53 protein-coding genes and 1 riboswitch (2 of these 54 only partly in view) are annotated in these 57,671 nt (G+C 66.4%); of the genes, 31 read left to right on the top strand and 22 right to left on the bottom strand.

All coding sequences use genetic code 11. The features are described from left to right. The 3 genes in view from VLI63_RS11765 to xseA are tightly spaced (at most 9 nt apart) and all read right to left on the bottom strand, a layout consistent with a single transcriptional unit that may run on beyond the window. On the bottom strand, positions 1-436 hold the 5' portion of the coding sequence (locus tag VLI63_RS11765) for a DUF4245 domain-containing protein (RefSeq protein WP_409157024.1). Its footprint begins 212 nt before the window's first position; the window shows 436 of its 648 coding nt (coding positions 1-436); it begins with the start codon at positions 434-436; its stop codon lies beyond the left edge, outside the window. A 4-nt stretch (positions 437-440) separates the two neighbouring features. Next, entirely contained in the window at positions 441-704 is a 264-nt protein-coding gene (locus VLI63_RS11760) for an exodeoxyribonuclease VII small subunit (protein WP_409157023.1), read from the bottom strand. A 9-nt stretch (positions 705-713) separates the two neighbouring features. After that, positions 714-1,952, bottom strand: a complete 1,239-nt coding sequence (gene xseA, locus VLI63_RS11755; RefSeq protein WP_409157022.1) for an exodeoxyribonuclease VII large subunit — start codon at positions 1,950-1,952, stop codon at positions 714-716. 89 nt (positions 1,953-2,041) lie between these two features. On the opposite strand from xseA, the gene VLI63_RS11750 reads away from it, so the two are divergent. Continuing rightward, entirely contained in the window at positions 2,042-3,094 is a 1,053-nt protein-coding gene (locus tag VLI63_RS11750) for a 4-hydroxy-3-methylbut-2-enyl diphosphate reductase (RefSeq protein WP_409157247.1), read from the top strand. Beyond that, positions 3,091-3,693 carry a DUF6264 family protein gene (locus VLI63_RS11745; protein ID WP_409157021.1) on the top strand — a complete coding sequence of 201 codons (603 nt, stop codon included), beginning with the start codon at positions 3,091-3,093 and terminating at the stop codon, positions 3,691-3,693. Before VLI63_RS11750 ends, VLI63_RS11745 begins: the two co-directional genes overlap by 4 nt. 15 nt (positions 3,694-3,708) lie before the next feature. Here VLI63_RS11745 and fbaA read toward each other — a convergent pair whose 3' ends face one another. Continuing rightward, positions 3,709-4,740 carry a class II fructose-bisphosphate aldolase gene (gene fbaA / locus VLI63_RS11740; RefSeq protein WP_409157246.1) on the bottom strand — a complete coding sequence of 344 codons (1,032 nt, stop codon included), beginning with the start codon at positions 4,738-4,740 and terminating at the stop codon, positions 3,709-3,711. A gap of 172 nt (positions 4,741-4,912) precedes the next feature. Between fbaA and glpX the strand changes: the two genes are divergently transcribed. After that, positions 4,913-5,845, top strand: coding sequence for a class II fructose-bisphosphatase (glpX, locus tag VLI63_RS11735; RefSeq protein ID WP_409157245.1), 933 nt, complete (start codon positions 4,913-4,915; stop codon positions 5,843-5,845). Between the two features lie 7 nt (positions 5,846-5,852). Here glpX and VLI63_RS11730 read toward each other — a convergent pair whose 3' ends face one another. Together VLI63_RS11730 and VLI63_RS11725 are read right to left on the bottom strand one after the other, a co-directional pair. After that, positions 5,853-7,184 (bottom strand): DNA recombination protein RmuC, encoded by a 1,332-nt coding sequence (locus tag VLI63_RS11730; protein WP_409157020.1) that lies wholly within the window; start codon positions 7,182-7,184, stop codon positions 5,853-5,855. 47 nt (positions 7,185-7,231) lie between these two features. Continuing rightward, positions 7,232-7,834: a 3'-5' exonuclease gene (locus VLI63_RS11725; RefSeq protein WP_409157019.1), complete on the bottom strand. Its 603-nt coding sequence runs from the start codon at positions 7,832-7,834 to the stop codon at positions 7,232-7,234. Between the two features lie 137 nt (positions 7,835-7,971). On the opposite strand from VLI63_RS11725, the gene VLI63_RS11720 reads away from it, so the two are divergent. From VLI63_RS11720 to ychF, 3 genes are read left to right on the top strand one after another with little or no spacing between them, the layout of a single operon-like run. Continuing rightward, entirely contained in the window at positions 7,972-8,364 is a 393-nt protein-coding gene (locus VLI63_RS11720; protein ID WP_409157018.1) for an SseB family protein, read from the top strand. A 9-nt stretch (positions 8,365-8,373) separates the two neighbouring features. Then, positions 8,374-9,114: a class I SAM-dependent methyltransferase gene (locus tag VLI63_RS11715; RefSeq protein WP_409157017.1), complete on the top strand. Its 741-nt coding sequence runs from the start codon at positions 8,374-8,376 to the stop codon at positions 9,112-9,114. A 22-nt stretch (positions 9,115-9,136) separates the two neighbouring features. Then, positions 9,137-10,207: a redox-regulated ATPase YchF gene (ychF, locus tag VLI63_RS11710; protein WP_409157016.1), complete on the top strand. Its 1,071-nt coding sequence runs from the start codon at positions 9,137-9,139 to the stop codon at positions 10,205-10,207. Between the two features lie 455 nt (positions 10,208-10,662). Here the strand turns inward: ychF and VLI63_RS11705 are convergent, their stop codons facing one another. After that, a complete protein-coding gene (locus VLI63_RS11705; protein WP_409157015.1) occupies positions 10,663-11,157 on the bottom strand; it encodes a hypothetical protein in 495 nt (164 codons plus the stop codon). 200 nt (positions 11,158-11,357) lie between these two features. Here VLI63_RS11705 and VLI63_RS11700 point away from each other — a divergent pair, with 200 nt between their 5' ends. After that, positions 11,358-12,206 (top strand): hypothetical protein, encoded by an 849-nt coding sequence (locus VLI63_RS11700; RefSeq protein WP_409157014.1) that lies wholly within the window; start codon positions 11,358-11,360, stop codon positions 12,204-12,206. A 107-nt stretch (positions 12,207-12,313) separates the two neighbouring features. On the opposite strand, the gene VLI63_RS11695 is transcribed toward VLI63_RS11700, so the two are convergent. Together VLI63_RS11695 and VLI63_RS11690 are read right to left on the bottom strand one after the other, a co-directional pair. Further along, the gene (locus VLI63_RS11695; protein WP_409157013.1) at positions 12,314-13,858 is read right to left on the bottom strand and encodes an aldehyde dehydrogenase family protein; all 1,545 of its coding nucleotides are present in this window, start codon (positions 13,856-13,858) and stop codon (positions 12,314-12,316) included. Positions 13,859-14,098: 240 nt separating this feature from the next. Next, a complete protein-coding gene (locus tag VLI63_RS11690) occupies positions 14,099-14,620 on the bottom strand; it encodes a mycothiol transferase (RefSeq protein WP_409157012.1) in 522 nt (173 codons plus the stop codon). 158 nt (positions 14,621-14,778) lie between these two features. On the opposite strand from VLI63_RS11690, the gene VLI63_RS11685 reads away from it, so the two are divergent. Beyond that, on the top strand, positions 14,779-16,368 hold the full coding sequence (locus VLI63_RS11685; RefSeq protein WP_409157011.1) for an ABC-F family ATP-binding cassette domain-containing protein: 1,590 nt from the start codon (positions 14,779-14,781) through the stop codon (positions 16,366-16,368). Between the two features lie 4 nt (positions 16,369-16,372). On the opposite strand, the gene VLI63_RS11680 is transcribed toward VLI63_RS11685, so the two are convergent. The 3 genes from VLI63_RS11680 to VLI63_RS11670 all read right to left on the bottom strand — a co-directional run bounded on the left by VLI63_RS11680 (position 16,373) and on the right by VLI63_RS11670 (position 19,045). Beyond that, positions 16,373-17,272 carry an SCO6745 family protein gene (locus VLI63_RS11680; protein WP_409157010.1) on the bottom strand — a complete coding sequence of 300 codons (900 nt, stop codon included), beginning with the start codon at positions 17,270-17,272 and terminating at the stop codon, positions 16,373-16,375. A 186-nt stretch (positions 17,273-17,458) separates the two neighbouring features. Beyond that, positions 17,459-18,523: a hypothetical protein gene (locus VLI63_RS11675; RefSeq protein WP_409157009.1), complete on the bottom strand. Its 1,065-nt coding sequence runs from the start codon at positions 18,521-18,523 to the stop codon at positions 17,459-17,461. An 84-nt stretch (positions 18,524-18,607) separates the two neighbouring features. Next, positions 18,608-19,045, bottom strand: coding sequence for a hypothetical protein (locus tag VLI63_RS11670; RefSeq protein ID WP_409157008.1), 438 nt, complete (start codon positions 19,043-19,045; stop codon positions 18,608-18,610). 131 nt (positions 19,046-19,176) lie between these two features. On the opposite strand from VLI63_RS11670, the gene VLI63_RS11665 reads away from it, so the two are divergent. Continuing rightward, on the top strand, positions 19,177-21,063 hold the full coding sequence (locus VLI63_RS11665; protein WP_409157007.1) for an adenylyl cyclase: 1,887 nt from the start codon (positions 19,177-19,179) through the stop codon (positions 21,061-21,063). Here the strand turns inward: VLI63_RS11665 and VLI63_RS11660 are convergent. Together VLI63_RS11660 and VLI63_RS11655 are read right to left on the bottom strand one after the other, a co-directional pair. Then, positions 21,053-22,684: a SulP family inorganic anion transporter gene (locus tag VLI63_RS11660; RefSeq protein ID WP_409157006.1), complete on the bottom strand. Its 1,632-nt coding sequence runs from the start codon at positions 22,682-22,684 to the stop codon at positions 21,053-21,055. The genes VLI63_RS11665 and VLI63_RS11660 overlap by 11 nt on opposite strands. Before the next feature lie 147 nt (positions 22,685-22,831). Then, complete coding sequence (locus VLI63_RS11655; RefSeq protein ID WP_409157005.1) at positions 22,832-23,554, bottom strand: J domain-containing protein; 723 nt, start codon at positions 23,552-23,554, stop codon at positions 22,832-22,834. A gap of 153 nt (positions 23,555-23,707) precedes the next feature. On the opposite strand from VLI63_RS11655, the gene VLI63_RS11650 reads away from it, so the two are divergent. From VLI63_RS11650 to gcvP, 6 genes are all read left to right on the top strand, one after another. Then, positions 23,708-24,328, top strand: coding sequence for an LON peptidase substrate-binding domain-containing protein (locus VLI63_RS11650; RefSeq protein WP_354575735.1), 621 nt, complete (start codon positions 23,708-23,710; stop codon positions 24,326-24,328). 32 nt (positions 24,329-24,360) lie between these two features. Continuing rightward, a complete protein-coding gene (locus VLI63_RS11645; protein WP_354575736.1) occupies positions 24,361-25,371 on the top strand; it encodes an aldo/keto reductase family protein in 1,011 nt (336 codons plus the stop codon). 197 nt (positions 25,372-25,568) lie between these two features. Next, positions 25,569-26,156 (top strand): hypothetical protein, encoded by a 588-nt coding sequence (locus tag VLI63_RS11640; RefSeq protein WP_354575737.1) that lies wholly within the window; start codon positions 25,569-25,571, stop codon positions 26,154-26,156. 96 nt (positions 26,157-26,252) lie between these two features. Beyond that, a riboswitch (glycine riboswitch) is annotated at positions 26,253-26,343 on the top strand. Between the two features lie 135 nt (positions 26,344-26,478). Continuing rightward, a complete protein-coding gene (gcvT, locus tag VLI63_RS11635; RefSeq protein WP_409157004.1) occupies positions 26,479-27,615 on the top strand; it encodes a glycine cleavage system aminomethyltransferase GcvT in 1,137 nt (378 codons plus the stop codon). A gap of 2 nt (positions 27,616-27,617) precedes the next feature. After that, the gene (gcvH, locus tag VLI63_RS11630; RefSeq protein ID WP_354575738.1) at positions 27,618-27,989 is read left to right on the top strand and encodes a glycine cleavage system protein GcvH; all 372 of its coding nucleotides are present in this window, start codon (positions 27,618-27,620) and stop codon (positions 27,987-27,989) included. Between the two features lie 92 nt (positions 27,990-28,081). Next, positions 28,082-30,880, top strand: a complete 2,799-nt coding sequence (gcvP, locus tag VLI63_RS11625; protein ID WP_409157244.1) for an aminomethyl-transferring glycine dehydrogenase — start codon at positions 28,082-28,084, stop codon at positions 30,878-30,880. Positions 30,881-31,352: 472 nt separating this feature from the next. Here the strand turns inward: gcvP and VLI63_RS11620 are convergent, their stop codons facing one another. After that, positions 31,353-32,162: a CPBP family intramembrane glutamic endopeptidase gene (locus VLI63_RS11620; protein WP_409157003.1), complete on the bottom strand. Its 810-nt coding sequence runs from the start codon at positions 32,160-32,162 to the stop codon at positions 31,353-31,355. Positions 32,163-32,418: 256 nt separating this feature from the next. On the opposite strand from VLI63_RS11620, the gene VLI63_RS11615 reads away from it, so the two are divergent. The 3 genes from VLI63_RS11615 (at position 32,419) to VLI63_RS11605 (ending at position 36,997) form a co-directional block, all read left to right on the top strand. After that, the gene (locus tag VLI63_RS11615; protein WP_354575742.1) at positions 32,419-34,191 is read left to right on the top strand and encodes an ABC transporter family substrate-binding protein; all 1,773 of its coding nucleotides are present in this window, start codon (positions 32,419-32,421) and stop codon (positions 34,189-34,191) included. 206 nt (positions 34,192-34,397) lie between these two features. Beyond that, positions 34,398-35,930, top strand: a complete 1,533-nt coding sequence (locus tag VLI63_RS11610) for an ABC transporter permease (protein WP_354575743.1) — start codon at positions 34,398-34,400, stop codon at positions 35,928-35,930. Continuing rightward, on the top strand, positions 35,930-36,997 hold the full coding sequence (locus tag VLI63_RS11605; RefSeq protein WP_354575744.1) for an ABC transporter permease: 1,068 nt from the start codon (positions 35,930-35,932) through the stop codon (positions 36,995-36,997). The genes VLI63_RS11610 and VLI63_RS11605 overlap by 1 nt, the downstream gene beginning before the upstream one ends. A gap of 20 nt (positions 36,998-37,017) precedes the next feature. Here VLI63_RS11605 and VLI63_RS11600 read toward each other — a convergent pair whose 3' ends face one another. After that, positions 37,018-37,644 (bottom strand): PH domain-containing protein, encoded by a 627-nt coding sequence (locus tag VLI63_RS11600; protein WP_354575745.1) that lies wholly within the window; start codon positions 37,642-37,644, stop codon positions 37,018-37,020. A gap of 86 nt (positions 37,645-37,730) precedes the next feature. Here VLI63_RS11600 and VLI63_RS11595 point away from each other — a divergent pair, with 86 nt between their 5' ends. From VLI63_RS11595 to VLI63_RS11580, 4 genes are all read left to right on the top strand, one after another. After that, a complete protein-coding gene (locus tag VLI63_RS11595) occupies positions 37,731-39,512 on the top strand; it encodes an ABC transporter ATP-binding protein (RefSeq protein WP_354575746.1) in 1,782 nt (593 codons plus the stop codon). A 56-nt stretch (positions 39,513-39,568) separates the two neighbouring features. Further along, entirely contained in the window at positions 39,569-41,353 is a 1,785-nt protein-coding gene (locus VLI63_RS11590; protein ID WP_409157002.1) for an ABC transporter family substrate-binding protein, read from the top strand. A 133-nt stretch (positions 41,354-41,486) separates the two neighbouring features. After that, positions 41,487-43,394, top strand: coding sequence for a translational GTPase TypA (typA, locus tag VLI63_RS11585; RefSeq protein ID WP_354575748.1), 1,908 nt, complete (start codon positions 41,487-41,489; stop codon positions 43,392-43,394). A gap of 123 nt (positions 43,395-43,517) precedes the next feature. Beyond that, a complete protein-coding gene (locus VLI63_RS11580) occupies positions 43,518-43,964 on the top strand; it encodes a hypothetical protein (protein WP_354575749.1) in 447 nt (148 codons plus the stop codon). A 2-nt stretch (positions 43,965-43,966) separates the two neighbouring features. On the opposite strand, the gene efeB is transcribed toward VLI63_RS11580, so the two are convergent. The 3 genes from efeB to efeU are packed head-to-tail and all read right to left on the bottom strand — an operon-like array spanning position 43,967 to position 47,323. Next, the gene (gene efeB, locus VLI63_RS11575; protein ID WP_409157001.1) at positions 43,967-45,244 is read right to left on the bottom strand and encodes an iron uptake transporter deferrochelatase/peroxidase subunit; all 1,278 of its coding nucleotides are present in this window, start codon (positions 45,242-45,244) and stop codon (positions 43,967-43,969) included. 7 nt (positions 45,245-45,251) lie between these two features. Then, the gene (efeO, locus tag VLI63_RS11570) at positions 45,252-46,463 is read right to left on the bottom strand and encodes an iron uptake system protein EfeO (RefSeq protein ID WP_409157000.1); all 1,212 of its coding nucleotides are present in this window, start codon (positions 46,461-46,463) and stop codon (positions 45,252-45,254) included. Continuing rightward, positions 46,460-47,323: an iron uptake transporter permease EfeU gene (gene efeU / locus VLI63_RS11565; protein WP_409156999.1), complete on the bottom strand. Its 864-nt coding sequence runs from the start codon at positions 47,321-47,323 to the stop codon at positions 46,460-46,462. Before efeU ends, efeO begins: the two co-directional genes overlap by 4 nt. A 125-nt stretch (positions 47,324-47,448) precedes the next feature. On the opposite strand from efeU, the gene VLI63_RS11560 reads away from it, so the two are divergent. From VLI63_RS11560 to VLI63_RS11545, 4 genes are all read left to right on the top strand, one after another. Beyond that, positions 47,449-48,648, top strand: a complete 1,200-nt coding sequence (locus VLI63_RS11560; protein ID WP_409156998.1) for a PIG-L family deacetylase — start codon at positions 47,449-47,451, stop codon at positions 48,646-48,648. Next, on the top strand, positions 48,645-48,971 hold the full coding sequence (gene fdxA, locus VLI63_RS11555) for a ferredoxin (protein ID WP_185201321.1): 327 nt from the start codon (positions 48,645-48,647) through the stop codon (positions 48,969-48,971). The genes VLI63_RS11560 and fdxA overlap by 4 nt, the downstream gene beginning before the upstream one ends. Before the next feature lie 2 nt (positions 48,972-48,973). Beyond that, positions 48,974-50,083 carry a succinyldiaminopimelate transaminase gene (gene dapC / locus VLI63_RS11550; protein WP_409156997.1) on the top strand — a complete coding sequence of 370 codons (1,110 nt, stop codon included), beginning with the start codon at positions 48,974-48,976 and terminating at the stop codon, positions 50,081-50,083. 92 nt (positions 50,084-50,175) lie between these two features. Continuing rightward, positions 50,176-51,477, top strand: a complete 1,302-nt coding sequence (locus VLI63_RS11545; protein WP_409156996.1) for a citrate synthase — start codon at positions 50,176-50,178, stop codon at positions 51,475-51,477. Between the two features lie 88 nt (positions 51,478-51,565). On the opposite strand, the gene dapD is transcribed toward VLI63_RS11545, so the two are convergent. Beyond that, entirely contained in the window at positions 51,566-52,501 is a 936-nt protein-coding gene (gene dapD / locus VLI63_RS11540; RefSeq protein ID WP_409156995.1) for a 2,3,4,5-tetrahydropyridine-2,6-dicarboxylate N-succinyltransferase, read from the bottom strand. A gap of 40 nt (positions 52,502-52,541) precedes the next feature. On the opposite strand from dapD, the gene dapE reads away from it, so the two are divergent. The 3 genes from dapE to VLI63_RS11525 all read left to right on the top strand — a co-directional run bounded on the left by dapE (position 52,542) and on the right by VLI63_RS11525 (position 55,084). Further along, positions 52,542-53,639, top strand: a complete 1,098-nt coding sequence (gene dapE, locus VLI63_RS11535; protein WP_409156994.1) for a succinyl-diaminopimelate desuccinylase — start codon at positions 52,542-52,544, stop codon at positions 53,637-53,639. A gap of 35 nt (positions 53,640-53,674) precedes the next feature. Beyond that, positions 53,675-54,826 carry a hypothetical protein gene (locus VLI63_RS11530; RefSeq protein WP_409156993.1) on the top strand — a complete coding sequence of 384 codons (1,152 nt, stop codon included), beginning with the start codon at positions 53,675-53,677 and terminating at the stop codon, positions 54,824-54,826. Between the two features lie 81 nt (positions 54,827-54,907). Further along, positions 54,908-55,084, top strand: a complete 177-nt coding sequence (locus tag VLI63_RS11525; protein ID WP_165063777.1) for a DUF3117 domain-containing protein — start codon at positions 54,908-54,910, stop codon at positions 55,082-55,084. Between the two features lie 30 nt (positions 55,085-55,114). Here the strand turns inward: VLI63_RS11525 and VLI63_RS11520 are convergent, their stop codons facing one another. Beyond that, complete coding sequence (locus VLI63_RS11520) at positions 55,115-55,741, bottom strand: O-methyltransferase (RefSeq protein WP_409156992.1); 627 nt, start codon at positions 55,739-55,741, stop codon at positions 55,115-55,117. A gap of 65 nt (positions 55,742-55,806) precedes the next feature. Between VLI63_RS11520 and VLI63_RS11515 the strand changes: the two genes are divergently transcribed. After that, entirely contained in the window at positions 55,807-56,202 is a 396-nt protein-coding gene (locus VLI63_RS11515; protein WP_409156991.1) for a twin-arginine translocase TatA/TatE family subunit, read from the top strand. Between the two features lie 87 nt (positions 56,203-56,289). Beyond that, a complete protein-coding gene (locus VLI63_RS11510; protein WP_409156990.1) occupies positions 56,290-56,970 on the top strand; it encodes an SDR family NAD(P)-dependent oxidoreductase in 681 nt (226 codons plus the stop codon). Positions 56,971-56,986: 16 nt separating this feature from the next. Here VLI63_RS11510 and VLI63_RS11505 read toward each other — a convergent pair whose 3' ends face one another. Then, positions 56,987-57,671, bottom strand: the 3' portion of a protein-coding gene (locus VLI63_RS11505; protein ID WP_409156989.1) for a LysR family transcriptional regulator. 230 nt of this gene lie beyond the right edge of the window; only the last 685 of its 915 coding nucleotides appear in the window; its start codon lies off the right edge, out of view — the gene reads right to left on this strand; it ends in the stop codon at positions 56,987-56,989.

Here is a 57,671-nt window from a genome sequence, read left to right as displayed (position 1 = left end):
CGAGCTCGTTCGCCACCCAGGTGGGATTGGCGTCGATGCCCTGCACGAGGCCGATGTACTGGTCGGTCGGGGTGATGAACCCGACCTTCCAGGCGAGCACCGAATCGGAGCCGGTCGTGAGCCCATCGTCGTTCGCGCTCCACCCGGCGGGCAGTGGAGGGGCGGCGAGCACCTGTCCGGCTTGTGGTTCGGAGGCGGCGGCATCGGCCCGGTAGTCGACCGCCGCGCGCGGTACGCCGTCTGGTCGCACAACGACGAGCACGAGCACGAACACGACGGCAAGGGAGGCCAGAAGGGCGAGAACCAAGTTGCGCAGGGTCTGGTTCGCGCGGTGTTTTCGCGAATTCTCCGCCTTGCGGGCGGCGGTCTCCTCCGGGGTCTCCGGTCGACCGAGCTCCGCGACGATGCGGGGAGGGCGATTCCTTTCGGCGGCCATCGGGTCAGCCCTTGGTGGAATCAGGCAGCTGTGCCGAGCGGGCGGCGTCCAGCCGCGCCTTCGCGCCGATGAGCCACTCTTCGCAGCGGCGGGCGAGTGCTTCGCCGCGCTCCCATAGGGCGAGCGACTGCTCGAGGGTCGATGAACCCTGTTCGAGTTCGTTCACCACCCGGATCAGCTCGTCGCGTGCCTGTTCATACGACAGCTCTGCCACCCCGCCGGAAGCGGGTGACGCGGAAGCGGGGGAAGTGGAGGGGGTGGATGCCACGGGACGATTCTAACCGGCCTCGCCGGGAGCATCCGGTGGGGGAGTGACGGTTGCGGAAGCCGAGCCGTGGGCGAGGGTGAGAAGGAGGGGAGTGCCGGGAACGGCATCCGCAGAGCTCCTCAGCACCGCACCTCCGGGGAGCTGGGCGATGGCGTATCCCCGGTCGAGAGTGCGCTGGGGGGAGAGCGCCCGCAGCTGGGAGCGCAGGTCGAGCACGGCGCTGTGGGAGCGCTCGAGCTGTCGTTCGATGAGTTCGGCGCTCCGGCCGATATAGCGACCGAGTTCTTCGGCGCGGGAGTCGACGATCCAGGAGGATGCGGTCAGCACCGGTCGCGACCTCAGCTGTTCGAGACGGTCGATCTCCGTGCGCACTTGCGAGGTCATGCGGTTGCCGATGCGGGCGCGAGCCTGCTGGACTCGAGCAAGTTCGTCCGCGACGTCCGGCACGACGCGCTTCGCCGCGTCCGTGGGGGTGGATGCCCGCAGGTCGGCGACGTCGTCGAGCAGGGGGCGGTCGGCCTCGTGCCCGATCGCACTGACAATGGGCGTGACGCAGGCAGCGGCGGTGCGCACGAGGGTCTCGTCGCTGAAGACGAGCAGATTCTGGAAGTCGCCTCCCCCGCGCGCCACGATGATCACGTCGACATCGGGATCCGCATCCAGTGTGCGCAAGGCCGCCGTGACCTCGGCGGGAGCACGATCGCCCTGGACCGCGGTGTGCACCACGCGGAACTCGACAGCAGGCCAGCGCAACTGGGCATTGCGCAAGACATCCTTCTCGGCATCCGAATCCTTGCCGGTGATCAGCCCGATGCAGCCGGGAAGGAAGGGAAGCGGCCTCTTGCGATCGAGGTCGAAGAGCCCCTCGGCGCGCAGCGCCTGGCGGAGGCGCTCGAGGCGCTCGAGCAGGTCGCCGAGGCCGACATGGCGCATCTCGAACACCTGCATGGTCAGCGAGCCGCCCTTGACCCAGTAGTTCGGTTTGACCAGGGTCACCACCCGGTCGCCCTGCTTCAGGTCGGTCGGCAGCTTCGCCTTCACCGACGACCAGACGGTGAATCCCACGGTCGCGTCGGCATCGAGGTCTTTGAGTTTGCCGTAGACGTTGCCGCCCGAGATCCCCCATTGGGTGATCTCACCTTCGACCCAGACGGCTCCGAGTCGATCGATCCAGCCCTTGATCTTCGCGGAGAGCAGGGCGACCGGCCACGGGGAGTCCACGGTGGATGGCCCCGGATCGATAGTCACGAGCAGCCCTCCCAGTACCTCGCCAGCGCACCCCACGTAGAATCTGAAGGGTGAGCACCATTACCAACGGCGAGGCCGTCAGCCTGAATATGCCGCGCGTTCCCGCGGTACGCAACAGGCTACGGGACATCCCTGTCACGGGAGAGAAGCGGGTGCTGCTCGCGGCACCTCGCGGCTACTGTGCAGGAGTGGACCGGGCGGTCATCGCCGTGGAGAAAGCGCTCGAGCATTACGGGTCGCCGGTCTACGTGCGCAAACAGATCGTGCACAACATCCACGTGGTCTCCACCCTCGAGAAGCAGGGCGCGATCTTCGTCGACGAGGTCGACGAGGTGCCGGAGGGGGCACACATCGTCTTCTCCGCCCACGGCGTTTCCCCCGCCGTCGTCGCGGCAGCGGCCGAGCGCAATCTCGAGGCGATCGACGCCACCTGCCCCCTGGTGACCAAGGTGCATCGCGAGGCCGTGCGTTTCGCCCGCGACGACTTCCACATCCTGCTGATCGGCCATGCCGGGCATGAGGAGGTCGAGGGCACCATGGGTCACGCCCCGGAACGCACGACCCTGGTGAACAGCCCCGCGGATGTCGCGACCCTCGAGGTCGCGGACCCGGACAACCTCGTCTGGCTCAGCCAGACCACCCTGAGCGTCGACGAGACGATGGAGACCGTCCGCCTGCTGCGAGAGCGCTTCCCCCGGTTGCACAATCCGCCGAGCGATGACATCTGCTACGCCACGCAGAACCGCCAGGTCGCGATCAAGAAGGTCGCCGAATCGGCCGAACTCGTGATCGTGGTCGGCTCCGCCAACAGCTCCAACACCGTGAGACTCGTGGATGTCGCGCTCGAGAACGGCGCGAAGGCCGCCTACCGCGTGGACTACGCGAGCGAGATCCAGCAGGAGTGGCTCGATGGTGTCACGACCGTCGGCGTGACCTCCGGGGCATCCGTGCCAGAAGTGCTGGTGCAGGAAGTGCTCGACGATCTTGCCGATGCGGGCTACGGCTCGGTGAGCCAGGTCGTCACCGCGGAGGAGGACCTCATGTTCTCGCTGCCCAAGGAGCTGCGCAAGGACGCGAACGGCCAGGATGACGCGCGGGGGCTCGGAGGCCGCATCCGCCAGCTCGATTGGCAGCAGAAGTGACCGAGCAGCCCGGGGCGGAGCTGCCGAAATACGGCGAGCGTCGTCCGCGGCCGCAATACGGCGAATACGCGACCCCTCAGGAGCAGGCGAAGATCATCGCCGATTCCCTGCCCGCGGTGTCTCCTCTGCTGGTTCCCCCCGCTGACGGCCATTCGACCGCCGCGGGCGCGCCGCAGCCTCCGGATGCCTCGACTCGCGTCCCCGGCACGGCGCCCGCGGCGGGCCAACGTCCGCGTCGCTGGGACATCATCCTCACCGCCGTGCTGCTCGGCTACGCCACGATCAACGTGATTGCGCAGCTGCTCACCAAAGACACCCTTGCCACGATCGTCACCCAGTTCTTCATCACCCAGAACATCGGCCAGTACGTGCCGACCGAGCTCACCGCGAACCTCGGAGAGACCCTCAACGTCATCACGCTCGGGTTGTTCGTGTTCACGGTGCTCGTCACCACTTGGATGCTGCGTCGCGGACGCGTCGCATTCTGGGTACCGATCGCCGGTGGGGTCACCGCAACCGTCGTGGCGCTCGTGTTCGTCGTGATCCTGCTGCAGTCCGACCCGGTATTCATCGCCTACATGAATCGCGCGGGCAAGTAACGCGAAAGGACGCGACTAGCCCTTCGAGTGGCCGGCCGATCCCAGCTGCTTCGTCGCCTCGACCACACGCGCGGCGAGGGCGGACTCCGCGAGCTTGCCCCAGGAGCGCGGGTCGTAGACCTTCTTGTTTCCGACCTCACCGTCGACCTTGAGGAATCCGTCGTAGTTCTTCAGCACGGTGTCGGCGACCGAGCGGCTGTAGGCGTACTGGGTGTCGGTGTCGATGTTCATCTTGATGACGCCGTTCGCCACGGCGAGGGCGATCTCGTCGTCGGTCGAGCCGGATCCGCCGTGGAAGACGAGGTCGAGAGGCTTGGCTCCCGTGCCGTACTTCGACTGGATGCCGGCCTGGATCTCGCCGAGCAGCTCGGGGCGCAGCTTCACGTTGCCGGGCTTGTAGACGCCATGCACGTTGCCGAAGGTCAGGGCGGCGATGTAGCGGCCCTGCTCGCCGAGGCCGAGTGCCTCGACCGTCGCGATCGCGTCATCCAGTGTCGTGTACAGGTGCTCGTTGATGTCGTGGCTGACGCCGTCTTCCTCGCCGCCGACGACCCCGATCTCCACCTCGAGGATCGAGTTGATCGCCTTCATGCGCGGCAGGATCTGCTGGGCGACCCGCAGGTTCTCGTCGAGCGGCACGGCCGATCCATCCCACATGTGGGACTGGAAGATCGGACCGCGACCGGCAGCGACCTCGGCCTCGGAGGCGGTGATCAGCGGCAGGAGGAAGTCGTCGAGCGCGTTCGTGGGGCAGTGGTCGGTGTGGAGCGCGACCGTGATCGGGTAGTTCTTTGCCACCTCGGTGACGAAGGCCGCGAAGGCGAGAGCCCCGGATGCGCGGGCCTTCACGCTCTGGCCGGCGAAGAAGTCCGCGCCACCCGTGGTGACCTGGATGATGCCGTCGGAGCCGGCCTCGGTGAGTCCCTGGAGGATGCCGTTGATCGTCGAGGACGACGAGGCGTTGATCGCCGGGTAGGCGAAGCCGCCGGCTTTCGCCCGGTCGAGCATGTCGGCGTACTGTTCGGGGGTCGCGATGGGCATGGAGATCTCCTTCGTGCGCGCGGTGCGTGTGGGTCTGGTGTGACCCTGAGTCTATTGAACTAAAGAACCTGTGATCTTTCGACTACTTCGCGCAACGGCGATCACCGCCGCTCGGTAGCCTTGACGGGTGAACACTGACACCGGATCGATCTTCCTGCACCCCGACCGCAACCTGGGAATGGAGCTGGTCAGAGCGACCGAAGCAGCCGCGATCAGAGCCGTGCCGTTCATCGGGCGAGGCGACAAGAATGCCGCCGACGGCGCCGCGGTCGATGCCATGCGCAAGTTCCTCGGCACCGTCGACTTCGATGGACTCGTCGTGATCGGCGAGGGCGAGAAGGACGACGCGCCGATGCTGTACAACGGCGAGCATGTCGGCACCGGCCGGGGGCAGGCCTGCGACATCGCGGTCGACCCGATCGACGGTACCTCCCTCACGGCAGCCGGCCGGCAGAATGCGCTGTCGATGATCGCCGTCGCAGACCGCGGAAGCATGTACGACCCCTCCGCTGTCTTCTACATGGACAAGATCGTCACCGGTCACGAGGGGCACGGGGTCGTCGACCTCCGCAAACCGATCGGTGAGAACATCCGCGCGCTCGCGAAGGCGATGAACAAGGATGTCGCGGATCTCGTGGTCGCGGTGCTCGACCGACCGCGTCACGCGCAGCTCATCGAGGACATCCGCGAGTCCGGTGCCGGCACGCGACTCCTGCTCGACGGGGATGTCGCCGGTGGCATCAATGCCGCACGCTACGACGCCCGCATCGATATGTGCGTCGGCCGCGGCGGCACCCCGGAGGGGATCATCACCGCCTGTGCACTGAAGGGACTCGGCGGATTCATCCAGGCCAGGCTCGCCCCGCAGAACGATGATGAGCGTCAGAAGGCGATCGATGCCGGGCATGATCTGGAACGCATCCTCGAGATCGACGATCTCGTCACCAGCGACAACACCTACTTCGTCGCGACTGGCGTCACCGATGGCCAGCTCGTCGGCGGCGTGCGCAAGAAGGGCCCGATCATCCGCACCGAGAGCATCGTGCTTCGTGGCCGCTCGGGCACGATCCGTCGCGTGGTCGCCGACCACCTCGCGGAGAAGTGGCTGTAACGCAGCTTCAGTCGGTGGTCGGCCCCGCCTCGAGCGCACTGACGATCTCTAGCTCGGCGACGAGCTCGAACGCGGTCAGATCGCGGGGCAGTTCCTCGATCTCGGCGTGGGTTCCCAACACCTTCGACTCGTCGAGCACGTTGAGCTTGCGCGCGGACGGCAGTACCTGGCGTTCGAGCGAACCGACGAACCCGTTGTAGTTCTTCACGGTGCTCTCGATCGACCGCCCGAGCTTCTCGATGTGGCCCGCGAGGGTCGCGAGGCGCCCGTAGAGCTCGCGACTGGTCTCGAAGAGCATCTTCGCCTCCTGCGTCACGACATCCTGCTGCCAGCTGAAGGCCACGGTCTTCAGCACCGACCAGAGGGTGACGGGGGAGGAGAGGGCGACGCGCTTCGAGAAGGCGTAATCCATGATCCCGGGGTCCGCTTCCATGGCGGATGCCACGAGGGATTCGCTCGGGATGAACGCGATCACGAGCTCGGGGGAGGCTTCGAGCCCGGCCCAGTAGGCCTTGCTGCCCAGGGTGTCGATGTGCGCCCGCACCGCCCGGACATGCTGCTTGATGAAGGCCTCGCGCCGCGCCCCCTCCTCGCCCGTCGCGGTGACGGCGATCTGGCTCGCCTCGAGGTAGGCGGTGAACGGCACCTTCGCATCCACGGCGATGTTCTTCCCCCCTGGCAGATGGATGACCATGTCCGGTCGGCCTGATCCGGCATCCGACGAGATGCTCGACTGCACATCGAAGTCGACCCGCTCGATGAGGCCGGCCGCCTGCACCACGTTGCGCAGTTGGGTCTCTCCCCACACTCCGCGGGTGGCGTTGTTGCGCAGTGCGGAGGCCAGGGACTCCGCAGTGCTGCGCAGGCGCTCCTCCGATTCGGTGGCGTTGCGGAGCTGCTGCGTCAACTGGCCGTGCTGAAGGCTGCGCTGGGTCTCGAGCTCTGTCACCTTCAGCTGCATGCTGCGCAGGGACTCCTGCACCGGGGTCAGGGCCTGGAGCACCGTGCTCTCCCGCTGCTGCCGTTCTGCCTCGGCGGCCTGATCCCGACGCTGGCGGTCCACCAGCTCGCGATACTGCTCCTGCTGCGCGGCGACCTGCTCCTTGAGCGCAACCGCTGTGGCCTGGATCGCGGCGAGTTCGGAGCCGAGCTGCGACCTCCTGGTCGCCTCCTCCGCCCGCACGGCCCCGAGGGCGAGTTCGTGCTGGGAGGCGAGGAGTGCGGGATCGACGCCGACCGGAACATTCGCTGTGCGGGTGCGTGCCAACAGCAGCCCGATGACCACGCCGAGCACGATTCCGACGACCAGGCCGATGATGAGGGCTGCGATGGGATCCATGCGGCAAGTCTGTCAGCCGGCCCCGACAATGGCCGGGTGCCGCGGTGTCAGGCCCGGAACATGGGGGTCGAATCCGCCGCGCGCGCCCCGATCGCACCGATGCGGCACCCGGTGATGCGGGCGAGCTCTTCGATCGATGACGCGTCATGCCGATTCGCGGCATGCACGATGATCGCGGCGCAGGCCTCGGAGTCGGCGAGGGCATCGTGGTGGGCGAAGTCCTCGAAGCCTGCAGCCATTGCGGCTATCGGCAGCCGGTAGGAGTCGAGGGTGTAGGTCTTGCGCGCGACCTGGAGGCTGCAGAGGTAGCGGAAGTCGGGGATGTCGACGAAGCTGGCCCGGCACGCCCCCGAGATGACTCCCATATCGAAGCCGGCGTTGTGGGCGACGAGGAAGTCGTCGTCGGCGAAGGCCACGAGGTCGGCCAATTGCTCGCTCCAGAGCTTGGCCTCCTCGACATCCGGCGCCATGATGCCGTGGATGCGGGTGTTCCACTCGTTGAAGTGGTCGAACCCGGCCGGAGGGCGGATGAACCAGGCCACCCGGTCGACGACCAGGCCGTCGCGCACCTTGACCAGTCCCACCGAGCAGGCCGAGGCGTTCGAGGAATTGGCGGTCTCGAAGTCGATCGCGGTGAAGTCAAGAGGCATGGTCGCATCGTCTCACGCTCCTCCGACCACGCCCCGGGAGCGACGGCGGCGATCCGCACGACTGGGGGCCGGCATCGCTGCGCTGTCAGGGACGAACTTCGCCGTCAGGGACGAACTGTGCTGCCTAGGATGAACGAATGCCCGACGTGCGCGAACCCACCGATCTCGAGCGCACTATCGTGCTCGCCCAATCGGGGCGCGCGACCACTGCCGAGGTGCTCGAGTCGCTCGCGGTGAGCCCGGTGATCGTGCCGAGCGCGACCGAGATCGTCGACAACCTCGACCAGTTGCAGCCGGTGCTGTTCGACATCGGCGGAGTCTCGATGCTCGCCGTGTTCACCCACGACGACCAGATCGCCGAATTCGGGCGTCTCGCCGCTTTCGGGGTCTCGATCGTCGGTCGCTCCCTCCTCGCATCGATCCCGCCCGGTGCGGGAATCGTCGTCAATCCGAGCCGTTCGATCGGCTTCGAGCTGCTGCCGGAAGGGATCGGCCTGTTTCTGGCGGAACTCCGCAGCCGCCGGGACTAGCCTCGACCGATGGACGAGAACCGCACCGCGGAGCAAGCCCGCTCCTTCGGCCGGGAGGCGGGGGCGTACGACAGCGCCCGCCCCGGCTATCCGGATGCGGCGGTCGACTGGCTCGTGCCGGCGCACGCCCGAACGGTGCTCGACATCGGGGCGGGCACGGGCAAATTCACGCGGTCTCTCGTGCGGCGCGGCTTCGCCACGATCGCCGTCGAACCCGATCCGCTGATGCGGCAGAAGCTTGTCGAATCGCTCCCCACGGTACAGGCGCTCGCAGGCACGGCCGAGGCGATCCCCCTCCCGGATGATTGCGTGGATGCCGTGACGGTCGCGCAATCCTGGCACTGGGTCGACCGACCGGCGGCGACCGTCGAGATCGCGCGCGTGCTGCGACCGGGCGGCACGCTGGGGCTCGTGTGGAACATCCGGGATGAGTCGGTGGCCTGGGTGAATCGGCTCAGCGGCATCATGGGGTCCAGCGACGCGGAGCGTTTCATCGCGGGTGCCATCTCGGTCGGGGAGCCCTTCGGCGCGCTGGAGGAGGCCCAGTTCGAGTGGGGGAACACCATCGGGGTGGAGTCCCTCGTGAACCTGGTCGCCTCCCGCAGCTACATCATCACGGCAACGGACGAGGCGCGCGCGGCGGTGCTCGCCGCGGTGCGCGAGCTCGCGGCATCCGATCCCGCCCTCGCGGGCAGGGGGACCTTCGAGCTGCCGTACCGCACGCACTGCTTCCGCGCGATGCTGGGATGACGCACCGGTACCATTGAGCCTCGTGGCTCTCACTATCGCAATCGTCGGACTGCCCAATGTCGGCAAGTCCACCCTGTTCAACGCACTCACCAAGAATCAGGTGTTGGCGGCGAACTACCCCTTCGCCACCATCGAGCCCAACGTGGGCGTCGTGACCCTGCCGGATCCGCGGCTCGACGCGCTCGCCGAGCTGTTCGGCAGCGAGCGCATCCTCGCGGCCCCCGTCTCCTTCGTCGACATCGCCGGCATCGTCAAGGGTGCCTCCGTCGGTGAGGGCCTCGGCAACAAGTTCCTCGCCAACATCCGCGAGGCGGATGCCATCGCGCAGGTCATCCGCGGGTTCGCCGACCCGGATGTCGTGCACGTGGACGGCAAGGTCGACGCGGCTTCCGACATGGAGACCATCAACACCGAGCTCATCCTTGCCGATCTGCAGACGCTCGAAAAGGCGGTTCCCCGGTACGAGAAGGAAGTCAAGACCAAGCGCACCGAGCCCGCGGTGCTCGCAGCCGCGATCGAGGCGCAGGCCTTTCTCGACTCAGGAAAGCCGCTCTCGTCGTCCAGCATCGACCTTTCGCTTATCCAGGAGCTCGGCCTGCTCACCACCAAGCCGTTCATCTACGTGTTCAACGTGGACGAAGATGTGCTGCAGGATGCCGCGGCGCTCGCGAAACTCGCGGCCCTGGTGGCTCCAGCCAAGGCGATCTTCCTCGATGCGAAGCTCGAATCCGAGCTGATCGACCTCGAGCCGGCGGATGCTGCGGAGCTCCTCGCCTCCACCGGTCAGGAGGAGAGCGGGCTCACCCAGCTCGCCCGCGTCGGCTTCGACACCCTCGGTCTGCAGACGTATCTCACGGCCGGTCCGAAAGAGGCCCGGGCCTGGACCATCCCCAAGGGTGCCAAGGCCCCGCAGGCTGCCGGTGTCATCCACACCGACTTCGAGAAGGGCTTCATCAAGGCGGAGGTCATCGGCTTCCAGGATCTGGTGGACACCGGTTCGATCGCCGAGGCTCGCGCCAAGGGCAAGGCCCGCATCGAGGGCAAGGAATACGTGATGCAGGATGGCGACGTGGTGGAGTTCCGCCATAGTTAGACCTCTGGGGGCAGCAGTTGCCCTGCCACGGTCGATATCTGTCAATGTAGGGACGTGATCGGGCCTGAACTAGAGACTTCTGAGACTGACGCCTTCAGTCGCTCCGCTGATATAGCCGTCACGTTGACACTTCTCGGAGTCGGTCTGCTCGCGACCATCTCTGTCGCACTCGTAGGGCTAAATTGGTCTGACCTAATGGGCGAGGTTCACTATTGGGCCCCGCCAATTCTGATCAGTGTTCAGGCCTCGATATGGCTTGCTAGCGCGTTCATTTGCGGATTGCGTTTAATGCACGCTCAACAGGCGTCTTGGATCGCTATAACAGCTGGCGTGCTCGCTAGCCTGTTTTTCGTCCTCACAAATTTCTTGCTGGTTGCGGCCCTGCCTTGCCCATCCTTCTGTTGAACGAGCAAGACGTGGTGGAGTTTAGATCCAACAACTAGCGACGGTCGGGCCTAGAGGTCACTGAAATCGTCCGATGGGCTCTGGATCTGCTGAACCGTGTTCTCGTTCATAACTAACAGAATGAAGCTCGTTCCAGGGGAGCCCGGGTGACTCAGGGAGTTCGTTCCCGGCTCTACTCGCGAGCCCAGTGCGAGCTGGTCTGCGACGCCGTCGCTGTTTGAATCAAAGACGTCCTTCCCATCGTCTGCGACCACGTCCGCTCGGCTCGACCCGACAGAGATGCCCGTGTCGGTCTGTACGGGTATCCCATTGAGGGCCGCGCCGGTGATCGAGATCCTCGCCGTACCCTCGCCGGCAATGATTTTCACGCCGGTCCACTCGTACGAGGTCAGATTGAAGCTGTAACCGGGCAGGTCCTCGACTTTGGCCACTTTCGGGCCTTCGCCGGCGACCTTCGTGAAGAGCGCAAGCAGACTTTTGCTGTTCTCGAACGTGACTTCGCTCTGTGCGCCGTCGTGCACGTAGGTCACTCCGTCGAGCATCACGATCAATCGGTCCGACGTCCCGGGCGTCGAAGTCGGTGCCGGAGAAGCATCCGAGCTCGGGGGTGTCCCCGAATTGCCTGTGGCCGACGAACACCCCGTCACGAGGAGGCACACTAGAAACGCAGTAAAGCTGAGGATCCTACGGGAAGACATACTCGTACTCTAACGTCGAGAGCCCGCGACGATCGTGGTCACCACCTATGTTCGACGCTTCCGGTGGACGGGGACGCGTGGAGGGCTACGTGATCTTGGAGCACGACGCGAGCCTGCCAGCTTGGTGCGTGGCCGATTCGTTCTCGGCGCGTCGGAATTCGCAATCCGGAGCCTCCGATCCGCTAGATTTACTCCGCCCGCTCAACTATGGCCGGAGGTACTGGGTGACAAAGCCAACGCGTTCGGAGATCGCCATGGTCTTGGGTGCGCTCGCGCTGATCGTTGTGATGAGCGGCTGCGGTCCCAGCAATGCCGGGCCGTCACGCTCTGCAACGCCGTCTTCATCGCCATCAAGCGCAGCGTCCTCGGCTCCCGACGAGGCAGACCCGTCGAAGTGGATCATCAGCTACGAGGGCGTCGGCCCGCTGACGATCCATGGTTCCCTCTCGAGTGAGGCTCCCGCGGTTGGTCCGTCGTATTCGCGGCAACCCGCCGACTACTGTCGGTTTTCGAAACCGACGGTGTTCCTGTCGTCGCGCGACACCACGCTGTGGGCCCTCTCCGACTACGCCAACGGTAAAGCTACCGATTCGATCGTTGAAATCGCTGTCGGTCTCGAACCCGCCGGTCACGCTCTGCCGACGGTTTCACCGCACACCGCGAAAGGTATCGGCGTCGGATCGACCGAGGCGGCGCTGAGGGCTGCCTATCCCGACATCGCTTACGACTCTCACCCTTATGTCGGTTCGACGCACTACCTGCTCACTGACGCGATACCGCTCGACGACGGGGCGCAGCGCTATCTGTTGTTTGTCGTCAAGTCCGGCACCGTCGATGGGATCGTCGTCCAACGTCATAGTCAGTATCTCTACCGCTACTGCGAGGACCAGGGGTAAAGCGCTTGCACCATCTCGTTCCGAGCCTCAGCCTGACCTCGCAGGCCGGCGACGCGGTGGAGTTCCGCTTCAACTACTAGCGGATCTCCTTCGAGTCCCACCCTGGGTCAGTCGTCGAGCGTATCCGGATACCGGGCCCCGTCCGGAAAGTTGCCGAAGAGCGGGCGCTCACCGTCGGTGACCGAGTCGACCAGCAGGTCCCCGCCGACGAAGGCTCCTCGCCAGGACGCTCCCCGGCCGCCGAACACCTCTTCCCGGTCTCCTCGAGAACGCGGACGGTTGATGCCGAATTTGAACGAGTGCACTTCCTCGCGCACGCGCGCGGCGAAGGCCCGATCATCCGTTGCCACCGAGGAGACCAGGCTGCCGTTCGAGACGTTCATCGCGGAGATGAATTCCGCCTCGGTGTCGACAAGCACGATGCTGTCGATCGGTCCGAAGGGCTCGGAGTGGTGCAGCGACCACGCCCGGGGCGGTTCGAGCACGCAGGCGGGAGCGACGTAGGCCGCGATGTCCTGCCCAGTAAGGAACTTCCCTTTCGACAAATCGCCGTGATAGAGGGGGATGCCGCCCATCGTGATCGCCTCGTCGTACTGGGCGCGGAGGTCGGTGGCCTTCACCTTCTGGATCACGGGACCGAACTCGAGCTCTGGCAGCTCATCCGCAGGATCCTCGACGGCGAGCGGATGCCCGAACCGCAGATTCCCGATCACCGACAGGTACATCTCCAGGAATGCCGGGAACAGCCGCCTCTGCACCACGTAGCGCGGGTACGCCGTGCACCGCTGTTTGGCATACTCGAAGCCCTTTCTGAGGATCGGGGCCAGGTCATCCCAGTTCGAGTAGTCCCAGATTCCCCAGGCGTTCAGGCCCTCCTGCTCCAGGATGTGTCGCTTGTTGAAGTTCGCGAGGGTCTGGGCTGCCGCGCGTCCGTTGGACCGTCCGCCAACGAAGGCCAGTGCGCCGAGGCTGGGTGAGGAGACGAGCGCATCGGCAAGCTCGCCTCCGACTCCCGAAAGCAGGGTGACGGGAAGGCCGGCGCGTGCCATCATCGCGTGGGCGAGGGTGAGAGCGTGAAAACCGCCCTGTGAGGGGGTCTTCGCGATGACGGCATTGCCGGCAAGAAGTTGCACGAGCTCGGCGTGCACGAGCACACTCAGCGGGTAGTTCCACGACGCGATATTCGAGATCGGGCCGGCAAGGGGCCGCCGACCCTCGAGCTGCCTCCCGATCTGACCGAGATACCACTCCACCCCTTCGATGCAGCGGTCGATATCGGCACAGGCGATCTTCCACGGCTTTCCGATCTCCCAGACCAGCAGCATGGCGATGGCGTCGCGGTTGTCACGGAGCCCGTCGAGGGCGGCCCTCACCCGCGCAGCGCGCTCCTCGAGTGGCACGCCGCCCCAGTCGCGGTGCTGGCGAACCGCATCCGCAACGGCGGCGACGGCTGTGTCGTGATCTACCCGCGCCGGGCCGAGGATCGGTGACTGGTCGACCGGACTCACGTGCTCGCCGGTCGTGCCAACGGCTCGCCAATCGCCCCCGATCAGGTTGCGGATCCGATCCGTGTCGAAGGCCTCCGGAGCACGGTGCCGTGCCAGGTCGGAGACCGTCGCCCAGTCGGTACCGGGCTTGAGTATGAGCGTCATTGCTGTTCCGTTCCAGGGGCTGTGGTCGCTGGCCCGAAATGGGGTTGAGTAATCGTATGGGGCTGTCGCCACAGGCTCGGGGCGTGCCGGAGGATTGCCAGCAAAGGCGCATCTTGCGTCGAGCGAGCGACCCGGGCGCCGACGTACTCCCGGTCGGGGTCTGTCAGGACCCGCTGGCGCTACCGGTGCGGGTGCGTCGGCGTATGAGACCACCCGGATACCGCACCCAGCGATCGTCTCTCAGCGCGCGGTCCGTCGCTCGACGACTCCCCGCACGAAGGCCGCCTGGCCGGCATGCTCGAGGTCGTCGCTGATCACGCTGACAATCCGCGCGGCAAGCGTCACTGGCGGTGTCCAGCGACGATCGATGATCCGCTGGAGGTCGAGGTCTGAGAGGGTGCCGAGATAGCGCACCGTGCGATCGTGAACGTCGTTGTGGTACCCGACGAACCGGTCGCAGGCGATTCCCGCGACCTTCGCCACATCGGAGGAGGTCTGGCCGTAGCCGGTCGCACCGACTTCGAACGGCAGAGCGAATTTCTCGGACCATCCGTCTGCGGTCCAGGCCTGTTCGGTGCCGGCCAGTTCCGAGATGTGGTCGTCCTGCACGCGGCTGAGATGCCAGAGCAGCCAGCCGATCGAGTTGGCGCCGTCATCGACGCGTGCCGAGAGCTGTTCGGGGGTCAATCCCTTCGCTGCACGGTGCACGGAGTCCCTGATCCGACCGAAGGCATCGATGAGAAGGGCTGCAGAAGTCATCATGTTCCGACGCTACGCGCGCCGGGTGAAGCCGAACAGGGACTTTCTGCCCCCATCGCGGCTACAGCAGCGCCGCGAACCGACCGAGCAGCAGCCACACTCGGGCGCAGCGGCTAGAGTTCCATGCGGCCGGCGACTCCACCGGCCCTCGAGAGGACAGCATGAGCCTGGTTCGACTGAACGACGTGGAACTCCGCTTCGAGAACGCGCCGATCCTGCGCGAGGCATTCTTCCGGCTCGACGGCAGAGACCGGGTCGGGATGATCGGTCGCAATGGCTCCGGCAAGACGAGCATTCTCAAACTGATCCTCGAACAGGTGACCCCGGATGCCGGAACGGTCGCGGTGGAACCCGGCACCCGCATCGGCTACTTCTCGCAATTCTCCGAGCTCGACGGCACCGCGACGATCGTCGAGGTGCTCGAGGGTCTCTTCTCCGAGATCGCCGCCATCGAGGGGGAACTCGCCTCGATCGACGCCGCGATCGCGGCGGATCCCACCGCCGACCTCGACCCGCTCATCCACCGCCAGTCCGACCTGTTCGGTGAGATGGACCGGCTGGATGGGTGGGACTACCGCCGCCGCATCGACACCGCGCTCACGACCCTCGGCTTCACCGAGGCCCACCGGGTGTGCGCGATCGACGAGCTCTCGGGGGGCTGGCGCAACCGCGCCGCCCTCGCCAAGATCCTGCTCGAAGACCCGGATGTGCTGCTGCTCGACGAGCCGACCAACTTCCTCGACGTGGCCGGCGTCGAATGGCTCGAGGCGTGGTTCCGCGGGTTCCACGGAGCCGCCGTCATCGTCTCGCACGATCGCACCTTCCTCGACGCGGTCGCGACCCGCATCATCGAGATCGAGAACTACCACCTGCACGAGTACCCGGGCAATTTCGGCGAGTACATCATCCAGAAGCAGTTCCGACTGAAGACGCTCGAGGCGCAGTTCCAGCACGAGTCGGAGTTGCTCGCCTTCGAGGCTGAAGGCATCGCCGACCGCCGCGATGCCGCAAAGGCGGCTAGTCGTGGCCTCGACAAGCAGCTCTCCCAGATCAAGAAGGCTCGCGCACCGCGGCCGGTCGACCAGATCATCACCGAGATCTACGGCGGACTGCACGTGAAAGACGTGCTCTGCCGCGTCGAGGGACTCGGCAAGTCGTACGGCGAGCGGGCGCTCTTCGGGGGGCTGTCCTTCGAGATCAGGCGCGGCAATCGCATCGTGGTGAGCGGTGCGAACGGCAGTGGCAAGACCACTCTGCTTCGGGTGCTCACCGGCGAGGAGAAGGCGGATGCCGGCACCGTCACCTGGTCACCGGGCGCGAAGGTCGTCTCCTACAACGAGGTGCTCGCCGCGCTCGACGACGGCGACACCGTCACCCACGCGGTCAACGCCTACCCCGACAGCCTCGCCCTCACGGCGACCCGCAAGTCGGTCGGCAGGTTCCTCGACATGTTCCAGTTCTCGCAAGCCGACCTCAAGAATCGCATCGGCAATCTCTCGGGAGGCCAGCGGGCGCGGGTCGCCATGGCCCAGTGCCTGCTGTCCGGGGCATCCGTGCTGCTGCTCGACGAGCCGACCAACCACCTCGACCTCACCAGCACCCAGGTGATGGAGCGGGCGTTGCTCCACTTCCCCGGAGCGATCGTGGTGGTCAGCCACGATCGATTCTTCAGCGAGAAGGTCGCGAACCGTCGCATCGAATTCGGAGCGGATGGCGCGCAGCCGGGCGCGCTCGAGGTGCGCGCCGCCTGACCCGTCAGGCCCGGGGCTCCCGCGGGATCCGCGCGGCCAGTGGGTCGGACTCCGGATCCCACGGTTCGGGCATCCCGATCGGATTCGGGTAGGGGAACAGTGTGCCGACCGCGGTCGCCAGGGGCCGGAGGATCACCGCCAGCTCGCGAAAACCGGCATCGTCGAGGTGCGCGACGGGGCCGACGGCGAGCGCGTTCGTCAGGTGTTCCGCCGTGGCAAGGGCGGCCGTGCCCTGAGCGGTGGTGCGGCCATCGCCATCGATGAGATCGTCACGCCTCAGATCACCGAGAGCGGTCTGCCACTCGTCGTCCGACCAGCCTCGTGAGCGCTGCATGGCTGTCGCGTCGAGGTCGAGGCCGCTCCGGAGCAGGATGGTCGACAGCCCGGCGATCTCTCCCGCGACGAGAGCGATCACGTGGCCGTCACCCCGATGCTCACGGAGTGTCGCCGTCGCCTGCCAGAGCCGACGGTAGGGATCCTGCTCGGTCGGCAGCGCGCGGTTGGCCGCGGCGAGGGGGCGCCCGACCGTGTCGGCGTGCGCGGCGACATCCGAGAGAGCGTCGGCGGCGCGGGCCACCGCCCCGGTGTCGGGAAGGAGGCTGCGCAGACTCGCGGCCGCACCGATCGAGCGGGCTTCGAGGGCGGCAGCCGGAGTCACTGTCTCCCAGACCGCAGGCAATGCCCGCTCGACGAGGGAGGGTGCGAATCCGCTGAAGATGGCTGTGACGGGTGCCGCACCGATGGCTCCGAGGGGGGCGGCACGACCGGCGAAGTAGCCGTCCCAGTAGCGGGGGAGCCCCGCGGCGGCGAACGCTTCACGCGCCTCGGGAGCGAAGTACGCGACGGCATGGATCGGCTCGAACAGGGTCCAGAGTGCGCGGGTCAGATGCTGGCGGTCGGTCATGGCTCAACGCTAGTGTGCCGCTCGGGGCCCGGAAGGTGCGCAGCAGGCAGGCCGACGATGACCGCCGACGCGATCGAGTCGCGCCCTTCACGACCTTCCCGTGGCTGTTCTGGGTGACCGTGACGAGCATCCTGGCTCTGAGGCTGCGCCGGGCCGCAGCGATCGCGGACCCGGCGCCAGCCTGGCTCAGGACGCGGGGTGGGTGAACGGCACGCGCTCGAAGATGAGCGGCGTCGTCGCTCCCCGCGGAGCCTCGGTCGCCTTGAGCCAGTCCTGCGCGTTCGCGGAACCGTCAACGGTGAGGCGCGTGAGGTTGGTCGCGGCGGTCGACTGGCCGTAGAACGTGAGCCATGAGGATCCGCTGGCCAGGGGGTGGTCCTCGTTGAAGACGTGACTGTCGCCGTTGATCAGGTACACCGGGCCGCCGAAGGTGTTCGCCTGTTCGATGAGCGTCTTCACCAGCGGGGTGAAGGCCGCATAGTCGGATGGTGCGGGATCGGTCCCCGTCGGGTCGAACATGTCGGCCTGGGTCATCACGACCACCGCGCGGTCATGGTGACGACGGGCATCCTGGAAGGTCTCGGTGAGCTGGCGGATGTCGGCCTGGGTGCGCGCCTGCACCTCCGCCACCTGCTCGGGTGTCGGTGTCGTCTGGCCGAGGCCGGACCAGGGGAGGAGCGAGTTGTCGCTTCCGGGAATGTTGACCGCCGTGAAGGAGATGTCATTCTTACGGAAGTCGACGTTCTCGGGGAAGCCGGACCGCGCCTGCGAGTCGACTCTCATCGGTGCTCCGAGCGTCACACCGGGGCGCGGGAAGAAGGTCTTCCGCACCGCGGCAAGGCGCTCCAGCGGGTTGTAGGCGCCGTTGTTGGCACGGTGGCAGTCGGTCCATTCGTTGTCGCCGGGGGTATAGACCAGAGGCAGGCGGAAGCTGTCGAAGTTGCTTCTGATGCTCGCGAAGTACTCGTCGGAGCAGACCGACGATCCGTTCTTGATGTCGCCGACATGGCCGACGAAGGAGAGTTCTTTGTGCGCGTTGAGGTCTTGGACGTACGACGGGAAGGCCGCGATCTCGGCGGCTCCGTACGGCACATCGCCGATGACTCCGAAACTCAGGCTGGCGCGGTCCGAACCATGGCCGGGGTCATCGTGGCCGTGGCCTTCGCTTCCGGCGAATGCCGGGGCGGCAGCCCCCGCCACCAGCAGTGCCGCTGCGGCGGTGGCGATGATCAGAATTCTCTTCGTGCGCATGGGAGATCCTCCAGGTCGTTGAGTATGAACCGTGAGGAGGTTAGGAGCCCGATCTGACCTGCGGGGGTCGGGGAGGTGAATTCCCTATGACGTCGCTTGGTGACGACGTCGAATCCACCGCCAGGCGCCCGTGCTCCAGAGAGCCCAGGCGACGAGCAACGGTTGGAACAGCAGGCGGATACCGCGCGCGAGGTCGGTGTTGAGCCCGAAGGAGTCGGTGTGTGTGACCAGTTGGGAGATGTTGCCGGGGAACACGAGGAGGAAGAACGCCGCCACGACGATTCCGACGAACACGCGCTGACGGGTGAGCAGCACGAGGCACAGCCCGAGGGCGATCTCGACGATTCCGGAGGCGATCACCACGAAGTCCGAGTCCAGGGGCAACCACTGCGGAACCTGAGCGCGGAAGGCGATGCGGCTGAAGGTCAGGTGGCTGACACCGGCCAGCAGAAGGAAGGCTGCGAGCAGTAGGCGCCCGATGGTGCGGGGAGCGGACTGGTGGTCTGAGGACGATGAAGGCACGTCCCGAGCCTAGGTGGGCGGCACGAATCCGTCGGCCGACGGGCCTTGACCGTCGCCAGCTTCGAACATACGATTCCCATCATCGTGCGCCCCCGAACGCCCGCCTCAACGAAGAGAGCAGGAGATCCGCCATGGCCATCATCCCTTCCCCCCTCCACCGCGCAGTCCATCGCACGGCGCGGACGGTCGTGACGATCCTCGTCTCGTTGGCCATCGCACTCTCCGGTGCGGCGTTCGCGCCCGCGGCCTTCGCCGATCAGGGGCGTCCGTCGGGCGGATCCGCGGTCGTCGATTTCGGACCGAACGTGAAGATCTTCGACCCGAGCATGCCGCAGAGCCAGATCCAGGCGACTGTCGATGCCATCGCGGCCCAGCAGGTCGACAACGAGATGGGCACGGCGCGCTTCGCGTTGTTGTTCAAGCCGGGTGTCTATGGCACCGTGGCCGATCCGCTGGTCTTCCAGGTCGGCTACTACACCGAGGTTGCCGGCCTCGGGGTCTCGCCGGGCGATGTCACGATCAACGGGCACGTGGATGTCTACAACCGCTGCTTCACCGCCGACAACTGCAGCGCGCTCGACAACTTCTGGCGCTCCGTCTCCAACCTCACGATCAATGTCGCCGGGGGAACGGACTGCCGGTCATCCGGCGAGTTCTGGGCGGTGTCGCAGGCGGCGCCGATGCGTCGGGTCGACGTGACCGGCGGCAACCTCACCTTCATGGACTACTGCACCGCCGGGCCACAGTTCGCCAGCGGAGGGTTCATGGCCGACTCGAGGGCCGGCGCGATCGTCAACGGCTCGCAACAGCAATTCCTGGTGCGCAACAGTTCCATCGGCTCCTGGTCGAACGGCGTCTGGAACCAGGTGTTCTCCGGAGTGACCGGTGCGCCGGCCCAGGCCTTTCCCGACCCCACCTACACCACCCTCGCAACCACCGCCGTGAGCCGGGAGAAGCCGTATCTCTTCTTCGACACCGCGAAGAACCGCTACAGCGTCTTCGTTCCGGACGGTCGCACCGACTCGGTCGGAGCCAGCTGGGAGAGTTCGCCGACGGCGGGCCGTGCCATCCCGCTCACGGATTTCTTCGTCGCCTCACCCGGCGTGCCGGTACGCACGATCAACGACCAGCTCGCCCGCGGTAAGAACCTGCTGTTCACCCCCGGCGTCTACGACATCGACCGCACCATCTCGGTGAAGCGGGCGAACACCGTGGTGCTCGGACTCGGCGTCGCCACTCTCACCGCGATGAACGGTGCGGTGCCGCTCGCCGTCGCCGACGTCAGCGGAGTGGATGTCGCCGGCCTCATGATCGATGCGGGCGCGGTGAATTCACCGGTGCTGCTGCAGATCGGCACGAAGCGGGATGGCCACTGGCACGACCACGACGCGGAGTCGGACAACCAGCGCCGGACTGGAGCGCGCAACCAGACCGCCATCCAGGACGTGTACTTCCGCATCGGTGGCCCGCACGTGGGCAAGGCCACCGTCGCCCTGCAGGTCAACAGCGATAACGTGCTGCTCGACAACATCTGGGCCTGGCGTGCGGACCACGGCCAGGGGGTCGGCTGGACGGCCAATACCTCGGACACCGGGGTTGTCATCAACGGCCGCAATGTCACCGCGACCGGCCTCTTCTCCGAGCACTTCCAGAAGTACAACGTCATCTGGAACGGCGAGCGCGGCACCACAGTGTTCTTCCAGAACGAACTGCCCTACGACGCCCCGAACCAGGCGGCGTGGCAGCATGACGGGGTGCTCGGCTGGGCCGGCTACAAGGTCGCCGACTCGGTGAAGACCCACACCCTGTGGGGCGGCGGCAGTTACATCTTCACCAACGTCGACCCCACCATCCACGCAACGCGGGGATTCGAGGTGCCGGTGACCCCGGGCGTGCAGCTGCGCGACCTCCTCACGGTGCAACTCGGAGCGGGGACTCTCGACCATGTCGTGAACGACACCGGCGCCCCGGTGACATCCGCCGCCGTCGGTATCCCGAGTTTCGTGGTCAGCTTCTGACCCGCACGTGACTGCGAGCGTGGTCGATCGCCGCGTCGAGATCGTCGAACAGGTGTTTCTGGTGACGAAGGGAGCTGATCACCCCCACCCGGGTCGCCAGCTGCAGGTGTCGTTCCTGAATGCCCTTGACCAGTACGGTGATGCCGCGGCGCTCGAGACCGTGGATCATCTCGGTGATGACGCGTGCGCCCGTGGCATCCATCACCTGCAACTGCGAGAGCCGCAGGATCACGACGTCGACTCCGGTGATCTGCGTCACCTGGTCGAGCATGCGCTCGGCAGCGCCGAAGAAGAGAGCGCCCTCGAAGCGGAAGAGCGCGATGTGCTCGTCACCGGGCAGGGCCGGGCTCGGAAGCGGCTCCCGGTGCACACCCCCCGATTTCGAGAGCGTGCGCAGCGCGAAGAACGCGGCGACGGCGATGCCGATACCCACGGCCACGATCAGGTCGAATGACACGGTGATCAGGGCGGTGAGCACGAAGACGACGGTGTCGGAGCGGGTGGAACCGACGACACTGCGCACCGTCGACACCGACACCATCCGGGTTGCTGTGACCATGAGCACCCCGGCCAGTGCGGCGAGGGGGATTCCCGACACCACTCCCGAGGCCAGGGCGACAATGCCGAGCAGGACGAACGAATGGATGATCGCCGCGAGCCGGGTGCGTCCGCCGGAGCGCACGTTGACCGCGGTGCGGGCGATGGCGCCGGTCGCGGGCATCCCCCCGAAGAATCCGGATGCCACGGATGCCAGCCCCTGGCCGACCAACTCCCGATCCGGGTCATAGGTGCCGGTGTCTGCGAGGGCGGCACCGACCCGTGCGGAGAGCAGCGACTCGATCGCCGCCAGCGCGGCCACTGTGAAGATGGGCCCGACCAGGGAGCCGAGGGTGGCGAGATCGATGGCCGGCAGCGTCGGCGCGGGCAGGGAGCTGGGCAGCGCCCCGATCCGCGCAAGGGGCAGGTGGGCGAGCGAGGCAGTCACCGAGACGAGCACGATCGCAATCAGGGACCCGGGCAGTTTCGGATGGATGCGCGGGGCGAGGATCATGACCACCGCCACGACTGCCACGGCGCCGATCGCCCAGGCGACGGTCTCCGCCTTCACGGAGGCGAAGGACTCGACAGCGGCGACTAAGGCATTGCTGCTCTTGCCGGCCGTGGCGCCGATCGCCGGGGGCACCTGCTGCAGGAAGATGATGACGGCGATGCCGAGGGTGAAGCCCTCGATCACCGGCCAGGGGATGTAGGAGACGACTCGCCCGAGTCGCAGCGCGCCGGCCACGACCACCACGATTCCGGCCGCGAGGCTCACCAGCGCGACGACCCCCGCACCGTGGGCGACCACCACCGGTCCGAGCACCACCACCATGGCACCGGTCGGCCCGGAGACCTGGATGTTCGAACCCCCGAACACCGCGGCCACCACGCCGGCGATGATCGCCGTGATGAGCCCGCTCTCCGCACCGGCGCCGGAGCTCACCCCGAAGGCGAGCGCGAGCGGAAGCGCGACGATCCCCACGGTGATGCCGGCCACGATGTCACCGCGCCAGGTGCGCTTCACCGCGCGATAGTCGTGCCAGCTGGGAAGGAGCGAACGGATCGAGCTTCCGACGGTCATGCGGCTGCCTCCTCGAGTACCGAAGTCTCGAGGGCCGGCATCACTTCTCGACGCTACGCCGCCGCAGGGGTGCCACCGGGGTCTTTGGTCCCGGGTCGCACATCCGATCCTTCGAATGAGCCGAAGCGCGGCACTCGGACGGCGACGTCAGGCCGAAGCCGCCCGATACCGCGACAGTCGTGTCACGAGGGGCGCGGAGATCCGGAGGGCGAGCACCGAGATCCCGAGCATCGTCAGCGCGGCGAGGATCACCGGCGGAATCGAATCGGACAACACCGAGAACGGCGTGACGCCGATCGCGACGAGCGGCCAGAGCACACTGCCGAAGGCCAGCATCGCGACGAAGAACCTCGACGGTCGGCTGAAACCGCCGACGATCCAGCCCACCGCGATCACCAGTGGCGGGATCACGCGTGGAGTCGTCAGGCCGAGGGGCCCGGAATAGCTCCACGCGAAGACGACGGCCGTGATGGTGACGATCGCAGCGATCGACACCACCGAGACGATCATCCACGCCCGATAACGTGCCCGGTTCGTCGAGTCCGACACCCTCGGACCGGTGGCACGCGGCGGAGGGCGCCAGTCGTCGTGGACACGTGACTCCGAGGCGGTCGGGCCCGCGGGGGAGCGGGAGGCGCCCCCGCGTACGCCGGCTCCGGCGTACAGGTGAGCGCGGTCGTACTGCGCACGAAGGGCCGGATCGAGGAGGTCGCGCTTGGCCTCGTTGAGGCGAAGCGTCATCGCTTCGCCGGCGGCTCCGGAGACGTCGGGATGGTAGAGCCGGATGAGTCGGCGGTAGGCGTTACGAATCTCATCGGCTGTGGCTTCGGGGGTCACACACAGCAATTCGTAATGGGTCGGGGTGTCCATTGAGTCTGATCCTAGGGGATAGAAGACCCCCCGAACGCGGGACAGCCCCAGCTGTGCCCCGATTGCGCTCGCCCGGGAACAAATCCAGGCCCCGGGCGGATTCACAGGCTGCCCTCCCTAGTCGATCGGCAGCCTTCGTGGTTGCCTGTAGAGGTGACCGACTTTCCGATGTTTCCCCTGGGGTCCGTGCTGTTTCCGCACATGCCGTTGCCGTTGCGCGTCTTCGAAGAGCGCTACCTCGTGATGCTGTCCCGCATCCTGTCCGATGAGCCCTCGGAGTTCGGGGTCGTGCTCATCGAACGTGGCCAGGAGGTCGGCGGAGGGGAGCAGCGTTTCACGGTGGGGACCGTCGCGCAGATCCAGCAACTGGATGCCACCGAAGACTTCGTCGTGCTCGTCGCGCAGGGGGAGCGTCGCATCGAGATCCTCGAATGGCTCGAGGAGGATCCTCATCCGGCGGCCCGCGTGCGTGACATCCCCGAGCTCGTGTGGAGTGACGAGTTGATGCCATTGAGGGTGAGGGCGGAGGAAGCGGTGCGCCGAACCCTGAGGCTGGCGAGCGAGTCGGGAGACCAGCTCTGGTCGCCGGATGTCGAGATCTCCGACGAGCCAGCGGCCGCGGCCTGGCAACTCGCCGCGATCGCGCCGATCGGCGAGCTCGACCAGATCGCCCTGCTGCGATCGACCACCATGGAGGGCCTTCTCGAGGCACTCATCGAACTGATGGATTCGGCCGTGGAATCGTTCATCGCACCGTGGCCTGAGGAGGACTAGAACCCTCGACAGGCGAGCGTAGGGTTGAATTCATGGAATTCAGATACCTCGGAAACTCAGGCCTCAAGATCTCGGAGATCACCTACGGCAACTGGCTCACCCACGGCTCGCAGGTGGAGAACGACACCGCGAAGGCCTGCGTGACCGCGGCCCTCGATGCCGGCATCACCACCTTCGATACCGCGGACGTCTACGCCAACACGATGGCCGAGACCGTGCTCGGCGAAGCGCTCAAGGGCCAGCGCCGCCAGTCGCTCGAGATCTTCACCAAGGTGTTCGGACCCACCGGTCCCAAGGGCCATAACGATGTGGGGCTGTCCCGCAAGCACATCCTCGAGTCGATCGACGGATCGCTGCAGCGCCTGCAGACCGACTATGTCGACCTCTACCAGGCCCACCGCTTCGACTACGAGACGCCTCTGGAGGAGACCTTCCAGGCCTTCGCGGATGTCGTGCGCCAGGGTAAGGCGCTGTACATCGGGGTCAGCGAATGGACTGCGGACCAGCTTCGTGAGGGCGCCGCCCTGGCGAAGCAGTTCGGGGTTCAGCTCATCTCCAACCAGCCGCAGTACTCCGAACTCTGGAGGGTGATCGAGGCAGAGGTCGTGCCGACCTCGAAGGAACTCGGCATCTCGCAGATCGTCTGGTCGCCGATCGCGCAGGGCGTGCTCACCGGCAAGTACGCTCCAGGGGCCGCGCTTCCGGAGGGAAGCCGGGCCACCGACGAGAAGGGCGGCGCGAACATGATCTCCCGCTTCATGACGGATGACGTGCTCGGCCGCGTGCAGAAGCTCAAGCCGATCGCCGACGAGTTGTCGTTGTCGCTCGCGCAGCTCGCCGTGGCCTGGGTGCTCCAGAACGAGAATGTCGCCTCGGCGATCATCGGCGCATCCCGTCCGGAGCAGGTCAAGGAGAACGTCGTCGCATCCGGGGTCGCCATCCCCGCCGAACTGCTCGGCCGCATCGACGAGGCTTTGGGCGATGTCGTGGAGAACGACCCAGCCAAGACGCTCGACAGCTCTCCGAAGTCGCGCGAGGCGTAGCCCCGCGAGGCGTAGCCCCGCGAGGCGTAGCCCCGCGAGGCGTAGCCCCGCGAGGGACACGGCAGTAGCCGACCGCGGATCCGTTGGATGACACGCCGCCTGGGCGCTTCCCAGCGCGGCGTGTCGCCCGGATCTCCGCCCTGAACGCCGGGGCACTTGGGCACCGGGGCAGCGCAGCAGGGCAATAGCCTGAGGCCATGACGAACGAGGCCACCTCGCCGATCGCCCCTGCGCCCACAGTTCGGGAGGCGACCGGCCAGAGTGTCACCCTCATTCGCCTCGTCGCGCTCGGCCTGCTCGTGGCCGGGGTCGTCAACATCGTGGGGTTCTCGGAATTCCCGCCGAATGCCCCGGTCGAGCAGGTGTACGCGATCGGTATCGCGCTCTCCCTCACCGTGACCGCACTGGTGCTGTTTCTTCGCTCGTTCGTGATCGCCCGGAGACCTGCCGGTCCTTCTCCGCGCGGCGAGAGGGTCGGTGCCCTCACGATCCTCGCCGTCGTGTTCGGCGCTGCGACGGCAGCGGCCGCCCTGCTCCTCGGCGGGGCTGAACAGCTGGGGCTCTTCCTGCAGGGTGCCCGGCTGCGCTACATGTACGAGACCGAGGGAGTGTTCTTCTTCGGCATTCCCTGGGTGCTCGGTATCGCCTTCGGTGCATTCGCGTTTCGGCGCGGAGGCGGTCGGCCCAACACCCTGCTCGCGATCGTCGCCCTGGTGCTCGGTGCGCTGGTCGCGATCCCCACCATCGCGGCATCCCTCATTTACGGGCTCGGCCTGAGCGATTGACGATACCGAGCGATTGACCACGGCGGGCGGTCGACCCCGAGGCGACGCTGCACTGTTCCCTTGCTAGGCTGGCCCCACAATCGAAAACTGGGCCGCACACGCGATGCGGGAGAGCCCGACCCCGGTCGGGCACCGAAGGAGCAAGCCTCCCCGCCAATCTCTCAGGTCTACGTACCGCATCGAACTGGCCACTCTGGAAAGTGGATGACCGGACTCTCACGTTCGCCATCCCGCCGAAGGTGAAAGCGCTCCGGCGTGAAACTCTCAGGCCCATGACAGAGGGGGAGTTTCATCCGCAGCCCGCGCGCGCCAGGAGAACTCCGTGCCAGACAAGAACGTGACCGAGAAGACCGAAGAACGATACTCACCGCTGAATCGTGTCCACGTGGAGGCTGGCGCGAGCTTCACCGACTTCGCGGGCTGGCAGATGCCGGTGCGCTACTCGAGTGATCTCGCCGAACATCACGCGGTGCGCACCGCGGCCGGCCTCTTCGACCTGTCCCACATGGGCGAGATCGTGGTGCTTGGGCCGGAGAGCGCCGATGCGCTGGACTACGCCTTCGCCGGCAAGATCTCGGCCGTCGCCATCGGCCAGGCGAAATACAGTCTTCTGCTCGGCCGGGAGGGCGGGATCATCGACGATCTCGTTGTCTACCGCACGGGCGAGGACCGCTTCATCGTGGTCGCCAATGCGTCCAATCGCGAGGCGGTCGCTGCCGAGCTGCTCGAGCGCACCGCGCCATTCGACTGCGAGGTCTTCGACGAGAGCGACGACATCGCGCTCATCGCCATCCAGGGGCCCAAATCGTTCGAGATCCTGAGCCAGGTGCCGGGCATCGTCGTCGCCGGACTCGCCGATCTCAAGTACTACTGGTCGACCCCTGGACAGTTCGAGGGGCACGAGATCCTCGTCGCCCGCACGGGATACACCGGCGAAGACGGCTTCGAACTCTATATCGCCCCCGATGCCGCAACCGCCCTGTGGCGCGCGATCGCCGAGACGGGCGCGGGCAGCGGACTGGTGCCGGCGGGTCTCGCCAGCCGCGACACCCTGCGCCTCGAGGCGGGGATGCCGCTGTACGGCCACGAACTCGGTCTCACCACGTTCCCCGTGCAGGCCGGCCTCGGTCGGGTCGTCAACCTCAAGAAGGAGGGCGACTTCGTCGGTCGTTCTGCGGTCGAAACCGGACCGGCCGAAGGGGCTCGCGTTCTCGTCGGTCTGCGGGCCGATGGCAAGCGTGCCGGCCGGGCGGACTACCTCGTGCTCGATGCCGACGGCACCGAGGTGGGAGTGGTCACCAGCGGTGCGCTCAGCCCCACCCTCGGGTACCCCATCGCGATGGCCTACGTCGATCCCGCCGTGCGTGAACTCGGCACCGAACTGTTCCTGGATGTGCGCGGGACCCGCGTACCGGCATCCGTCACCGCACTTCCCTTTTATCAGAGAGAGGCCAAATAGTCATGGCTGAACAGAACACCCTTCGTTACACGGCCGAGCACGAGTGGCTCGATGTTCAGGGCGACATCGCTATCGTCGGCATCACCGCCTATGCGGCGGAGAAGCTCGGCGATGTCGTCTTCGTCGATCTGCCCACGGTGGGAGCCACCGTCGCGAGCGGCAAGATCGTGGGCGAGATCGAGTCCACGAAGTCGGTCGGCGAGCTCTTCGCCCCGGTCGACGGCACGGTCACCGAGGTGAATGACGCCGTTGTGGCCAATCCCGAACTCGTGAACAGCGACCCCTTCGGGGAAGGCTGGCTCATCAAGGTGAGCTTCACCGAACTTCCGTCGCTCCTGAGCTTCGACGAGTACACCGCGCTGGTGGGCGAGTAGTGGCCGGCGTCGACCTGCTCACGCAGAACCTGTTGGCCGCCGGCGGTTTCGCCGAGCGCCACATCGGAACGGATGCCGCGGCCCAGTCAGCGATGCTCGGCGTGCTCGGCTACAAAACTGTGGATGAGCTGGTGCTCGCCGCTGTCCCGGCATCCATCCACGTCGACGGGTTCCGCGCCGCCGCCGACTCGGTGCTGCCGCCCGCGGCGACCGAGCGCGAAGCGCTCGCCGAACTCCGGGTGCTCGCCCGCAAGAACACCGTCAACCGCTCGATGATCGGTCTCGGCTACTACGACACCATCACCCCGGCCGTGATCAAGCGCAATGTGCTGGAGAACCCGAGCTGGTACACGGCCTACACGCCCTACCAGCCCGAAATCTCCCAGGGGCGTCTCGAGGCGCTCATCAACTTCCAGACGATGGTCACCGACCTCACCGGCCTCACCACCGCCAACGCCTCGATGCTCGATGAGGGCACCGCAGTCGTCGAGGGCATGATGCTCGCTCGTCGCGCCTCGAAGCGCGAGAGCAACACCTTCATCGTCGATTCGGATTCCCTTCCGCAGACCCTCGCGCTGCTCGAGAACCGTGCGGCCGCCGTCGGCATCGACCTCGTCGTGCTCGACCTGGCGGAGCTTCCCCGCGACTCGATCGAGCTTCCCGAAGCCTTCGGCATCTTCGTGCAGTACCCGGGCCGTTCCGGCCGGGTCTGGAACCCGAGCTCGGTCATCGCCGCCGCCAAGGCCACGGGTGCCCTCGCTGTCGTCGCCGCCGACCTGCTCGCCCTCACCCTGATCGCCTCCCCGGGCGATCTCGGCGCGGATGTCGCGGTCGGCACGAGCCAGCGCTTCGGCGTCCCGATGGGCTTCGGCGGGCCGCACGCGGGCTACATGGCCGTGCGGGCCGGACTCGAACGCCAGCTTCCCGGACGCCTCGTCGGAGTCTCGCAGGACGCCACCGGACATCCGGCCTACCGCCTCTCGCTCCAGGTGCGGGAGCAGCACATCCGCCGGGACAAGGCGACCTCCAATATCTGCACCGCCCAGGTGCTCCTCGCCGTCATGGCCTCGATGTACGCGGTCTATCACGGCCCGCAGGGCCTGCGTCAGATCGCCACCCGGGTGACCCGCCTGACGCGGGTGCTCGCCCGGGCGGCCTCCGAAGCCGGTCACACCGTCGAATCGGCGAACTTCTTCGACACGATCACGCTCCACACCAAGACCAAGGCCTCTCGGCTCGTCGAGCGGGCGCACTCCGCTGGATACCTCATTCATCTCGTCGATGAGGATCACGTGCAGCTGTCGGCGGACGAGACGACCACCCTCGACGACGTGCGCGCCATCGCGCGCATCCTCGGCGAGGATCTCGCCGACGAGACCGTGCCTGACGACCTCGAGTGGATCCCGGTCGACCTCGAGCGCCGCAGCGCCTACCTCGAGCACCCGGTGTTCAACACCCACCGGTCCGAGACCTCGATGATGCGCTACCTCAAGCATCTCGCCGACTACGACTACGCACTCGATCGCGGCATGATCCCGCTCGGATCGTGCACCATGAAGCTCAACGCGGCCACCGAGATGGAGGCCGTCACCTGGCCCGAATTCACGGGGCTCCACCCCTTCGCCCCCGAATCGGACGTCGAGGGCTACCTCCAGCTGATCGACCAGCTGCAGAGCTGGCTTGCGGATGTCACGGGCTACGACTCCGTCTCCCTTCAGCCGAACGCGGGCAGCCAGGGCGAGCTCGCCGGTCTTCTGGCCATCCGCGGCTACCACCGCTCCCGCGGTGACAGCCAGCGCACGGTGTGTCTCATCCCGCAGAGCGCCCACGGCACGAACGCGGCTTCCGCGGTGCTCGCCGGCATGCGTGTGGTCGTGGTGGCCTGTGACGAGCTCGGCAATGTGGATGTCGACGACCTCCGTGCGAAGATCGCCGAGCACGCCGATTCCCTCGCCGCGCTGATGATCACCTATCCCTCGACACACGGCGTGTACGAGCACGAGGTCGGCACGATCTGCAAGGCCGTGCATGATGCCGGCGGCCAGGTCTACGTCGACGGTGCGAACCTCAACGCCGTGCTCGGCTTCGCCCGCTACGGCGACTTCGGCGGGGACGTCTCGCACCTCAACCTGCACAAGACCTTCTGCATCCCTCACGGTGGCGGCGGGCCGGGCGTAGGCCCGGTCGCGGCGAAGGCGCACCTCGCGCCGTTCCTCCCCGGACATCCGATGGCGCAGCGCGAGCTGCACGCGGGTCCTCCCGTGTCCGCGGCCCCTTACGGCTCGCCGAGCATCCTGCCCATCAGCTGGGCCTACGTGCGCATGATGGGCGCCGACGGCCTCCGGGAGGCGACCGGCGCCGCCGTCCTCGCGGCCAACTATGTGGCCGTGCGCCTGCGCGATCACTTCCCGGTGCTCTACGCGGGCGACAACGGCCTGGTGGCGCACGAGTGCATCCTGGACCTCCGTCCCCTCACCGAGGCGACCGGTGTCACGGTCGACGATGTGGCCAAGCGCCTCATCGACTTCGGGTTCCACGCTCCGACGATGTCGTTTCCGGTCGCGGGAACCCTCATGGTCGAGCCGACGGAGAGCGAAGACCTCGACGAGATCGACCGCTTCATCGACGCGATGATCGCCATCCGAGCCGAGGCGGATGCCGTGGCCTCCGGCACCTGGCCGCTCGCCGACAACCCCCTCCACAACGCCCCGCACACGGCGCAGTCCGTGATCGAGGGGGAGTGGACCCACCCGTACAGCCGTGAGCAGGCCGTCTACCCGGTACGCAGCCTCATCCGCTCCAAGTACTGGCCGCCGGTGCGTCGCATCGACAACGCCTATGGCGACCGCAACCTGGTCTGCGCCTGCCCGCCACCGGAGGCTTTCGAGTAGGGCGCCTGCTGGTCTGGTAGCGAGCGTCACCGAGCGTATCGAGACTCGGCACCCCTTCCCGGAGTGCCTGTGCGCCGCCAAACCTCTCGACGTGAAACTTCTCGCGCGAAGGGACTACACCCGCCAGGGTCACTTCGTCGTGCGCTCGCTCGGAGTCTCGACCTCGCTGGAGGGCGTCGCGCTCTTCGCGCGCGACCTCGTCGAGGATTCCCGCTGGGATTCCCGCCGGGACTGGCTGCTCCGGCTTGGCGATGTGTCCCGTCAGGACCGTAGTACCGCTTCCCGGGCGTATACGGACATTCCGGGCCGGCACGCTGGCCCGGAATGTCCGCGCAAGCCCGGCTGGAGATGCGCCCCGGCTGGAGGTGCGGCCCGGCCTGAGGTGACGCCCGGCTGGAGATGCGGCCCGGCTGGAGGTGCGGCCGGGCAGGGCGACATCGCCGGGACGAGGCTCGGCAACGGACCTCCAGCGCTACTTCGCGACCCCGAACAACCCCGGGAACGCGGATGCCGCCCACGGGTACCCCACGAAGATCGCCGTGTCGATCACGAAGTGTGCAATCACGAGGGGGAGCACCCGGCCGTAGCGGGAGTACAGCCAGCCGAACAGCGCGCCCATGGCGAAGTTACCGACGAAGGCCCCGAAGCCCTGGTAGAGGTGGTAGGTGCCCCTGAGGAGCGCGGCAGACAGGATGATCGGCCACGTCTTCCAGCCCAGATCGCGCAACCGGGCGAAGAGGTAGCCGATGACGATCAGCTCTTCCTGGAGGCCCGCGCGGAGGGCCGAGAGCACGAGGATCGGGATGGTCCACCAATAGGTGTCGAGAGGGGACGCGGACACCGTCACGCCGATACCGAGGGCCTTGCCTCCCAGGTAGACGAAGATGCCGGGGATCCCGATCAGGAGCGCTAGTCCCAGCCCGAGCAGGGAATCACGGCCAGGACGGTCGAAGGCGAGCCCGAGGCGGGCGAGGTGTGGTCGCGCCGTCTGCCACAGCAGGAAGCAGACGAGGGCGACCGGCACCAGATCGAAGAAGATGGCGAGGAACTGGTAGATGAAGTCGAAAATGGCCCGGGTGTTGAGCGAATTATTGAGGGATTGCACCTGCTGGGAGAGGGGCGTGGGTCTCGTGAGACTGTCGGCGAGGGACACGATCGAATAGACCGCCGATGCGCCGAGCGACAGGCCGAGCACGAGAACGATCTCGCCCCTGATCCGCCGCCGCGACGGTACATCCACCGGGTCGAAATTTGTGGAATCCGACAAAGGTGGCGTTGACACGGTTTCGATGCTACGCCCTCCATTCGGTCAGTTCACACTTTGAGACACCGCGGAATCGCAATATTTGTGCGAAATCTCCTGCGATCGCGCAATGAATCTTCCCCGAGCGCAACAATTTGTTAGGTCTGTTACCACTGTGTAACGTTTGCCTCTACAGTTTGGCTCGGGGAGCACCCCCTACTTAGGGTTCTTCTATCTAGCGCGGCAAAACGCTCAGGATCGTGCTGCCGTTTGCTCATCTTGCACAGGAGGAAAATTGAAAATCAGAGGAAGATTGGCGCGCAATGCGATCGCAGTCGTCGCCATCGCCGGCGCCACGGCATTCGCGCTCGCCGGGTGCACAACATCCGGTACGCCGACCCCCACCACAGCAAAGGGCGGAACCGTCACGGTGGCCACGGTGAACGACTTCACGTCGTTCAACTACAACACTCCGGACGGCAACCTCGACACCAACGGGTTCGTGTCCTACATGACCACCGGCGGTTTCTACTATGTCGACCCGAAGTTCAAGGTCATCTACGACAAGTCATTCGGAACTCTGACCAAGACGTCGGATTCGCCGCTGACCGTCAAGTACACGCTCAAGAAGGGCCTCAAGTGGTCCGACGGCAAGCCGATCACCGCGGATGACATGGCCCTCACCTGGGCGATCAGCACCGGCTTCTACGACTCCGGAACCACGAACGACAACGGTGACGTCACCTCCGGTACCAACTACTTCTCCACCGCCGGAAGCACCGTCGCCCTCAACGGGCCCTCCTTCCCGGTTATCAGCTCCGACGACCTCTCGATGACGATGAAGTACACCGACCCCTACGTCGACTACGCGATCTTCTCCCCGATCTCGCAGCCGGCTCATGTCGTCGCCGAGAAGGCCGGCCTCAAGAGTGCGGCCGACCTCACCGCGCTGCTCAAGAAGCTGCCGAAGGGTGACTCGGCCAAGCCGGCCGCTGCCGACCCGACACTGCAGAAGGCTGCCGAGTTCGTCAACCGCGGATACGACGTCACGGCGATGCCGACCGACAAGTCGCTTCTTGTCTCGAGCGGACCGATGGTCGTTTCCGACTTCGTCCCCACCCAGTCCCTCACCCTGGTGAAGAACAAGTACTACACGGGTGACCATGAGTCCAAGGTCGACAAGATCGTGCTCCGCAACATTCCGGACGCCAACGCGCAGGTCTCCGCACTTGCGAACGGCGAGGTCGACGTGATCAACCCGCAGGCATCTGCCGACACGCTCACCGCCCTCAAGGCGACGAGCGCGAAGGTGATCGTCGGAGCCCAGGCGTCGTACGACCATCTCGACCTGTCGTTCAACGCCCCGGTGTTCCAGGACGCGAAGGTGCGTGAGGCGTTCCTCAAGACCATCCCGCGCCAGCAGATCCTCGACGCGATCGTCACGCCGGTCGACCCCAAGGCGAAGGTGCTCGACTCCGAGCAGTTCCTGCCGCAGCAGTCCGGCTACGCCGACTCGGTCAAGGGCAACGGTTCTTCCGCCTACGACAAGGTCGACATCGAGGGAGCCAAGACGCTCCTCGCCGGCGCGACCCCGACGATCAAGTTGATGTACAACACCAAGAATCCGAACCGCGTCGATGAGTTCCAGGCCATCCAGGCCTCGGCCACGAAGGCCGGCTTCAAGATCGTGGATGCCGGATCGCCCGACTGGAGCAAGAAGCTCGGCGACGGAACCTACGACGCAGTTCTCTTCGGTTGGATCAACCCGGGCTTCGGCTATGCCGGTGTCCCGCAGATCTGGTCGACCGACGGTGGCGGAAACTACAACGCCTACAAGGGAACGGACAAGCTGGCTCTCTCGACCCAGTCGATCCTCGACACCAAGAAGATCGATCCGATCCTGCAGAAGATGGACAAGCAGGCGTTCGATGACGCCTACGGTCTTCCTCTGTTCCAGCTGCCCGGCATCACCGGAGTAACGAGTCGCATCACCGGTGTCGACACGTACTTCGCCGGCCAGACCGGCCCATTCTGGAACTTCTGGGAGTGGACCGTCAAGGGTAAGTAGCACCACCACGGTGACCTGCGGCTCTCGGTACACGACGAGCCGCAGGTCACCGCTTTCACGCCGCCGGGCGAATCCCTGGTGGCGTGGGTAAGATTCTTCAGGCCCGTCCGTCACAAACGGACCGTGGACCCCCGTAACATTTCCAGTGCCGGGGAGGCGACGAAGCCTTCCGTACCGGATAACCGAACCAGCAAGGTACCTATTCGATGGTGAGTTTCATCCTGCGGCGAATTCTCGTCTCAGTCCTCGTGCTGATCGCGGCGTCGTTCATCATGTACATGTTGACCGCGTATTCGGCGCACCCCCTCGATGACCTGTTGCAGAGCAACGCTCTCAACAAGCAGAAGCTCATCCAGGCCCGCATCCAGGCCCTGCAGCTGGATGTCCCGCCCCCGCTGCGTTGGTTCCTCTGGATCGGCGGCGCCGCGAAGTGCCTCATCCCCCTCGCGAACTCCTGCGACCTCGGACAGACCATCTCTAACGCGGAAGTCATCGACATCCTGCCCCGGGCGATGCAGTCGACCGTGCAGCTCGTCGCCGGTGCACTGATCCTCGCGATCATCCTCGGTCTGGCTCTCGGCATCATCACCGCCCTTCGCCAGTACAGCGGACTCGACAACGTCGTGACCTTCACGAGCTTCTTCCTCTTCTCGCTTCCCTCGTTCCTCATCGCGGTGCTCCTCAAGGAGTTCATCGCCATCGGGTTCAATGACTTCCTCGATAAGCCGATCATCGCGATCGGGGTCGTGATAGCGATCGGGTTGGTGCTTGGGCTCGTCGTCCAATCGATTATCGGCGGCGAGATGAGGCGAAGACTCATCGTGGGCGGTGCAACCGCCGTGATCTCGGCGATCGTCCTGTACGCGATCTCCCTGTCCGGATGGCTGCTGCACCCCGGCCTCGGGCCGATCGGCATCTTCATGCTCGCCGGGGGCATCGGTGTGGGCACGACCGCGCTCGTCGCGGGGCTCCGAAACCGTCGAGCGCTCATCACGGCCGGAATCAACGTGGTGGTCGCGATGATCGCCTACTTCAGCCTGCAGGGCCTGTTCAACATCTCCTCCGCCGGCACACTCGTCATCCTCGCGATCGTCACCGTGGCAGTCGGTGTCGTCACCGGCTTCCTGATGGGCGGCTACGACCGCGGACAGTCGATACGGGTCGGAGCGATCACGGCGGCGCTCTCCGGCGGACTGGTGCTGCTCGACCGCTTCATGCAGTCGTGGCCGCTGTACCTCAGCGACACCAACAATCGCCCGATCGCGACCGTTGGCAACCAGACGCCGAACCTGGGTGGCAACGTCTGGGAGTCGGGGATCGACACCTTCACCCACTTCCTGCTTCCGACGATCGCCCTTCTGCTCATCTCGTTCGCCAGCTACACGCGCTACGCCCGCGCCGGCATGCTGGAGACGATGGGCCAGGACTACGTGCGCACCGCCCGTGCCAAGGGCCTTCCCGAGCGCACCGTCGTCGTGCGCCACGCGTTCCGCAACATGCTCATTCCCATCACGACCCTCGTCGCCTTCGACGTCGGGGCCCTGCTCGGTGGGGCGATCATCACGGAATCGATCTTCGGCATCCCCGGTATGGGCCAGTTGTTCTTCGCCGGCCTCGGCCGCGGAGACCTCAACCCGGTGATGGGGTACTTCATCGTGATCGCCGGTATGGCGATCCTCTTCAACTTCCTTGCCGACCTGGCCTACGCGGCCCTCGACCCGAGAGTGAGGGTTCGCTGATGTCCAACGACGAATCGACCACACTGGCCGCAGAGGCCATCATCTCCGAGAACAAGCCGCCCGAGAGCCAGGGTCGTTTGATCTTCAAGCGGTTCATGGGCAACAAGGTGGCTGTCGGAGCTCTCGTCCTGGTCTTCCTGATCGTGATCTTCTCGATCTCCGCTATCGGACTCGGTCCGATCCACGGCTGGTGGAAGTACGGCTACACCGATCTCAATGACCAGCAGAACCAGGGCGCACCGACGATGTCGCTGCTGCCCAAGTGGCTCGGCGGCACCGGGATCGAGATCGGCAATCACCCCTTCGGGCAGAATCGCATCGGCAAGGACTACTTCGCCATGACGATGCGGGGAATCCAGAACTCAGCCCTGGTGATGGTGGTGCTCGGCTCGATCGCTACTTTCATCGGCGTATTCGTCGGGGCGATCGCCGGTTACTATCGCGGCAAGACCGATGCGATCCTCATGCGCATCACCGACGTCTTCATCGTGATCCCAGCCCTCGTCATCGGTGCCGTCGTCGGAAACGCCTTCGGTGGATTCGGAGCGCCGACGCTGGCGATCATGCTCGGGTTCTTCTCCTGGATGGGCATCGCGCGACTGGTGCGCGGCGAGTTCCTCTCCCTTCGCGAGCGCGAGTTCGTCGAGGCGGCCCGGGTGGCCGGGGCATCCGATGCGCGGATCATCTTCCGCCACATCCTCCCCAATGCCCTCGGCGTGGTGATCGTGAGTGCGACGCTGATCATGGCATCCGCCATCCTTCTTGAGACGGCGCTGAGCTACCTCGGTTTCGGTATCCGGGCACCCGATGTCTCCCTCGGCAACCTGATCTCGGACAACCAGTCGGCCTTCCAGACCCGACCGTGGCTGTTCTGGTGGCCCGCGCTGTTCATCGTGTCGCTCGCGCTCCTCGTCAACTTCGTCGGTGACGGTTTGCGGGATGCCTTCGACCCGCGGCACCGCCGGTTCAAGCTGCGTCGCATGCAGGAGGAACGCCCGAGTATCGCCGAAGACGAGAACGTGCGTGCCGGCGACGACAGCGACCTGATCGACCCCGGCACGAAGTGACCGACCGGCGAATCGCCCGGTTAGGCGATGAGAAGCGCCGGTACCGAGGCGACGAGCAGCGCAGCGAGAGCGGCTATCGAGTACCAGTGCCAGCGCGTCGTCACCGTGGTGGAGTCGGCGACACCGGCCTCGATCTGCCCGGATACCTGCAGCAGCTCCCAGCGCGATCGCACCACCTCGGCCGCAGCGCCGGACTCGCTCGACGGAAGGTCACCCGGACGCACCTTGTTGGTGCTGTGTGGCGCTGTGCGACGGATCTCGCGCTCGGCAACAGCCGCACTGCGGTATCCGAACGATCTTCCGGGCGACGGAGCAACCCACACCTCGATCTTCCGTCCGGGAGTGAAGAGCGTGAGGGCGAACTTCGTGTCGATGTTCACGAGGGCGTTCCAGGGCACCTGCACGGCACGAAATGGATTCGTCACGACCACGCCCTCGTCACTCACCACGAGCAGTGGTCGCCAGAGCGCCTCCCAGACCAGCAGGTTCACGAGAGCCAGCGGCACGAGGTAGGCGAGCTGTTCCGGTCGATTGATGAAGAAGAGCGACACGGCGATGGTCAGGGAGATCACCCAGGCTCCGATCGCTATCGTGCGATTGAAGCGGGAGGCGATGGTCTCTCGCTCTGGACCGGGCAACTGGGGCATATCCCCATCGTCTCAGGCCCGGCTCGAAATCCCCACACAGCCCCATCCCGGAACTCCGGCGCACGTATTGCACGAAAGGCACACTCATGACCGCGACCCCCGCGACCGCTTCGACGGATGCTGCCACCCCGGTTCTCGAGGTGACCGATCTCAATGTCGACTTCGGCGTCGACAACCAGTGGGTGCCGGCCGCCCGCCACATGAACTACCGGATCATGCCGGGCGAGGTGCTCGCACTCGTCGGTGAGTCCGGTTCGGGCAAGAGCGCCTCATCGATGGCCCTTCTCGATCTTCTGCCCTCCAACAGCCGCATCCGGGGCAGCATCAAGCTGAATGGCGAGGAGATCACCGGCATCCGCGCGAACCAGATGCGACGCATCCGCGGCGGGGAGATCGCGGTGATCTTCCAGGAGCCGATGACGGCGCTGAACCCCGTCTACACGGTCGGTTCCCAGATCATCGAGACCCTTCGCGTTCACTACGGCATCGCTCCGTCGGAGGCGAAGAAGCGCGCGATCGAGCTGCTCGGCATGGTCGAGCTTCCGGATCCGCTCAAGGCATTCAACTCCTACCCGCACCAACTGTCGGGCGGCCAGCGCCAGCGTGCGATGATCGCGCAGTCGATCTCCTGCGACCCGACGCTGCTCATCGCCGACGAGCCGACGACCGCCCTGGATGTGACGGTGCAGGCCGAGATCCTCGACCTGCTTCGCAGCCTGCGCGACCGGCTCAAGAGCGCCATCCTTTTGATCACCCACGACATGGGCGTCGTGGCAGACATCGCGGACTACATCGCCGTGATGAAGGATGGCGTGATCGTGGAGACGGGAACGGCGCTCGAGATCTTCTCCAACCCCCAACATCCCTATACCAAGGCACTTCTGGCCGCGGTGCCGCACCTCGGACAGCGCGCGGGAGCAGAGATCGACACGACCGCGGCTCTTGCGGCCGAGACGCCAGACGCGCGTGAGCGGATCTCGATCAACGACCGCGCTGTCGAAGCATCCCGGGTCGCTGCCGCGCGGGACACCCGACCGGTCGTGCTCGATTTCGACGATGTGGTGATCGAGTACCCGAAGCACGGTCGAGTGCCGGCCTTCCGTGCCGTCGATCACGTCGACCTGAAGGTGCACTCCGGCGAGGTCGTCGGCCTCGTCGGCGAGTCCGGTTCGGGCAAGACGACCCTCGGTCGCGCCGCGATCGGGCTGCTTCCGATCACCGAGGGCACCCTCACTGTCACCGGCCAGAACATCTCGAAGGCCAACCGCGACGAGATCCGCCAGCTGCACAAGAAGGCCGGCATCGTCTTCCAGGACCCCGCCTCGTCCCTCAACCCGCGGATGCCGGTCGGTGACAGCATCGGCGAACCGCTTCTCCTCGCCAAGCAGATGAAGGGCCAGGCGCTGTTCAACGAGGTCGAGCGGCTGCTCGACAGCGTCGAACTGCCGCGCGCCTATCGCGGGCGCTTTCCCCACGAGCTCTCCGGTGGGCAGAAGCAGCGTGTCGGCATCGCCCGGGCGATCGCGCTGAAGCCGCAGCTGTTGATCGCGGATGAGCCCACGAGCGCGCTCGACGTGTCGGTGCAGGCCAGGGTGCTCGAACTTCTGCAGGGCCTGCAACGCGAAATGCAGTTCGCCTGCCTCTTCATCACCCACGACCTCGCCGTCATCGACGTGCTCGCCAACCGCATCGCAGTGATGCACCAGGGCAAGCTGGTGGAGGTGGGAACCCGCGACGAGATCCTGCGCAACCCGAAGCAGCCCTACACCCAACGCCTGCTGGCCGCGGTTCCGCTTCCCGACCCCATCCTGCAGCGTGAGCGCCGCGAGACCCGGCGCGAACTGTTGCGAGCGGGATCCTCCGAGTAGTGCACGAGGGCTGAGGACTGTCGGGCGCCGCGCAGCCGATCGCTACGATGGATCGGATGCGCAAGTCACTGGTAGCCGCACTCCTCGTCCTCGCGGTGGCGGGCATCGCCCTCTCGGGATGCACCGCGACGGTGACCAAGGGCAGCACCGTGCGTGTCGCGGTGAGCCAGGCCTTCTCGTCCTATAACGCGAAGACCTCGTTCGGCAACGTCGCCGCCAACGCCGGTATCGTCACCGCCACCAATTCGCAGTTCAACTACTACGACAATCGTCCGGCGCTGCAGAAGGATGAGTCCTTCGGCACGTACCAGGTCGTGTCGAAGCAGCCGTTCCGGGTGAAATACACCATTCGCGACGGCGTGAAGTGGTCGGACGGCGCCGCGGTCGACGGGGCCGACCTGCTGCTGTCGTGGGCGGCGAATTCGGGAGCGCTCAACACCCCCGGCTTCGACAATGAGAGCTACACCGATCCCGACACCGGGCGCTACACGAAGCCGTTCCCCGCGGGTGTCGTGCACTTCGACGGTTTCAGCGGCAACGGCCTGCAACTGGTGACGAAGACACCGGTGATCGGCGACGACAACCGTTCGCTGACGCTCACCTACGACCATCCGTTCGTGGACTGGGAGCTCGTCTTCGGGGTGGGCCTTCCCGCTCATGTCGTGGCGCAGAAAGCCCTGGGGGTGGAGGGGGCGACTCGGGCCGAGGACGCTCTCGTCACGGCGATCCAGAAGCGTGACACCGCGAAGCTCTCGAAGATCGCCCGCTTCTGGGACACCGGTTTCGACTTCACGACCATGCCTAAAGACAAGAGCCTCGTCATCGGCACCGGCCCCTACACGCTCACCGGACTGACCGCGACGGGGGCGACCCTCACCGCCAACCCGCACTACAGCGGCGACCACCGCTCGAAGTTCGAACGCGTCGAGCTGCGGTTCATCACCGATCCGCTCGCCGCGGTGGCTGCGCTGCGTGCCGGCCAGGTGGACGTGATCTCCCCGCAGCCGAGCGCGGATGTCGCGAAGGCACTGCTCTCCGTGGACAACGCGACGGTGCTGAGCGGCTCCGACGGTCCGTACGAGCACCTCGACCTGCAGTTCTCGCACTCGCGAAACGGAACCTTCGACGACCCGGTCGTGCGCAACGCGTTCCTGAAGACGGTGCCTCGCCAGAAGATTCTGGATGACTTGATCGTGCCGCTGCAGGAAGAGGCCAGGTTGCGCTCGTCGCAGGTCTTCCTCCCGGGGGAGCAGGGGTATGCGACATCCGTGCGGGCGAACGGATCGAGCGCCTACGCCACGGTGGATATCGAGGGAGCGAAGACGCTGCTCGCCCAGGCCGGGGTCGTCGGCCCGCAGGTCTGCATCCTGTTCGACCCCTCGAATCCTCGCCGAGTGGCCGAATACACTGCGATCCGGGACTCGGCCGCCCTCGCTGGCTTCACCGTGACCGACTGCTCGAGCACCGACTGGCGGCAGTTGCTTGGCACCGACGGCGCCTACGACGCCTCGCTGTACGCGTTGCGGCCCTCCAGCCTGGCGGTGAGTGCGGTATCCGCGGCCTTCCGCAGCGATTCTCCGGTGGGCAACGACAACTTCTACGCCAACCCCGACGTGGATGCCCTCATCGATTCCCTCAGCGCCACCGCCGACCGCAGCCAGCAGCGCGCCATCCTGCAGAAGATCGACGCCCGGGTCTGGGCGGATGCCTACGGGGTGCCGCTCTACCAGTTCCCGGCGGTCACCGCCTTCAACGATCACGTCACAGGGGTGGCCCCGTCACCGCTGTCGCCGAACCTGCTGTGGAATGTCTGGGACTGGTCGCCGGTTGATAAACGGTAGTACCGGCTGATAATCGGTAGTACCGGGGCCGCACACGGTAGACTGTGCAGTGCGGAGCACCACCGACGTGATTCTGCCGTCACTGAACGATCGTGGCCTCCCTCCTTCTCGAGACAAATCTGGACGTATACCTATGGCAATCGCCACCCGTAATGACCTGCGCAACGTAGCGATCGTCGCTCACGTCGACCATGGAAAGACCACCCTCGTCGACGCCATGCTGCGCCAGACGAACTCCTTTGCCGCCCACGCGCACCTCGAAGAGCGCGCGATGGACTCGAACGACCTCGAGCGCGAAAAGGGAATCACGATCCTCGCGAAAAACACCGCGGTGTCGTATTCCGGTGTGCACGCGACCGACGGACCGATCACCATCAACGTGATCGACACCCCCGGTCACGCCGACTTCGGTGGAGAGGTCGAGCGCGGTCTCAGCATGGTCGACGGCGTCGTGCTCCTCGTCGACGCCAGTGAAGGTCCGCTGCCGCAGACCCGATTCGTGCTGCGCAAGGCGCTCGAGTCGAACCTTCCGGTCATCCTGCTCGTCAACAAGACCGACCGCCCGGATGCCCGCATCGATGAGGTCGTCACCGAGAGCCAGGACCTGCTCCTCGGCCTCGCGAGTGACATGTCCGACGACTACCCCGACCTCGACCTCGACGCGATCTTGAACGTGCCGATCGTGTACGCGTCCGGCCGTAACGGCGCCGCGAGCTGGAACAAGCCGGAGAACGGCTCGCTTCCCGACAACGACGACCTCGAGCCGCTGTTCGACGCGATCCTGCAGCACATTCCCGCGCCGCGCTATGACGACGAGCACCCGCTGCAGGCTCACGTCACGAACCTCGACGCTTCGCCCTTCCTCGGCCGCCTCGCCCTCCTGCGTGTCTTCAACGGCACCATCAAGAAGGGCCAGACCGTGGCCTGGGTCAAGCACGACGGATCCGTGCACAACGTCAAGGTCACCGAGCTGCTCATCACGCGCGCTCTCGACCGCTTCCCGACCGAGTCCGCGGGACCGGGTGACATCGTCGCCGTCGCCGGCTTCGAGGACATCACCATCGGTGAGACCCTCGCCGACCCCAACGACGTGCGCCCGCTGCCGACCATCACGGTCGACGACCCCGCCATCTCGATGACCATCGGCACCAACACCAGCCCGATGATCGGCAAGGTGAAGGGCCACAAGCTCACCGCCCGCATGGTCAAGGACCGCCTCGACCGCGAGCTCGTCGGTAACGTCTCGATCAAGCTCGTCGACATCGGACGCCCGGACGCGTGGGAGGTGCAGGGTCGTGGAGAACTGGCCCTGGCCATCCTCGTCGAGCAGATGCGTCGCGAGGGCTTCGAGCTCACCGTCGGCAAGCCACAGGTGGTCGTCAAGCGCGTCGACGGCAAGATCCACGAGCCCTTCGAGCACCTGACCACGGATGCCCCGGAGGAATACCTCGGCGCCATCACCCAGCTCCTCGCTTCGCGCAAGGGCCGCATGGAGGGCATGTCGAACCACGGCACCGGCTGGGTGCGCATGGAGTTCGTCGTGCCGTCGCGTGGACTCATCGGATTCCGCACAGAGTTCCTCACGATCACGCGCGGATCCGGCATCGCCAACGCCGTCTCGCACGGCTACGAGCAGTGGGCCGGTGAGATCACGACCCGTGTCAACGGCTCGATCGTCGCCGACCGCGCCGGTGTCGCAACCCCCTTCGCCATGGTCGCCCTCCAGGAGCGCATGTCGTTCTTCGTCGAGCCCACCCAGGAGGTCTACGAGGGCATGGTCGTCGGTGAGAACTCGCGTGCCGATGACATGGACGTGAACATCACCAAGGAGAAGCAGCTCACCAACATGCGCCAGTCCACCTCGGACACGTTCGAGCGCATGACCCCGTCGCGCAAGCTGACTCTCGAGGAGTGCCTCGAGTTCGCCCGCGAGGACGAGTGCGTCGAGGTCACCCCCGAGTTCGTGCGCATCCGTAAGGTCGAGCTGGCCGCGGGCGACCGCGCCCGCCGCGTCTCCCGCCTGAAGAAGCAGAACGCGTAGCCGGTCTCGATACGCTCGCTGTCGTTCGCTACTCGACCACCGTCTGGTGGTCGAGTAGCGCCGTCTCGGGCGCGTATCGAGACCGTATTGTCGAGATATGTCCCGGGCCCTAGGCTGGGCCGCATGTCTCACTCGGTTAAGCGCCTCACCGTTCCGATCGCCATCGTGATCGCCCTGCTCGCCGGCCCGGCGCTTGCCGGATGCTCGGTGCAGAACCTCGTGCACGATGTCACCGGTGGCAAGGTGGATGTTCCCGGCAAGAGCGTGCCGAAGGACTTCCCCAGCGAGGTTCCTCTCGCCTCCGGCGAGGTGCTCTCCGGCGCCGGCGTCGGGGACGCGAAGTCCAAGATCTGGAACGTGAGCGTGCGCGCCGCGGACAGCACAGCGATCAACGACGTGCTGGCCAGCCTCACCTCGGCAGGCTTCGAGTGCAAGACCCTCACGGAGACCACCGCCGACGGGGGAGCCCTCGTCGGCGACAAGGACACCCTGAATGTCGCCGTGGTGGAGATCAAGGACGACAAGGGATTCGTGCTCAACTACACCGTCACCAAGGGTGACGGCAAGTAGCGTCAGCTGAAGAGGGCGGCGCCGACGAAGCTTCCCTCGCGTGCGCCCGGCGGTACGGCGAAGATGCCCGATCCGACGTGCCGGAGGTATTCGTTCATCGCGTCGTTGCCCGCGAGCTTCCGCTGGATCGGCACGAACTGGGTGCGCGGATCCCGCTGGAACGCGATGAAGAACAGCCCGGCGTTGAGACGCCCGAGATCGTCGTTGCCGTCGACGAAGTTGTACCCGCGCCTCAGGAGCACAGCGCCGTCGTTCTGCGTGGGATGCGCGAGGCGCACGTGCGAATGAGCATCGATGGCGGGTTCGCCGTCCTGCTCCGCAGCGAAATCCGGTTCCGTGAACTCGGTGCCTCCGCTGCGGGGGGCGCCCTGGCTCTTCGTGCGGCCGACGACGCGCTCCTGCTCGCGGAGGGCGGCCCGGTCCCAGGTCTCGATGGTCATGCGGATCTTGCGCGAGACGAGGTACGAACCGCCGGTCATCCACTCCGCACCGTCTCCCGCCGGTACCCAGATGTGATCGTCGACGATCGAGCTGTCTTCCGCCTTCACATTGGCCGTGCCGTCCTTGAAGCCGAACAGGTTGCGTGGCGTCACCTGTGCCCGAGTGGTCGAGGAGGTGCGACCGAAGCCGAGCTGAGACCAGCGGATGGATGCCCGCCCGAACGCGATCCGGGAGAGATTGCGGATCGCGTGCACCGCTACCTGAGGATCGTCGCTGCAGGCCTGGATGCACAGGTCGCCGCCGACGAGGGACTCCTCGAGTGCGTCGCCGGAGAAGTGCGGCAGATCGACCAGCGCTGCGGGGCGGCGGGACGACAGCCCGAACCGGTCATCGAAGAGGGAGGGGCCGAATCCGAAGGTGATGGTGAGTCCGGAGGTGGGGAGGTCGAGGGCCTCGCCGGTGTCATCCGGCGGAGCGTCATAGGGCCCCTCGGTCGCCCCGTCGCCGACGGCCTTGCCCGCGGTCATCCGTGCTGCCGCGGAGGTCCAGTCCGTGAGGAGGCCGATCAGGTCGGTGCGACTGGTGCCGGAGACGTCGTAGCTCGCGAAGTGGAGGCGATCCTGGGCAGCCGTGGTGATTCCCGACTGGTGGGCACCGTAGAAGGGATAGGAGGCCGAAGCCCCCGAATCGCCGGTCGCGGCACTCGCCATGACCGCGCGATCCGCTCCGATTCCCACACCGGCTCCGACCACGCCGGCTCCCGCGAGACCGAGCAGGCCGCGCCGGGAGAGTCCCTTCGATTCGGTCGGCACGCCAGCCGGGGGCGATTTCCTGGCCATCGGACGGCTATTTCAGCAGGGCGGCGGTGAGCTTGCTGAGCGGCTCGCTCAACCCGTTGACCCCGTCGGCGAGTTGGCGCACCTGCGTGCTGGTCAGGTCGTCGTATGAGGGAAAACCGGTGCTGAGGGAGCCGTAGGTGGCGAGCTGCTTCTCCAGCGCGGCGAATTGCGCATCGATCTGCGTCACGAGCTTCGGGTTTTTCACAGCGACGACATCGCGCACTCCCTCGTAGGCGACCCGCGCGCCCTCGAGGTTGGCCTGGAAGTCCCAGAGGTCGGTGTGCGACCAGATCTCCTCTTCACCGGTGATCTTGCCGTTCGCGACCTCGTCAAGCAGGCCGATCGCACCGTTGGAGATCGCGGCGGCACTCACCGCGTAGGACTCGGTGTTCACGGCATCCGCCAGCTGCTGGGTGTTCGTGGTCAGCTTCGCGGCGAAGGTGGCGCGCTCGGCAGGGGTGAGGGCCACGTAGGTCGCTCCGCCATTGTCGGCGGCATCAGGCGGCCACAGGTCCTTCTCGAGGCGGTGCCAGCCGGTCCATTGGTCGCCTTCTGCCACATCAGCCTCGCGGAAGTCGATCTGCGGGTCGAGGTCTCCGAAGGACTCCGCCACCGGCTCGATGCGCTCGTAGAAGGCTCGCGCGGCCGGATACAGCGTGCGGGCCGTGGCGGTGTCGCCTGCGAGGTAGGCGTCGAGGAATGCAGCGGTGGCCGGGATGAGCTGGGAGACCTGGTTCTTCACGTAGGCCACGTAGTTGGCAGCGGCGGCGGCGGTCTGGGTCTTTTCATCTCCGGCGAGTTGGATCCGCTTGCCGGAGTCGGTCACGGTGAAGGTGGCGCGCCCGATGCCGTCGCCCACCATTCCGGGCTTGCAGGTGGTGAAATACGTGCCGGCCGCGAGTTGCACCGTGAGCGTGCGCGGAGCGCCGGGCGCGATGTTCTCGACCTCACCCACGATGCGCAGGCCGTCGTCGGCGAGCACGTAGAACTCGGTGGCCTGGTCGGTGGAGTTGGTGATCGTGAAGGTGACGGTGCCGCTCGGGGCCGTCGCCGCAGAGACGGCGCAGTCCGAGGTGCTGCTGGCCACCGAGAGCTTCGTGCCTGCCGCGGCACGCGACGAGGATGCCGGGGTGTTGGGTACGCAGGCGCTCAGCACGAGCAGGGCGATTGCGGCCGTCGCCGTGACGAAGAGGGTTCGGAAAGTCGGGCGCGAGGTCATCGGGCTCCTTCGGTGACGGGGTTCGGGGTGCCGGGGACAGGAGTGGCTTTCGTCGGTTGCGCGCCGCGAATGCGGCTGATGAACAGGATCAGCACGGGCACGACGTAGAGGGTCCAGACGATCGCTTCGAGCCACGTCGTCGCGGGGGAGAAGTTGATGCTGCCCTTGAGCAGGGTGCCGTACCAGCTGGCCGGCGGGATGGCCGACGAGACGTCGAAGGCGAGTGCACCGAGCCCAGGCAGGATGCCGGCCTCCTGCAGGTCGTGAACGCCGTAGGAGAGCACCCCGGCCGCGACGACGATCAGGAACAGTCCGGTGTAGGTGAAGAACTTCGACAGGTTGATGCTCAGCACCCCCCGGTAGATCAGGTAGCCGAGCACAATGGCCACCAGGATGCCGAGTGCGGCACCGAGCAGGGGGAAGGTGGTGGACCCGGTGGCCTGCACCGCAGCCCAGAGGAACAGGGCGGTTTCGATGCCCTCGCGACCCACCGCGAGGAACGCGACGAGCACCAGTCCCCAGCCGGCGCCGGCGAGGTGCCTGTCGATGTCTGATCGCAGGGTGCCGCTGAGATTGCGGGCCGTCTTGAGCATCCAGAAGATCATCCAGGTGACGAAACCGGTCGCGACGATGGAGAGCGTGCCGCCGATGGCCTCCTGGGCTTCGAAGCTCAGGCCGTAGGCGCCGAAGGTGAGGAGCGCGCCGATGGAGAGCGCGAGCACGACGGCGAGGCCGACGCCGGCCCAGATGCGTCGCAGCACGTCGCGGCGACCGATTTTGATGACGTAGGCGACGAGGATACCCACGACGAGCGCGGCCTCGAGGCCCTCGCGGAGGCCGATGAGAAAGTTTGCGAACACGAGAGAATCCTCTTCAAAAGGTTGGTAAGGCTAACCTTACTAGATCCATCGGGCTCGTGCGCTGCCGCACCGTGCGAGCGGTCAGCCTGTGCGAGCGGTCAGCCCCACTGGGGTAAATTCGGCTGGTGGAATCAGACCTTCTTGCCGGTGAGCCGTTCCCCCTCGAGCGCGTGCTCTTCGTGCATGCGCATCCCGACGACGAGAGCATCACCACCGGCGGAACGATCGCCCTGCTGGTCGAGCGTGGATCGCAGGTGACCGTCGTCACCTGCACCCGGGGCGAGCTCGGCGAAGTCATCCCGGCGGACCTGCCCGGGCTCGAGGGTGACGGGCCGCGCCTCGCCGAGGTGCGCACTGCAGAATTGGCCGGGGCGATGACGGCCCTCGGGGTCTCCGATCACCGTTTCCTTGGGGAGCCCGGTGCTCGCTGGGTCGAACGTGAGCCGCGACGGTATACCGATTCCGGCATGCGCTGGGGGTCAGCCGGCGCAGAGCCGGCAGAGTCGCTCGCCGCTGACTCGTTCTGCGCCGCCGACTTCGGGGAGGTCGCCGCGGACCTCGCGACGGTCATCGATGCGGTGAAGCCGGGCGCGGTGATCAGCTACGACTCGAACGGCGGTTACGGTCATCCCGATCACGTGCGCGCCCACGCGGCGGCGCGTCATGCGGCCGAGGTCATGGGGGTGCCGTTCTGGATCGTGGACGCGGATGCCACGGACTCGGCCCTGCGCGTCGATGTCTCCACCGTGCTCGATCGCAAGACGGCGGCACTCGGCGCGCACCGCACCCAGATCGTGGTGGAGGGCGAGCGCTTCTCGCTGTCCAGCGGCCCCAGCCGGGCCATCGAGAGCGTTGAGGGCTTCACTCGTCTGCGCACCGAGGCTCCCGGCATGGTGGCATGGACGGACCAGGGCCTGTCGGTGAAGATCTTCGCCTGGGTCATCGCCGCCCTGGTCGGTGCGGCGCTCGGGGGGATCACCGTCGTCAATCACCAGTTCGCCCCCCAGATCTTCGGAATGACCGCACCGGTGGGCATCGTCGTCTCGCTGCTCATCATCGCCAGCCTGCTGGTCGGCCTGCGGATCGTCTTCTCCGGCCGAGTGGTGGCGGGATGCGCCGCGGCGGGGCTCCTGCTGGCCGTCGGCGTGCTCTCGGTGAGGTCGACCGGTGGGTCCGTTCTCGTCCCGGCGAACGCGGCCGGGTATGCCCTCACCTATGGATCACTCGCCATCGCCGGACTCGCGCTCGCGTGGCCGAATTTCGGCACGTTTTCGCGGGATAGGCTTGGATCAAGGCCTGAATCGAAAGGACCGAACCGACAGTGACTTACGTCATCGCCCTCCCGTGTGTGGATGTCAAAGACCGAGCGTGCATCGACGAATGTCCCGTCGACTGCATCTACGAGGGCGACCGCATGCTCTACATCCACCCCGATGAATGCGTCGACTGCGGTGCGTGCGAGCCGGTCTGCCCCGTCGAGGCCATCTATTACGAAGACGATGTGCCAGAGCAGTGGGCCGAGTACTACAAGGCCAACGTGGAGTTCTTCGACGAGGTCGGCTCGCCCGGTGGAGCGGCGAAGGTCGGCGTCATCCACAAGGACCACGCGATCATCAACGCGCTCCCGCCCCAGGGCCCCGCGGCCTGACGGTGGCGCTCAGCCTGCCGGACTGGCCCTGGGATGCTCTCGAGCCCTATGCGGCCCGGGCGAAGGCGCATCCGGAGGGGGTGATCGACCTGTCCGTCGGTTCGCCGGTGGACCCGACTCCCGCCCTGATCCGTGATTCGCTCTCCGCAGCGACCGATGCCCACTCCTACCCCCTCACCGCCGGAACGCCGGCGCTGCGGGAGGCGATCGTCGAATGGTTCGGTCGCCGTCGCGGTGTCGACGATCTCGGCGTGGCGAATGTGCTTCCGACGATCGGCTCGAAGGAGTTCATCGCCGGCCTCGCGCTCTGGCTCGGTCTCGGGCCCGATGACACCGTGGTGCAGCCCTCCCTCGCCTATCCCACCTATGCGGTCGGCGCCGCGCTGGTCGGGGCGACCGTCGTCTCGAGCGACGATCCGGCCGACTGGCCGGAGGGCACCCGCCTCATCTGGATCAACAGTCCGGGAAATCCGAATGGTCGCGTCCTGTCGGTCGACGAGCTGGCCGCCGCCGTCGCCCGGGCCCGGGAACTCGGAGCCGTCATCGCGAGCGACGAATGCTACGCGGAGCTCGGGTGGAGCGACGAATTCGACCGGGTCGCAACCCCGAGCATCCTCGATCCGCGGGTCATCGCGGGCGATCGCAGTTCGGTGCTGTGCGTCTATTCGCTGAGCAAGCAGTCCAACCTCGCCGGTTATCGGGCCGGTTTCGTGGCCGGATGCAGCACGCTCATCGGTCAGTTGCTCACCGTGCGCAAGCATCTCGGCACCCTTCCGCCCGCGCCGATCCAGGCCGCGATGGTCACCGCGCTCGGCGATGACCACCACGTGCGAGCCCAGAAGGCCCTCTATCGCGCGCGACGCGACCGGCTGAGGCCGGCCCTCGAGGCTGCCGGCTTCCGCATCGACGACAGCGAGGGTGGCCTGTACCTCTGGGCGACGGCGGGAGGCGACGCGTGGGCGGCGGTCGACCGGCTGGCCGGCCTCGGCATCCTCGTCGTGCCCGGCACCTTCTATGGTGCGGAGACCTCGCAGCACGTGCGCGTCGCGCTCACCGCGACAGACGCCGCCATCGATTCCGCGGTCGATCGGCTGGCCGCATCCGGAAATTAGCGCCTTCCTCCAAGCGGTCGATCGATTCCTTGGTGGATAGCGCTGTCGACGAGCGTACCGAGGGTGTGCGGTGGGGCAATTAGGCTGTAGTCGTGAATGCTGCCGCAAATGACCCTGCCGCCGACAAGGCCACCCTCCAGTTCCCGGGCGGCACCGCCGAGTTCCCCGTCGTGACGAGCGTCGATGGTGCCTCGGCCATCGACATCTCCACGTTCACCCGCCAGACGGGGTACACGACGCTCGACCAGGGCTTCGTCAACACCTCCGCCACGAAGAGCGCCATCACCTATATCGACGGCGACAAGGGCATCCTGCGCTACCGCGGCTACGCGATCGAGGATGTCGCGGCCAACTCCACGTACCTCGAGGTCGCCTGGCTGCTCATCTACGGGCAGTTGCCGTCCGCGTCCGAGCTCGAGGCTTTCGAGGACCGGGTTCGTCGCCATACCCTCCTTCACGAGGACCTCCGACGCTTCTTCGACGCGCTTCCCCACAACGCGCACCCGATGTCGGTGCTCTCGAGCGCGGTGTCTGCGCTCTCGACCTTCTACGAAGACTCGCTCAGCGTCCACGATCCGGAGCAGGTCGAGCTCTCGACCATCCGGCTGCTGGCCAAGCTGCCGATCATCGCGGCATATGCGCACAAGAAGGCGCTGGGTCAGGCATTCCTCTATCCGGATAACTCACTGAGCTTCACCGACAACTTCCTCAAGCTGAACTTCGGCAACATGGCCGAGCCGTACGAGGTGAACCCGGTCGTCTCCAAGGCCCTCGAGCGCCTGCTCATCCTGCATGAGGACCACGAGCAGAATGCATCCACCTCGACGGTGCGACTGGTCGGATCCACCGAGGCCAACATGTTCGCCTCGATCTCGGCCGGCATCAACGCCCTGTACGGGCCGCTTCACGGTGGCGCGAACGAGGCGGTGCTCAAGATGCTCGGCGAGATCAAGGAATCCGGCGAGTCGGTGGAGAAGTTCGTCGAGCGCGTCAAGAACAAGGAAGACGGCATCCGCCTGATGGGCTTCGGGCACCGGGTCTACAAGAACTTCGACCCGCGCGCCAGACTCGTGAAGGAGAGCGCCGACGAGGTGCTCGCCGCCCTCGGGGTGAAGGACGACCTGCTCGACATCGCCAAGGAGCTCGAGGCCGTCGCGCTGGCCGACGACTACTTCATCGAGCGCAAGCTCTACCCCAACGTGGACTTCTATACCGGCGTGATCTACAAGGCGATGGGATTCCCGCCGCGCATGTTCACCGTGCTGTTCGCGATCGGACGCCTCCCCGGTTGGATCGCCCACTGGCGGGAGATGAACAACGACCCATCCACGAAGATCGGGCGCCCGCAGCAGCTCTATGTCGGGGAGCCGCGCCGGGACTGGCCCGCGCGCTAGACGGGTCCGGCGTCGAACCCGGGCGTCTGCGGACACCCCGGGCCGACGTGCTTGCCCGTTCGGTCCGCGACGGCCCGCTTCCGAGCCTTCAGGCGTGTAGCGCGGCGTTCAGCTGGATGCCGCGACCACTGCGCGCGAGCACCTCGACAGCTCCGGTGACGGAGTTGCGTCGGAAGAGTAGTCCGGCCACGCCGGACAGCTCGACGGCCTTCACGGTGCGCGGGGAATCCCCGAGCACGGTGAGCTTCGTGCCCGCCGTGAGGTAGAGCCCGGCCTCGACGACCGAGTCGTCACCGATCGAGATGCCGATGCCGGAGTTCGCCCCGAGAAGCGCCCGCTCGCCGACCGTTACCCGCTCGGTGCCGCCGCCCGAGAGGGTGCCCATGATGGAGGCGCCACCGCCGACATCCGAACCGTCGCCGATCACGACGCCCTGCGAGACCCGGCCCTCGATCATGGATGACCCGAGCGTGCCGGCGTTGAAGTTGACGAAGCCCTCGTGCATCACCGTCGTGCCCGGCGCGAGGTGGGCTCCGAGACGCACGCGCGAGGCATCCGCGATCCGCACCCGGTCGGGCGAGACGTAGTCGGTGAGGCGGGGGAACTTGTCGATCGAGTGTGCGGAGATCCCGAGCCGCTGCAGAGTGAGGCGCTGGTCCGCGTAGTCGTGCGGATGCACCGGGCCGGCGTTCGTCCAGGCGACGATCGGCAGGTGGCCGAACAGTCCGTCGAGGTTGATGCTGTTCGGCTTCACCACCAGATGGCTGAGCAGGTGGAGGCGCAGGTAGGCGTCCGGCGTGGAGGCGGGGGGCGCATCCAGTTCGATCTGAACCATCACGAAGTCCACAGTGACGTTGCGGCGCGCGTCGCGGCCGACGACGGAGGCGAAGTCGGCGGGAGCGATGTGGGGATCACGCCCGGCCGGAAACGAACCGAGGGCCGGCGTGCGGAACCAGGTGTCGAGCACCGTGCCGTCGCCGGCGATGGTCGCGAGTCCGTAGCCCCAGGCTGCTCGATCAGTCATGGCTCAAGATTAGCGAGAGGGGGACTTATAAACTGACCGCATGCCCACCGCCGAATCGACACTGCCCGCGATCGACCTGGCGGCATCCTCGATCGAGATCACCCGGCAGCTCTGCGATATCGAATCGGTCTCGGGCGACGAACGCACCATCACCGATGCGATTGCGTCCGCGCTCGCCCCCTTCGAACATCTCGAGGTCACCCGGGACGGCGATGCGCTCGTCGCCCGCACGACCCACGGTCGCGCCCGGCGCGTGGTCATCGCCGGGCACACGGACACCGTCCCGCTCAACGGCAACCTGCCGACCCGATTCGAGACCGAGGACGGCACCGACTACCTCTGGGGTCGGGGAACCGTCGACATGAAGGCCGGGGTGGCGGTGCAACTCAAACTCGCCGCCGAGCTCGCGGATGCCGCGGTGGACCTCACCTGGATCTGGTACGACAACGAGGAGGTGGCCTCAGACCTCAACGGGCTCGGCCGACTCGCCGCCAACCGTCCCGAGCTGCTCGCCGCGGACTTCGCGATCCTCGGTGAGCCGACGAATTCCCTCATCGAGGGCGGCTGCAACGGCACGATGCGCGTCGAGCTGCGCACGACCGGCAGGCGGGCGCACTCCGCTCGGGCCTGGGTGGGGATCAACGCGATTCACGCCGCATCCGCGATCCTCGACATCCTCGCCGCCTACCAGCCTCGATCGATCGAGGTCGACGGCCTGGTCTACCGAGAGGGCCTCAATGCCGTGGCGATCAGCGGCGGAGTGGCGGGCAACGTGATCCCCGACGAATGCGTCGTCACGGTGAACTACCGATTCGCTCCCGACAAGGGCGCTGAAGAGGCAGAGGCCCACCTCCGCGAGGTCTTCGCCGGAGTCGACCTCGTGGTCACCGACTGCGCAGAGGGCGCTCGCCCCGGCCTCGATGCGCCCCTCGCCCAGCAGTTCCTCGCCGCTGTCGGCGGGGAAGCGAAACCGAAGTACGGGTGGACGGATGTCGCGCGCTTCTCCGCCCTCGGCATCCCGGCGGTCAACTACGGGCCGGGAGACCCGCTCCTCGCCCATGCGGACGATGAGCGCGTCGCTGTGCACCAGATCATGGAGTGCGAGCGGGGTCTGAGGGCGTGGCTCCAGCAGAGCTGACCGCCGGGCAGCGATCGACGTCACCCACTCTTCACGTGCGTTACCGCCTCACCCCGTGGTGGGTGAAGGTGGTCGTGGTGTGGGCGGCCTCACGACTGGTCAGCACGAGCCTGCTGCTGTACTTCGCGGCACGCCAAGCACCGAATCCCTGGTCGGGTGCGAATCCGGGCTACCTCCAGTTCGCGCAGTTCTGGGATAGCACCTGGTACCACATCGTCGCCGTCGGCGGCTATCCGGCGACGCTTCCGCTGACCACCTCGGGACACGTCGCGGAGAACGCCTGGGCCTTCCTGCCGGCGTATCCGATGCTGGTGCGGTTTGTGATGGTGGTGACCACACTGCCGTGGGAGCCGGTGTCGGTGGCCGTCTCTTTCGTCTTCTCGCTGCTCACGGCACTCATGATCTACCGGCTCTTCCTCCTGCGACTCCCCGCGGCCACCGCGCTCTTCGCCGTCGTGCTCTGGTGCGTCGCTCCGCTCTCGCCCATCCTGCAGGTCTCCTATGCGGAGTCGATGCACGCCTTCTTCCTCGCTCTCGCGCTCTACCTTCTGCTCGAACGCCGGTATGAGGTGCTCTTTCCCGTTGTGGCGATCATGTCGCTCACGCGGCCGAGTGGACTCGCGTTCGCGCTGGCGCTCGCGCTGCACTTCGGGTACCGATGGTTCACCCGCGCCCGCGATCCGTTCCCGGCCAGGGTGGGGATGCTCGCGGCCGGCCTCGTCGGGTTCGTGGCCTGGGCGGTCACGGGATCCCCCTCTGCCTACACCGACACCGAACTCGCCTGGCGGTCTGCGTATATCGGCTATATCGAGCTCCAGCCCTTCGCCCCGTGGGTGCAGGCGGCGCGATTCTGGGGCGACCTGTGGCATCTCGGCGTCGTCCCTCTCGTGGCCCTCGCGCTTCTCGTCGTCGGATTCGCCGCTGCACTGTTCATTCCCGCGGTGCGCCGACTCGGACCCGACCTCCGTTTCTGGTCGGCGAGCTACGCGCTATACCTCTTGGCAGTGTTCTTTCCGCAGTCGAGCACGTTCCGGTTGCTCGTGCCGATGTTCCCCCTGCTCGGGGCCATCGCCCAGCCTCGCTCCGTTCCCTACCGGGTCGCGCTCGTTGTCGCCTGTATCGTCGGCCAGTTCGCCTGGCTCTCGCTCTGTTGGTGGGCTGACGGCTACGACTGGACACCCCCGTAACGAGGCGGGGGGAGCCCCCGTTTTCGGGTTAACGCCCAGTTACGGGATAATGGGAAGTCATTCCACGAAAGGGGATCCATCATGGCAGCCATGAAGCCGAGGACCGGAGACGGACCAATGGAGGCTGTTAAGGAGGGTCGCCTCATCATCGTGCGCGTCCCGCTCGAAGGTGGGGGTCGCCTCGTCGTTTCGGTCAACGATGCCGAAGCGAAGGAACTGCACGACGCGCTAGCCGGGGTTGTCGCCGCGGCCAGCTAGGGCCGTTCGTTCCACCACCGACCGGGCTCTCTAGAGCTTGGTCAGTTGAAGCAGTCCGTCGCCGACCGGTGACAGCGCGCTGATCACGGCAGAGGATTCGGCGATCTCCGACAGGAGCGAGCGGAACCCGGTGACGGTGTCGTCGCGCTGCGCCGGATCGGCGACCCGGCCCCGCCAGAGAGCGTGCGCAACCAGAACGGTGCCGCCCGTGCGCACGAGCCGAAGGCCGTGCTCCACGTACTGGATCACTGACTGCGGGTCGGCGTCCACCAGCACGACGTCGTAGGACTGTTCGTTCATGCGCGGAAGCACGTCGATGGCGCGCCCGGCGATGAGCCGAACCCGGTTGCCGGGGACGCCAGCCTCGAGGAATGCCTTCTTTGCGGACTGCTGGTAGTCCAGTTCGAAGTCGATCGAGGTGAGTGTGGCTTCTGGAGCGCCGGACAGCAACCAGAGCCCACTGACGCCGACCCCGGTGCCGATCTCGATGATGTTGGTCGCCGCCGTGGCCGCCGCGATGACAGCGAGTTGCGCGCCCGTCGCCGGGCTCACCGGATCGATTCCCAGCTCGATCGAATGCTGTCTCGCCTGCGCAATGTGCTCGCGTTCGACGATGAAGTCCTCCGCGAACTTCCAGCTCGACTCTTTGTCTGCCAATTCTGCTCCTCGTTCACAGCCCAGCGTAAGGGAGGGTTTGGGGCTGGGAGCGTTAGTCTGAACGAGTGTTCGGCGGCCTGACTATCGATAAGTTCCTCGTGATCCTCGTGATCGCGGTCTTTCTGCTCGGCCCGGAGCGGATTCCGCACTATGCGGCCCAGCTGGGGCGCCTCGTGCGAAACGTGCGCGACATGGCGGATGGCGCGAAAGAGCGCCTGCGCGAGGAGATGGGCCCGGACTTCGACGACGTCGACTGGAAGAAGCTCGATCCGCGCCAATACGACCCGCGCCGCATCATCCGCGAGGCCCTTCTCGAGGACTCGGATGATCGGCCCGAAGTTCCCCTGACGATCGTGCAGCCGAACGGCGAATCCGCCTATGCGAAGCGCAAGCGGCTGATGGCCGAGAGCAGCACGGGCGGAACGGTCGTCGAGGCACCGTTCGACACGGAAGCCACCTGAAGCCACCTGAAGCCGACTGCGGGCCTCGCGCCCCACACCCGCGCACTCCTCAGGCGGCATCCCAGATCAGGCATCTAGGATCGCGCCATGAGTGATGTGAACGGTGCGGTTGTACTGGTGGTTGGAGCGTCCGGTGTGCTGGGTGCTGAGATAGCGCGACAGTTGGAATCGGAGGGCGCGACGGTGGTTCGTGCCGGGCGGAGTGCGGAGCGACTAAGCGGTCCCGATGCCTTTCTCGCCGATCTCACCGACGAGGCGGCAGCCGCTGCGATCGTCGCCGCCGCGCTCGGTGCGCACGGCCGGCTCGATGGCATGGTCATCGCCGCCGGGGTCGTGGCATTCGGCCCGGCGGGCGAAGTGCGCGATGACACCCTCCGGCAGCTCTTCGAGACCAACGCGCTCGCCCCGATGCGGCTCATCCGTGAGGCCACCCCCCACCTTGCGGCCTCGGCGGCCGCCGGCGGAAAGCCGTTCATCGTGACGCTGAGCGGCATCGTCGCGGAGTCTCCGACGGCCGGCCTCGCCGCCTACTCCGCCTCGAAGGCGGCTCTGGCGGCCTTCGTGCAGGCTTCGTCACGCGAACTGCGGCGATCCGGCATCCGGGTGCTCGATGCTCGGCCCGGCCATACCGAGACCGGCCTGGCCACTCGTGCCATCGCCGGCGCCGCCTCGGCATTTCCCGCGGGCCTCGATCCTGTGGCGGTCGCGGAACGGATCGTGCGAGCCATCCGTGACGACGAGAAGGACCTGCCGAGCACGGCCTTCTGACTCTCGGGGTGGGGGATCACCCCTGGTGCTGTGCGGCGACGCCGCTCGCGACCTCTTGGAGGGCGCGCACGACCAGGCGCACCGACGGTCGCTCGGCCCGGTCGGGGCGCATCAGCGCCGAGATCTGCCGGGTCGACCGGATGCCGGCGAGCGGGCGGGTGACGAGCCCGTTCTCATGATCGCGGGTGGTGAAGCGCGGCAGGATCGCGATGCCGTGCCCTGTCGCCACCAGGGCCTCGACGATGCCGTTGTCGAGGAATCGCTGCCCGATGGTCGCCGGAACGCCGGTGATGGCCTCCAGCTGGCGCAGGATGCGGTCGTAGGGGAAGCCGAGGGGCACACCGATCCAGGTGACGTCCACGAGGTCCTTTGCCGAGAGGCTCGCTTTGGCCGCGAGGGGATGCCCCTCCGGCAGCGCGATGTCCAGTGGCTCGTCCATGAGCTTCACGACGGTGAGCCCGCGTTCGCGCCAGGACGGCATCAGACCGGGGGCATCGGCGATGACGATGTCGAAGTCGGGGGTGAGATCGGCGAAGTCGGGATGCAGCGGATCCTGGTCGCTCGCGATGAGCGTGAGATCGGGGATCTCGGCAACCGCGTCGAGGAGCCCCGGCAGCAGCATCTGGCCGCCGGTCGGGAAGGTGGTGAGGGTGACCTCGCCGCGGGGGGAGAGAGTGAATTCCTTCCAGACCGCGTCGGCG

The sequence above is a fragment of the Lacisediminihabitans sp. H27-G8 genome (genome assembly GCF_046156175.1).
In the GTDB taxonomy this organism is placed as follows: domain Bacteria; phylum Actinomycetota; class Actinomycetes; order Actinomycetales; family Microbacteriaceae; genus Lacisediminihabitans.
The sequence above is the reverse complement of the archived record's forward strand: the minus strand, read 5'-3'. Positions and strand labels throughout refer to the sequence as shown.

Bases quoted from the DNA above. Each gene is read 5' to 3' on its own strand.
- gcvH (WP_354575738.1), top strand. From the start codon at position 27,618: ATGGCTGAACAGAACACCCTTCGTTACACGGCCGAGCACGAGTGGCTC.
- efeB (WP_409157001.1), bottom strand. From the start codon at position 45,244: ATGGCCAGGAAATCGCCCCCGGCTGGCGTGCCGACCGAATCGAAGGGA.
- VLI63_RS11660 (WP_409157006.1), bottom strand. From the start codon at position 22,684: ATGACCGTCGGAAGCTCGATCCGTTCGCTCCTTCCCAGCTGGCACGAC.
- glpX (WP_409157245.1), top strand. From the start codon at position 4,913: ATGGAGCTGGTCAGAGCGACCGAAGCAGCCGCGATCAGAGCCGTGCCG.
- VLI63_RS11595 (WP_354575746.1), top strand. From the start codon at position 37,731: ATGACCGCGACCCCCGCGACCGCTTCGACGGATGCTGCCACCCCGGTT.
- VLI63_RS11590 (WP_409157002.1), top strand. From the start codon at position 39,569: ATGCGCAAGTCACTGGTAGCCGCACTCCTCGTCCTCGCGGTGGCGGGC.
- dapE (WP_409156994.1), top strand. From the start codon at position 52,542: ATGCCCACCGCCGAATCGACACTGCCCGCGATCGACCTGGCGGCATCC.
- dapD (WP_409156995.1), bottom strand. From the start codon at position 52,501: ATGACTGATCGAGCAGCCTGGGGCTACGGACTCGCGACCATCGCCGGC.
- VLI63_RS11730 (WP_409157020.1), bottom strand. From the start codon at position 7,184: ATGGATCCCATCGCAGCCCTCATCATCGGCCTGGTCGTCGGAATCGTG.
- VLI63_RS11675 (WP_409157009.1), bottom strand. From the start codon at position 18,523: ATGCGCACGAAGAGAATTCTGATCATCGCCACCGCCGCAGCGGCACTG.
- VLI63_RS11695 (WP_409157013.1), bottom strand. From the start codon at position 13,858: ATGACGCTCATACTCAAGCCCGGTACCGACTGGGCGACGGTCTCCGAC.
- VLI63_RS11525 (WP_165063777.1), top strand. From the start codon at position 54,908: ATGGCAGCCATGAAGCCGAGGACCGGAGACGGACCAATGGAGGCTGTT.
- typA (WP_354575748.1), top strand. From the start codon at position 41,487: ATGGCAATCGCCACCCGTAATGACCTGCGCAACGTAGCGATCGTCGCT.
- VLI63_RS11750 (WP_409157247.1), top strand. From the start codon at position 2,042: ATGCCGCGCGTTCCCGCGGTACGCAACAGGCTACGGGACATCCCTGTC.
- VLI63_RS11690 (WP_409157012.1), bottom strand. From the start codon at position 14,620: ATGATGACTTCTGCAGCCCTTCTCATCGATGCCTTCGGTCGGATCAGG.
- VLI63_RS11510 (WP_409156990.1), top strand. From the start codon at position 56,290: ATGAGTGATGTGAACGGTGCGGTTGTACTGGTGGTTGGAGCGTCCGGT.
- VLI63_RS11655 (WP_409157005.1), bottom strand. From the start codon at position 23,554: ATGGACACCCCGACCCATTACGAATTGCTGTGTGTGACCCCCGAAGCC.
- VLI63_RS11715 (WP_409157017.1), top strand. From the start codon at position 8,374: ATGGACGAGAACCGCACCGCGGAGCAAGCCCGCTCCTTCGGCCGGGAG.
- gcvP (WP_409157244.1), top strand. From the start codon at position 28,082: ATGCTCGGCGTGCTCGGCTACAAAACTGTGGATGAGCTGGTGCTCGCC.
- VLI63_RS11610 (WP_354575743.1), top strand. From the start codon at position 34,398: ATGGTGAGTTTCATCCTGCGGCGAATTCTCGTCTCAGTCCTCGTGCTG.
- VLI63_RS11720 (WP_409157018.1), top strand. From the start codon at position 7,972: ATGCCCGACGTGCGCGAACCCACCGATCTCGAGCGCACTATCGTGCTC.
- VLI63_RS11700 (WP_409157014.1), top strand. From the start codon at position 11,358: ATGTTCGACGCTTCCGGTGGACGGGGACGCGTGGAGGGCTACGTGATC.
- VLI63_RS11640 (WP_354575737.1), top strand. From the start codon at position 25,569: ATGACGAACGAGGCCACCTCGCCGATCGCCCCTGCGCCCACAGTTCGG.
- VLI63_RS11725 (WP_409157019.1), bottom strand. From the start codon at position 7,834: ATGCCTCTTGACTTCACCGCGATCGACTTCGAGACCGCCAATTCCTCG.
- efeO (WP_409157000.1), bottom strand. From the start codon at position 46,463: ATGACCTCGCGCCCGACTTTCCGAACCCTCTTCGTCACGGCGACGGCC.
- VLI63_RS11600 (WP_354575745.1), bottom strand. From the start codon at position 37,644: ATGCCCCAGTTGCCCGGTCCAGAGCGAGAGACCATCGCCTCCCGCTTC.
- VLI63_RS11685 (WP_409157011.1), top strand. From the start codon at position 14,779: ATGAGCCTGGTTCGACTGAACGACGTGGAACTCCGCTTCGAGAACGCG.
- VLI63_RS11680 (WP_409157010.1), bottom strand. From the start codon at position 17,272: ATGACCGACCGCCAGCATCTGACCCGCGCACTCTGGACCCTGTTCGAG.
- VLI63_RS11605 (WP_354575744.1), top strand. From the start codon at position 35,930: ATGTCCAACGACGAATCGACCACACTGGCCGCAGAGGCCATCATCTCC.
- VLI63_RS11645 (WP_354575736.1), top strand. From the start codon at position 24,361: ATGGAATTCAGATACCTCGGAAACTCAGGCCTCAAGATCTCGGAGATC.
- VLI63_RS11665 (WP_409157007.1), top strand. From the start codon at position 19,177: ATGGCCATCATCCCTTCCCCCCTCCACCGCGCAGTCCATCGCACGGCG.
- VLI63_RS11580 (WP_354575749.1), top strand. From the start codon at position 43,518: ATGTCTCACTCGGTTAAGCGCCTCACCGTTCCGATCGCCATCGTGATC.